This is a genomic window from Salmonella sp. 2020_1395, from assembly GCF_043848115.1.
GTDB lineage: Bacteria > Pseudomonadota > Gammaproteobacteria > Enterobacterales > Enterobacteriaceae > Salmonella > Salmonella enterica.
In genome coordinates, this window is sequence record NZ_JBCMFH010000023.1 from 1 (window position 1) to 48,852 (window position 48,852).

The window sequence follows — 48,852 nt, forward strand, 5'->3', positions numbered from 1 at the left end:
CGAAGAAAGCCGCGCTGGGAGCTGTGATGCGCAAACTGGTACATTTATGCTTCGGCGTGTTGAAAACGCGGCTTCCGTGGGATGAAAATTATGTAGCTACCGCTTGACGTTCAAGACGGTAGCTACAACATCTTTCCTGTAGGCCCGATAAGCGTAGCGCCATCGGGCAAAACAATATCAACGTCCGTTTTCATCCAGGGCAAACGTCGGCAATTTCAAATGCCAGCGAATGGCCGCCAGCCGAATGAACAGCGTGACGACCATACCCATCATGCTGGCGCTTTCCAGCGGTACTGAAAACGTATAAAACGCGGTAGCGTGAACAATCCCGCCGATAATACAGGCCGTGGCATAGATTTCGGTGCGTAGGATCATGGGGATCTCGCGTGCCAGAACATCGCGAATAATCCCGCCGCCGACGCCGGTAATCACGCCCATACAGACAGCCACTAATGGCCCCGTTTCAGCGAGGAAGGCTTTATTCACCCCAATGCCGACAAACACCGCCAGCCCGACCGCATCCAGTACCGGCAACATCCATTTCGGCAGACGTCTTGGCTGACGAACCAGCAGGATGGTCAGCATACTGGTGACCATGGCGACGACCAGATCGGTAGGATCTTTAACCCAGAATACCGGGCCGTTATCCAGCGCCATATCGCGGATTGTCCCGCCGCCGACGGCAGTAACGACGCCGAGCACCAGGACGCCGAACGGGTCCATACGTAATTTCCCGGCCAGCAACACGCCAGAGATAGCAAATACAGCCGTGCCTACAATATCCAGCCAATAGACGAGCATTGTCGAATCCCCACTGGGAGCCTGGTAAGACAGGCTCTAATTCACCTGTGAAAGCGCATTACAGAGTTGTTTTGCGGCGAGGATAATACGCGGGCTTGCGCGTTCAAACCAGTCGCTGTTAAGCGGAATAACCGGAATTTTTAACAGGTTTCCCCAGTATTGTTCAATTTTGAGAATTTCGCCCGCTTTTCCGGCCACGATAATGGCCTGGGGATGCCTTGCCAGCACCTGTTCACGGCTGACTTGCGGCCACGGCACGCGGCTGTCAGCAAAGACGTTTTCTCCGCCGCAGGTCGTCAAAACCTGATGTTGAATAGACCCTTTACCACTGGTAAACAGAGGATTCATGCCAAACTGAAGAAAGACGCGCTTTTTAGCTTTACCGGCATACTCGGCGTTGAGTGCGGCGTACTCGTTTAGCAATGTCTGCGCTGCCTGCTGAGCCTTTTCCGGCTGCGGGCTCCAGGCGGCCAGTTGACGGAGCGTGTCGGCGATCTGTTCGATGCTTACCGCGTCCACCCACATGACCTTAATACCTAATGACGTCAGTTGGTTTACCTGGCGTTCCGCATTACCGCCGCGCCAGGCGACGACCAGATCCGGCTTCAGCGCCACAATGCGTTCCAGATTCATTCCCTGCCAGGTAGAGACCTGTTCTATTTTTTGCGCTTCGGGCGGGTAGTCGGAATAGCTGCTGACGCCAACGGGCGTAATCCCGGCGGCAAAAGCGAGCTCCGTATTGGCGGGAGAGAGGGTAATTACGCGCGGCGCAGCGTAAAGCCACACCGGGAGCGTAAGCAGCAGGGCGACCAGCGCCCTGAACATTTGCTTAGCCATGCGCCAGTTTCTGTACCAGCGTTTCGACCATCAGAGTCGACTGTTTCGCCGCCACCGCGAGGAATTCGTCAAAGCTGAGGTGCGATTGCTGATCGGCCACGTCAGAAATAGCGCGTACCACCACGAACGGCACGTTGAAGTTATAGCAGACGTGGGCGATAGCGGTGGCTTCCATCTCTACGGCGACCGCGTCGGGGAAGTTATGCCGAATTTTCGCCAGCCCGACGGAGCCGTTAATAAACGCGTCGCCGCTAACAATAAGGCCGCGTACCGCGTTCAGATTCAACTCCCTGATGCAGGATTCCGCGGCGGCGATCAGTTTGTCATCGGCCTTAAATCCGGCCGGACAGCCCGGTAATTGCCCGTATTCATAGCCGAAAGCGGTCACATCAGCGTCGTGGTAACGCGCTTCGTCAGAGACGACGATATCGCCGACCTTCAGCGTGGACGCCAGACCGCCTGCGGAACCGGTATTGATGATCACGTCCGGCTTGCAGTGCTCCAGAAGCAACGTTGCGCCCAGCGCCGCCGCGACTTTACCGATACCGGATTTCAGCAACGCCACTTCGGTGCCGTTCAACTGGCCGGTGTAAATTTCGCAGCCGCCCAGCGTAATCGTCTGACGGTTGTCAATTTTGTCACGCAGCAGCGTAACTTCTTCTTCCATTGCGCCAATGATGCCGATTTTCATAGATTTACTCGCGATAAGTCAGTTTTGGGGGCATAGTTTATCATGCGCTTATGGGGAAGCGCATTTCTCAGGCGGGGAGAGGATATGGCATCGATCGATTTCCGAAATAAAATTAACTGGCATCGTCGTTATCGTTCACCGCAGGGCGTAAAGACGGAACATGAGATCCTGCGGATTTTTGAAAGCGATCGCGGGCGGATTATCAACTCTCCGGCTATACGCCGTTTGCAGCAAAAAACGCAGGTTTTCCCGCTGGAGCGCAATGCCGCGGTGCGTACTCGCCTGACGCATTCGATGGAGGTGCAGCAGGTAGGGCGTTATATCGCGAAAGAGATTTTAAGCCGCCTGAAAGAGCAAAACCGACTGGAGGAGTACGGTCTGGATACGCTGACCGGTCCCTTTGAAAGTATTGTGGAAATGGCCTGCCTGATGCACGACATCGGTAATCCGCCGTTCGGTCATTTTGGCGAGGCGGCGATCAATGACTGGTTTCGTCAGCGGCTGCATCCGGAAGATGCGGAAAGTCAGCCGCTCACGCATGATCGTTGTGTGGTTTCCTCGCTACGGTTACAGGAAGGCGAAGAAAATCTGAACGATATTCGCCGCAAGGTACGTCAGGATATCTGCCATTTTGAAGGCAATGCACAGGGAATTCGTCTGGTGCATACGCTCATGCGGATGAATCTTACCTGGGCGCAGGTTGGCGGAATTTTAAAATATACCCGTCCGGCATGGTGGCGAGGGCCGGTGCCGGATTCCCATCGCTATTTAATGAAGAAACCGGGCTATTATCTTTCTGAAGAGAAGTATATTGCGAGGTTACGTAAAGAACTTCAGTTAGCGCCTTACAGTCGCTTTCCATTAACGTGGATTATGGAAGCCGCAGATGATATTTCTTATTGTGTCGCCGATCTTGAAGACGCGGTAGAGAAAAGAATCTTTAGCGTTGAGCAGCTTTATCACCATTTATATCACGCGTGGGGCCACCATGAGAAGGATTCGCTGTTTGAGCTGGTGGTAGGAAATGCGTGGGAAAAATCACGCGCCAATACATTAAGCCGCAGTACCGAAGATCAGTTTTTTATGTATTTACGGGTAAATACATTAAATAAACTGGTGCCCTATGCCGCTCAGCGTTTTATTGATAATTTGCCGCAGATTTTTGCCGGTACCTTCAATCAGGCGCTGCTGGAAGATGCCAGCGGTTTTAGCCGCCTGCTTGAACTCTATAAGAATGTGGCGGTTGAACATGTGTTTAGCCATCCGGATGTAGAACAGCTTGAACTACAGGGATACCGGGTGATCAGCGGATTATTAGATATCTATCAGCCGCTATTAAGCCTGTCGCTTAACGACTTTCGCGAGCTGGTGAAAAAAGAACGGTTGAAACGCTTCCCCATAGAATCGCGCTTATTTCAGAAACTTTCTACGCGCCATCGTTTGGCCTACGTGGAAGTCGTCAGTAAATTACCCACGGATTCGGCGGAGTACCCGGTACTGGAATATTATTATCGCTGTCGGTTGATTCAGGATTATATCAGCGGGATGACTGACCTTTACGCATGGGATGAATATCGGCGTTTGATGGCGGTCGAACAGTAAATGGACTTTTGTAAAGATGGACAATAAATTTTTACTTTTTCCAGAAACTTTATTCCGGAACTTCGCGTTATAAAATGAATCTGACGTACACAGCAATTTTGCGTTACCTGTTAATCGAGATTGAAACACATGAAAAAAACCACATTAGCAATGAGTGCACTGGCTCTGAGTTTAGGTTTGGCATTGTCGCCTCTGTCTGCCACGGCGGCTGAAACGTCCTCTTCAGCAATGACTGCCCAGCAGATGCCAAGCCTGGCACCGATGCTCGAAAAAGTGATGCCATCGGTGGTCAGTATTAATGTAGAAGGTAGCACCACGGTGAATACGCCGCGTATGCCGCGTAATTTCCAGCAGTTCTTTGGCGATGACTCCCCGTTCTGCCAGGACGGTTCTCCGTTCCAGAATTCTCCCTTCTGCCAGGGCGGCGGTAACGGCGGCAACGGCGGTCAACAACAGAAATTCATGGCGCTGGGTTCCGGCGTAATTATTGACGCCGCGAAGGGGTACGTCGTCACCAACAACCACGTGGTTGATAACGCCAGCGTGATTAAAGTACAGCTTAGCGATGGGCGTAAATTCGATGCTAAAGTGGTAGGCAAAGATCCGCGTTCTGATATCGCGCTGATTCAAATTCAGAATCCGAAGAATCTGACGGCGATTAAGCTGGCGGACTCCGACGCGCTGCGCGTGGGGGATTATACCGTCGCTATTGGTAACCCGTTTGGTCTGGGCGAAACGGTGACGTCAGGTATCGTTTCGGCGCTGGGGCGTAGCGGCCTGAACGTAGAAAATTACGAGAACTTTATTCAGACCGACGCCGCGATTAACCGTGGTAACTCCGGCGGCGCGCTGGTGAACCTGAACGGTGAGCTGATCGGTATTAACACCGCGATTCTGGCGCCGGACGGCGGCAACATCGGTATTGGCTTCGCTATCCCCAGTAACATGGTGAAAAACCTGACGTCGCAGATGGTGGAATACGGCCAGGTGAAACGCGGCGAACTGGGGATCATGGGGACTGAGCTGAATTCCGAATTGGCGAAAGCGATGAAAGTCGATGCCCAGCGTGGCGCGTTCGTCAGCCAGGTGATGCCGAATTCGTCCGCAGCGAAAGCGGGTATCAAAGCCGGGGATGTCATTACCTCGCTGAACGGTAAACCGATCAGCAGCTTTGCGGCGCTGCGCGCTCAGGTCGGCACTATGCCGGTCGGCAGCAAAATCAGCCTCGGTCTGCTGCGTGAAGGTAAAGCGATTACGGTTAATCTGGAACTGCAGCAGAGCAGCCAGAGTCAGGTTGATTCCAGCACCATCTTCAGCGGGATTGAAGGCGCTGAAATGAGCAATAAAGGCCAGGATAAAGGCGTTGTGGTGAGCAGCGTGAAAGCGAATTCACCCGCCGCGCAAATTGGCCTCAAAAAAGGCGATGTCATTATCGGCGCTAACCAGCAGCCGGTGAAAAATATCGCCGAGCTGCGTAAGATTCTCGACAGCAAACCGTCGGTTCTGGCGCTGAATATTCAGCGTGGTGATAGTTCTATTTATTTGCTGATGCAGTAATCACCTTTGTCCCCCTTCCGCCATGGAAGGGGGCAACCCTTTTCTGTGAAACCCCCCACAACTCCATACTTATTTGCACCGTTTTGTGCATTTGCACAATGTCGAGACCTGTCATCTTCCTTATGCTTGTGCTCTGCTCACAGGAGGGATTTATGGCTGGCTGGCATCTTGATACCAAAATGGCGCAGGATATCGTGGCGCGCACTATGCGCATCATCGATACCAATATCAACGTAATGGATGCCCGCGGGCGTATTATCGGCAGCGGCGATCGGGAACGTATTGGTGAATTGCACGAAGGCGCGCTGTTAGTGCTGTCGCAGGGCCGGGTTGTGGATATTGACAACGCCGTGGCGCGACACCTGCACGGGGTGCGTCAGGGGATTAATCTTCCCTTACGTCTTGAGGGCGAAATTGTCGGCGTGATCGGCCTCACCGGCGAACCAGAGCATCTGCGTAAATATGGCGAACTGGTGTGTATGACTGCCGAAATGATGCTGGAGCAGTCGCGGTTAATGCACCTTTTGGCGCAGGATAGCCGTTTGCGCGAAGAGCTGGTAATGAACCTGATTCAGGCCGAAGAAAATACGCCGGCGCTGGTGGAATGGGCGCAGCGTTTGGGGATCGATTTGAACCAGCCGCGTGTGGCGGCGGTGGTGGAAGTCGACAGCGGCCAGCTTGGCGTCGATAGCGCAATGGCGGAACTTCAGCAGTTGCAGAATGCGCTTACCACGCCGGAGCGTAACAACCTGATAGCCATTGTTTCTCTCACCGAGATGGTGGTGCTTAAACCCGCCTTAAACTCGTTTGGTCGTTGGGATGCTGAAGATCATCGTAAGCGCGTAGAGCAGCTTATCTCGCGAATGAAAGAGAATGGTCAGCTACGTTTTCGCGTAGCGCTGGGCAATTACTTTACCGGGCCGGGCAGTATTGCACGCTCATACCGCACGGCGCGCACCACGATGATGGTCGGCAAACAGCGGATGCCAGAAAGCCGCAGCTATTTTTATCAGGATTTGATGCTGCCGGTTCTGTTAGATAGCCTGCGTGGCGGCTGGCAGGCCAATGAGCTGGCGCGCCCGCTGGTAAAACTCAAAGCGATGGATAACAACGGGTTATTACGTCGGACGCTGACGGCGTGGTTTCGCCATAATGTCCAGCCGCTGGCGACCTCTAAGGCGCTGTTTATTCATCGTAATACGTTGGAATATCGGCTAAATCGTATTTCGGAACTGACCGGGCTGGATTTGGGAAATTTTGACGATCGGCTGTTGCTGTATGTGGCGCTGCAATTGGATGAACAGCGTTAAGCCCGGCGGCGCTACGCTTATCAGGCCTACCGGGATATATCTGTAGGCCGGATAAGGCGTAACACGTCGCCATCCGGCAACACACAGCTTACTTACGGGTAAGCTTGTCCAGATCGGCTTCGATTTCACTGATCTTATTCGCGACGACGCTTTCCAGATGGCGCAAGTCGTCGAGGATCTTACGTTTGAGATCGAGTTCTGAGCGGTCGCGCTGGCAGATTTGGTCCAGCTCGTCAATCACATAGCGTAGGTTAGGGCTAATCTCCTGTACTTCTTTATAACCCTGACCGATGCCATCGGCCACCACCGTTTTACGCTGGCGTGGATACTTAAACTTCACGCTTTTAGCAAAGAATTCACCTCTATCCTTTTGAAAATAGATTTTCAGGATATCGTTATTGGCTTCTTGCCGCAGGCTGTAACGATCGATTTCCTCAGGATTGGTAATGCCCAGACTTTTTAGATTGTCATACATAGCGGTATCCTTCATCACACTATAACTTTTGAATAATTAACGAAAAATTGGTTTTTCGCCACCAATGTATACAAAAAAAGCGCGGTTGATCGCAGAAGACGTCTCGGCAACGTCATGAGCAAAAGGGCGGCGGTTATTGATAGCTTAAGTAATTCAACGCGATATTCCGTTTATAGAGAAAGCGTTTGAGGTCAGTGTGGAAAATTGACCGGAGGTAGTGGTCGATAACCTTGAGAGGCGGAGTCTGTGTCCGGAACGTATAATGCTACTATTCGCCGGGTGGTGATTTCCGCCTGGATAGGAAACTCCATTGAATATTATGATTTTCTATTATACGGCCTGGCAAGCGCGCTGGTATTTGGCCCGCTTTTTTTCCCTGGCGCCAGCCCATTGACTGCAACGTTATCTTCTTTTGCCAGTTTCGGCGTGGGATTTATTTCCCGGCCGCTGGGCGCGCTATTTTTTGGCAACAGGGGAGATACGCTTGGGCGTAAAAACACGTTATTAATCACGTTAGGTGGGATGGGCGCGGTCACGTTTCTCATCGGTTGCCTGCCTTCTTACGCCAGTATTGGCGCGCTGGCGCCTGCTTTACTGGTTATTCTGCGTTTTCTACAGGGATTTATGGTTGGAGGCGAATGGGGAGGCGCCATGTTGATGGTCGTGGAATATGCTGCTGGAAAGCACCGGGGGCGGTTAAGCGCGCTATCGCAAACAGGAGGACTCACGGGACAATTATTGGCGACAGGCGTATTTATAGTCGTGACCCAATTACCGAAGGAGGCGTTGTTATCGTGGGGATGGCGTATTCCTTTTCTGCTCAGTGCGCTTTTGGTGTTGCCTGGATTATATATGCGTCATCGTCTGGATGAGACGCCTGTCTTCCGTGCGTTTAAAAAGCAGCAGGCCATTAATCATAGGCAGCAAAAAGAAGAAAGGCCGGTGGTCAAAGTGGTACGAGAACAATGGCGCAGCATTTTGCTGATTATAATTCTGCGTTTTGCGGAAAGCGTTCCCTTTTTTCTTGCTACCGTCTTCGCGGTTTCCTGGGCGACGACGCAGCTTGGGATTGCCAGCCTGACTATTCTGTACATTGTAATGTTCACCTGTCTGCTGGCGTATCCCATGCACGTGCTATTTGGCATCATGTCGGATCGGCGTGGCTGCCGTCAGGTGTATATTTTCGGCGCGCTTTTTGTCGCGGCAATGGCTTTTCCCTTTTTCTGGCTGCTGGAAAGCCGTTCGCTCATACTGATGACAATGGGCTACGTTCTGCTTATTAACATTGGTCATAATTCACTGAATGCCGTGCAACCTTCTTTTTTCGCCGGACTGTTTCATCCGCCTGTACGCTACAGCGGTTCATCAATTGGCGCTCAGTTGGGGGCGGTTGTGGCAGGGGGATTCACGCCGTTTATCGCTAAGGCGTTAAGCGCAGTCTATGATAACAGTTGGGCGTTGGTTGCCGGTTATGTCGTTTTGACTGCGTTGGCTTCGGCGTTTGCGGCAAAGATTGCGCCGGAAACCGTGTTACCGCATTCGCCGTAATGCAAAGGGGGCTGTTGCCCCCACTTTTCACTCGCTTAATCAATAGTGCGCAATAATTCGTTAATGCCCACTTTACCACGCGTTTTGGCGTCGACTTTTTTCACGATCACCGCGCAGTACAAACTGTACTTGCCGTCTTTTGACGGCAGGTTGCCGGAAACGACCACGGAGCCCGCCGGTACGCGGCCATAGTGAACTTCACCGGTTTCGCGATCGTAGATTTTGGTGCTCTGGCCGAGGTATACCCCCATGGAAATGACGGAACCTTCTTCGACAATGACGCCTTCCACGACTTCAGAACGCGCGCCAATAAAGCAGTTGTCTTCAATGATGGTCGGGTTAGCCTGCAACGGCTCCAGTACGCCGCCGATACCTACGCCGCCGGAAAGGTGAACATTTTTACCAATCTGCGCGCAGGAACCCACCGTCGCCCAGGTGTCAACCATGGTACCTTCGTCAACGTAGGCGCCGATGTTAACGTAAGACGGCATCAGCACGGTGTTGCGGGCGATAAATGCGCCCTGACGAACGGCCGCAGGCGGAACGACGCGGAAGCCTTCTTTCTGAAAACGCGCTTCGTCGTAATCAGCGAATTTCATCGGGACTTTATCGAAGTAGCGGCTTTCCGCACCGTCGATAACCTGGTTATCGTTAATACGGAAAGAGAGCAGAACCGCTTTCTTCAACCACTGGTGAGTGACCCACTGACCGTCGATTTTTTCTGCGACACGCAGCGCGCCGGAATCAAGTAGAGAAATGACCTGGTTTACCGCCTCTCGGGTCACGGTATCTACATTAACCGGCGTAATATCGGCGCGGCGCTCAAAAGCGGTCTCAATAACGTTCTGTAACTGCTGCATTGTTAAACTCTTTCATATAAATAAACACACTACCCTTTATCGTTTGGATTGAGGGCCGCTGTCAACCGTTGTTGTACCTCAAGTTGCAGCACATTATTAAGTGCGCGCCGATCCGCTGTGGCGATTATGAATAAATCTTCTACTCGTTCACCAATGGTTGTAATTCGGGCGCCATGAAGCGAAATTCCCAGATCGGCAAAAATTTGTCCGACCCTGGCCAGCAGACCAGGTTGATCGAGCGCGATCAATTCCATGAATGATTTTCTGTCGGTATGGGTGGGCAGAAAATTGACTTCCGTTTCGACCGTAAAGTGCCGTAACTTTGCCGGTTGCCGACGCGGCTGCGGCGGCTGCCAGCTACGCTGCGTAATGGTCTGCTCAAGACCGGTGCGAATAACGTCATGGCGATCCGCCGCCAGCGGGTTGCCGTCTGGTTCCAGAACGATAAACGTATCCATTGCCATGCCGTCGCGAGTGGTAAAGATCTGCGCGTCATGGACGCTTAAATTACGCCTGTCCAGCTCGGCGCAGACGGCGGCAAACAGATAGGGTCTGTCCGGACTCCAGATAAAAATTTCGGTTCCGCCGCGCGTGGCCTGCGGACTGAGCAACACTAACGGTTGGCTCAGATCGTGCTGCAATAAATGGCGTGCGTGCCAGGCGAGCTGATTTGGACTATGACGAACAAAATAGTTAGCGCGACAGCGGGTCCAGATTTTGTGCAGCGCGGCTTCATCAATATTGTCCATTCGCAGCAGCGCCAGCGCCTGAAGCTGATGGTGACGCACGCGCTCACGCATATCCGGCGTATTTTGCATTCCACGCCTGAGCTGTTTTTCAGTGGCGAAGTACAGCTCGCGCAACAGGCTCTGTTTCCAGCTATTCCACAAGGTTTCGTTGGTCGCGCAAATGTCCGCGACGGTCAGGCAGACCAGAAAACGCAGCCGTGTTTCGGTTTGCACCTCTTCGGCAAACTGCTTAATGACTTCCGGATCCTGGATGTCGCGGCGCTGGGCGGTGACTGACATCAGCAGGTGTTGGCGCACCAGCCAGGCGACCAGTTGCGTTTCGCGTGAGTTCAAACCGTGCAGTTCGGCGAAGGTGAGTACATCCTGCGCGCCCAGTACCGAATGGTCGCCGCCGCGTCCTTTCGCAATATCGTGGAACAGCGCGGCGATCAGGATCAGTTCCGGATGGGGAAGCCGCGGCCAGAGATCGACGCATAGCGGATGGCGCTGGCGTGTCTCTTCTTTCGCAAAGCTCTCCAGTTTGAGCATTACGCGGATGGTGTGTTCATCCACCGTGTATGCGTGGAACAGGTCAAACTGCATTTGTCCGACGATGTGCGACCACTGCGGCATATAAGCCCACAGTACGCTGTGGCGATGCATAGGCAGCAGGCCGCGGCTGACCGCGCCGGGATGGCGTAGCATACTCAGAAACAGAGTGCGCGCCTCCGGGATGTAACACAGCGGTTGGCTCAGGTGGCGGCGGGCGTGGCGCAAGTGGCGTAACGTCGTAGAGTAGATGCCGGTGATCGCGCTATTGCGCACCATCATATAAAACATGCGCAGGATCGCTTGCGGTTCGCGGATAAACAGCGTGTCGTCACGCAGATCAATAAGCGTGCCGCGCAGTTGAAACTCATCGTCAACAGGACGCGGTTTTTCATCCGCAGGCAGCGCCAGAATCGCCTCGTCAAATAGCTGAAGCAGCATCTGATTAAGTTCGCTCACCCGGCGCGTAACCCGGAAGTAGTCTTTCATCATCCGCTCAACCGGATCATTGCCCTCGCCGCTGTAGTTAAGGCGTTGAGCGACGCTTAACTGGCGGTCGAACAGCAGGCGGTTATCGTAGCGGCTGACCACCAAATGTAGCGCAAAGCGAATGCGCCACAGGATATGCAGGCACTCGTTGAGCTCCGCGCGCTCAGCCGGGGTTAAAAAGCCGAATCCCACCATCTCATCGAGCGAGGTGGCGCCGAAGTGACGTCGGGCGACCCACTGCAATGTATGGATATCGCGCAGGCCGCCGGGGCTGCTTTTAATATCCGGCTCCAGATTATAGCTGGTACCGTGATAGCGCTGGTGGCGCTGGTTCTGCTCTTCTACTTTGGCGGCGTAAAATTTGTCGGACGGCCAAAAACCTTCGCTGAAAATATGTTTTTGCAGTGCCAGAAACAGAGCGACATCACCGATCAGCAGGCGCGTTTCGATGAGGTTTGTCGCAACGGTTAAATCAGACAGACCTTCCAGCAGACACTCTTCCAGCGTACGTACGCTATGTCCGACATCCAGCTTGACGTCCCAAAGTAAAGTCAGCAGCTCGCCGACCTTTTGCGCCTGTTCATCGGGCAGCTTTTTGCGGCTTAAAATGAGCAGATCAATATCGGAAAGCGGATGCAGTTCGCCGCGTCCATAGCCGCCGACAGCGACCAGCGCCAGATCGGCAATCTGACCGAAACCGGCCTCAATCCACAGGCGTTGCAATAACTGGTCGATAAATTCGGTTCGGGCTTCAATAAGCTGTTCAGCACAAATGCCGCTGTCAAATGCCTCTCCCAGCCAGTGTTGAAAGATGTCGATGCGGGCTTTGATACCGGCGACGGTTAGTTCAGCGCGCGGCCAGACGCCAGGGTTTTGCGGCTGGTCAGGGAGGGTGGGGAGTGCGGTATTCGCGTGCTGTTCAGGAAGAGTATTCATATGCGCCACCCATTAAAAAGCCGGATGGTGGCGTGAACGCCTTATCCGGCCTACGTATTTACTCTTCATCCTTCACGTTGCTTCTACGTTGGCTGCGCTCGTTCACTCCAGTCACGTACTTATGTACGCTCCTGAAGATTCACTCTCTTGCCGCCTTGAGGCAACTCGAATGATTTTGAGTAAAGGTGTAATTTGTAGGCCTGATAAGATGCGAAGGCATCGCCATCAGGCAAAACATTATTCGTCGTGTGTGATGATCGCCGGGATGGTGTCATCTTTACGCAGCGTCAGAATTTCACAGCCGTTTTCCGTTACCACAATAGTATGCTCGTACTGAGCAGACAAGCTGCGGTCTTTGGTTTTTACCGTCCAGCCGTCTTTCATGGTGCGGATACGGTAATCCCCGGCGTTCAGCATCGGTTCAATGGTAAAGGTCATGCCAGGCTGCAACACGACGCCGCCATCGTCTGCATCATAATGCAGCACCTGCGGTTCTTCATGGAAGCCGCGACCAATACCGTGTCCGCAGTATTCACGTACCACGGAGAAACCTTCGCCTTCGGCATATTTCTGGATGGCGGCGCCAATGGTGCGCAGGCGGATGCCCGGTTTCACCATTTTGATGCCCAGATATAGGCTCTCTTGCGTGACGCGGCACAGACGCTCGCCCAGAATGGTCGGTTTGCCGACGATAAACATCTTCGAGGTATCGCCGTGGAATTCATCTTTAATCACGGTCACGTCGATGTTGACGATATCACCATCTTTCAGATGTTTAGCGTCATCCGGAATGCCGTGGCACACCACTTCATTAATAGAGATACAGACGGATTTCGGATAGCCGTGGTAGCCGAGGCAGGCGGAGATCGCGTGTTGTTCGTTAACGATGTAATCGTTACAGATACGGTCCAGTTCGCCGGTGGTGACGCCCGGTTTGATATACGGTTCGATCATTTCCAGCACTTCGGCTGCCAGACGGCCCGCGACGCGCATTTTTTCGATGTCTTCAGATGTCTTGATAGAGATAGCCATGAATTCTGTCCATCAGTGCCGATGATTTCGGCAATAATTGTGTAAGTGCTGACAATGGTATCAGTCAGGGGTGTGCCCTGCCAAATTGAGAATCATTCTGAACTTCGCCTTTCGTGCCACAGGTGCGTTGGCGACATTTTTTCACCCCAGTCACTTACTGGCCGTAAGCTCCCGGGGATGCAAAAATTTGCCGCCTGCCTGTAACACGAAATTCATCGTTCAATTCAGCACTGAGTGCCAACAATTATTGGTGTCGGTGGCGTATTTGTGGTATAAAGCGCGCCGGACTTCCGATCCATTCGAAGACTACACACGATGGACGGGAGCGACAAATCTCACTTTGTGTAACAACACACACGTATCGGCACATATTCCGGGGTGCCCTTTGGGGTCGGTAATATGGGATACGTGGAGGCATAACCCCAACTTAATCTATAGAGGTTTTAAATCATGGCAACTGTTTCCATGCGCGACATGCTCAAGGCTGGTGTTCACTTTGGTCACCAGACCCGTTACTGGAACCCGAAAATGAAGCCTTTCATCTTCGGCGCGCGTAACAAAGTTCACATCATCAACCTTGAGAAAACTGTACCGATGTTCAACGAAGCTCTGGCTGAACTGAACAAGATCTCTGCTCGTAAAGGTAAAATCCTTTTCGTTGGTACTAAACGCGCTGCAAGCGAAGCGGTGAAAGAAGCTGCTAACAGCTGCGACCAGTTCTTCGTGAACCATCGCTGGCTGGGCGGTATGCTGACTAACTGGAAAACAGTTCGTCAGTCCATCAAACGTCTGAAAGACCTGGAAACTCAGTCTCAGGACGGTACTTTCGAAAAGCTGACCAAGAAAGAAGCGCTGATGCGTACTCGTGAGCTTGAGAAACTGGAAAACAGCCTGGGCGGTATCAAAGACATGGGCGGTCTGCCGGACGCTCTGTTCGTTATCGATGCTGACCACGAGCACATTGCTATCAAAGAAGCGAACAACCTGGGTATCCCGGTATTTGCTATCGTTGATACCAACTCTGATCCGGACGGCGTTGACTTCGTTATCCCGGGTAACGATGACGCAATCCGTGCTGTTAGCCTGTACCTGGGCGCTGTCGCTGCAACCGTTCGTGAAGGCCGTTCTCAGGATCTGGCTTCCCAGGCGGAAGAAAGCTTCGTAGAAGCCGAGTAATAAGGCTTGATAACTCCCTAAAATAGTTCGAGTTGCAGGAAGGCGGCAAGCTCGAGAATTCCCGGGAGCTTACATCAGTAAGTGACCGGGATGAGCGAGTGAAGGCAACGCGCCTGCGGCTCGAAATATGAAGGGGAGAGCCCTTATAGACCAGGTAGTATCACGTTTGGTTAGGGGGCCTGTATATGGCCCCCTTTTTCACTTTTATATCTGTGCGGTTTGATGCCGGGCAGATCAAATCTTTCGAGGATTTTAGAATGGCTGAAATTACCGCATCCCTGGTAAAAGAGCTGCGTGAGCGTACCGGCGCAGGCATGATGGATTGCAAAAAAGCGCTGACTGAAGCGAATGGCGACATTGAGCTGGCAATCGAAAACATGCGTAAGTCCGGCGCTATCAAAGCGGCGAAAAAAGCAGGCAACGTGGCTGCTGACGGCGTAATCAAAACCAAAATCAACGGCAACGTCGCTTTCATTCTGGAAGTTAACTGCCAGACTGACTTCGTGGCTAAAGATGCTGGCTTCCAGGCATTTGCTGACAAAGTGCTGGACGCCGCTGTTGCTGGCAAAATCACTGACGTAGAAGTTCTGAAAGCACAGTTCGAAGAAGAGCGCGTTGCTCTGGTAGCGAAAATCGGCGAGAACATCAACATTCGTCGCGTCGCTTCCCTGGAAGGCGACGTTCTGGGTTCTTACCAGCACGGTGCGCGCATCGGCGTTCTGGTTGCCGCTAAAGGCGCTGACGAAGAGCTGGTTAAACAGCTGGCGATGCACGTTGCGGCAAGCAAGCCGGAATTCGTTAAGCCGGAAGACGTGTCTGCTGACGTGGTAGAGAAAGAGTACCAGGTACAGCTGGACATCGCGATGCAGTCCGGTAAGCCGAAAGAAATCGCAGAGAAAATGGTTGAAGGCCGCATGAAGAAATTCACCGGCGAAGTTTCTCTGACTGGTCAGCCTTTCGTCATGGAACCGAGCAAATCTGTTGGCCAACTGCTGAAAGAGCACAACGCTGACGTGACTGGCTTCATCCGCTTTGAAGTGGGCGAAGGCATTGAGAAAGTCGAGACTGACTTTGCAGCAGAAGTTGCTGCGATGTCTAAGCAGTCCTGATTTTCCTGAGGAGCCGCCTGAGGGCGGCTTCTTTTTGCGCCTCTCTTGTAAAATCAGCCGACGCCTGGCGTCTGCGCTGAAATGCGACGTACAATGTCGCCGGAATTAACTCATATCAATCGTTGACAGTCTCAGGAAAGAAACATGGCTACCAATGCAAAACCCGTCTATAAACGCATTCTGCTTAAATTAAGCGGCGAAGCTCTGCAGGGTACGGAAGGCTTCGGTATTGATGCAAGCATACTGGATCGTATGGCTCAGGAGATCAAAGAACTGGTTGAACTGGGTATTCAGGTTGGTGTGGTGATTGGCGGTGGTAACCTGTTCCGTGGCGCGGGTCTGGCAAAAGCGGGGATGAACCGCGTTGTGGGCGACCACATGGGCATGTTGGCCACCGTCATGAACGGCCTGGCAATGCGTGATGCGCTTCACCGCGCCTATGTGAACGCCCGCCTGATGTCGGCAATTCCTTTAAACGGCGTGTGCGACAACTACAGTTGGGCCGAGGCGATTAGCCTGCTGCGTAATAACCGTGTTGTGATTCTGTCTGCAGGTACGGGTAACCCGTTCTTCACTACCGACTCTGCGGCCTGTCTGCGCGGGATCGAAATTGAAGCGGATGTCGTACTGAAAGCGACCAAAGTGGATGGCGTATTCACTGCCGATCCGGCAAAAGATCCTTCCGCGACCATGTACGATCAGCTGACCTACAGCGAAGTGCTGGATAAAGAGCTGAAAGTGATGGATCTGGCGGCGTTCACGCTGGCTCGTGACCACAAACTGCCGATTCGTGTTTTCAACATGAACAAACCAGGCGCGCTGCGTCGTGTGGTGATGGGCGAAAAAGAAGGGACGTTAATCACGGAATAATTCCCGTGAGCGCCAAATACGGGTAAGATTCTGTTCTATTGACGGGTCTTATTACCTGGCAGAAATTAAACGAGACTATACTTAGCACATCTTTGTATTGTGTGACCGTCTGGTCTGACTGAGACTAGTTTTCAAGGATTCGTAACGTGATTAGCGATATCAGAAAAGATGCTGAAGTACGCATGGAAAAATGCGTTGAAGCGTTCAAAACCCAAATCAGCAAAGTGCGCACGGGTCGTGCTTCTCCCAGCCTGCTGGATGGTATTGTCGTAGAATACTATGGCACTCCGACCCCGCTGCGCCAGTTGGCAAGCGTAACGGTAGAAGACTCCCGTACCTTAAAAATTAACGTGTTTGACCGTTCTATGGGGCCAGCCGTTGAAAAAGCGATCATGGCGTCAGACCTCGGTTTGAATCCAAGCTCTGCGGGCACCGATATTCGCGTTCCGCTGCCGCCGCTGACCGAAGAACGTCGTAAAGATCTGACGAAAATTGTCCGTGGCGAAGCGGAGCAGGCGCGTGTCGCCGTTCGTAACGTCCGCCGTGATGCGAACGATAAAGTAAAAGCTCTGCTGAAAGATAAAGCGATCAGTGAAGATGACGATCGTCGCTCTCAGGAAGAAGTACAGAAAATGACCGACGCGGCAATTAAGAAAGTTGATGCGGCGTTGGCAGATAAAGAAGCAGAACTGATGCAGTTCTGATTGATCTGTACGCAGATATAAACTCATTCCACCGCTAAACCTGGCGGATGAGTGGTGTACAAAGCGCCGCGCAGAAGACATTATCAGGTCTCCTGTGCGGCGTTTTGCTTTTTATTCCGTTTCAACACTTCTGGACGTTTCATGAAGCAATTAACCATTCTGGGCTCGACCGGCTCTATTGGTTGCAGCACACTGGACGTGGTGCGCCATAATCCTGATAGCTTCCGCGTTATCGCGCTGGTGGCGGGTAAAAATGTCGCCCGCATGGCGGAGCAGTGCCTGGAATTCTCGCCGCGTTATGCCGTGATGGACGATACGTCGAGCGCAGAACAGCTCAAAATAATGCTTCAGCAGCATGGCAGCCGCACCGAGGTTCTGAGCGGTCAGCAGGCTGCCTGTGAGATGGCGGCGCTTGATGAGGTCGGGCATGTGATGGCGGCCATTGTGGGCGCGGCTGGTTTACTGCCGACCCTGGCGGCGATTCGCGCAGGGAAGACGATTCTGCTGGCGAATAAAGAATCGCTGGTGACCTGCGGGCGGCTGTTTATGGACGAAGTAAAACGCAGCAACGCCCGGCTTTTACCCGTCGATAGCGAACATAACGCGATTTTTCAGAGTTTGCCGCAATCTATTCAGCATAATCTGGGATACGCTGACCTTGAGCAAAATGGCGTAACGTCGATTTTGCTTACCGGGTCTGGTGGCCCGTTTCGTGAAACGCCAATGTGCGATCTGGCAGCGATGACGCCGGATCAGGCATGTCGTCATCCGAACTGGTCGATGGGGCGAAAAATCTCCGTCGACTCCGCCACCATGATGAATAAAGGTCTGGAATACATTGAAGCGCGTTGGTTATTTAATGCCAGCGCACGTCAGATGGAAGTGTTGATCCATCCGCAATCGGTCATTCATTCGATGGTGCGTTATCAGGACGGCAGCGTCCTGGCGCAGCTTGGAGAACCTGACATGCGTACGCCTATTGCGCATACGATGGCATGGCCGAATCGCGTCACGTCCGGCGCGCAGCCGCTTGATTTTTGCAAACTCAGCGCGCTGACGTTTAGCGCGCCAGATTATCAGCGTTATCCGTGCCTGAAGCTGGCGATGGAGGCGTTTGAGCAAGGTCAGGCGGCAACGACGGCGCTCAATGCGGCAAACGAAATCACCGTTGCCGCGTTTCTGGCGCAACAGATTCGTTTTACCGATATCGCCGGGCTCAATTTAGCGGTGCTGGAGAGGATGGATTTACAGGAACCGGCAAGCGTTGAGGACGTATTGCAGGTTGACGCCATCGCGCGTGAAGTAGCCAGAAAACAAGTGATACGGCTCTCACGCTGACGATTATCCCGCGACAGAAGATCGTGCTATTTGTTAGCGTTGGGCTTCGGTGATATAGTCTGCGCCACCTGATCGCAGGTTTTTGGCTTTTTTCGGTCAGGTTAGCCGTGGTTTTACACGGCTTTTTTGTGGATACACAAAATCATTCAGGACGCATCGGGACGGCAGGCGAATACGTTCCCGGCGTGCGCAGACAGCGCACGACAGGGGCGATGACGCGCAGCCATCCGCGAAGCGGACCGAAGAGAATGTGTATAAAGGCTTCAGTATTCCTGAGTACCGCTAAATCCTTTCAGGGACAAAAAACGCGTTATGTTGTCTGCAACTCAACCAGTAAGCGAAAATTTGCCAGCGCATGGCTGCCGTCATGTTGCAATAATTATGGATGGCAATGGTCGCTGGGCGAAAAAGCAAGGGAAGATCCGGGCCTTTGGGCATAAAGCCGGGGCGAAGTCCGTCCGGCGAGCGGTCTCTTTTGCTGCCAATAACGGTATTGATGCGTTAACGCTGTATGCCTTTAGTAGTGAAAACTGGAACCGACCGGCGCAGGAAGTGAGCGCGTTAATGGAGCTGTTTGTGTGGGCGCTGGATAGCGAAGTCAAAAGCCTGCACCGCCATAACGTTCGCCTGCGTATTATCGGCGATATCAGTCGATTCAACTCACGTTTACAAGAACGTATTCGCAAATCAGAAGCGCTTACCGCCCATAATACGGGTCTAACGCTGAATATTGCTGCGAATTACGGCGGACGTTGGGATATTGTCCAGGGAGTCCGACAACTGGCGGAACAGGTGCAGGCTGGAGTGCTGCGCCCCGATCAGATTGATGAAGAGAGACTAGGCCAGCAAATCTGTATGCATGAGCTGGCGCCTGTGGATTTAGTAATTAGGACTGGGGGAGAGCATCGCATTAGTAACTTTTTGCTTTGGCAAATTGCCTATGCCGAACTTTACTTTACGGATGTTCTTTGGCCCGATTTCGATGAACAAGACTTTGAAGGTGCGCTGCATGCCTTTGCTAATCGAGAGCGTCGTTTCGGCGGTACCGAGCCTGGTGATGACAAAGCCTGATGGGGGTTGCTTTTGCTGAAGTATCGCCTGATTTCTGCTTTTGTGTTAATACCCGCGGTCATCGCTGCGCTTTTTTTATTGCCGCCGGTGGGGTTCGCCATTATTACGCTGGTTGTCTGTATGCTGGCCGAGTGGGAATGGGGACAGTTAAGCGGTTTCGCCGCGCGTTCACAGCGGGTTTGGCTGGCGGTGCTGTGTGGTCTGTTATTGGCGCTGATGCTATTTTTGTTGCCTGAGTATCATCACAACATTCGTCAACCGCTGGTTGAGATGTCGCTTTGGGCATCGTTAGGATGGTGGGTTGTCGCGCTACTGCTGGTGCTATTTTATCCCGGTTCGGCGGCAATCTGGCGCAACTCAAAAACATTGCGTCTCATTTTCGGTTTGTTAACTATTGTGCCATTTTTCTGGGGCATGCTGGCGCTGCGCGCCTGGCACTATGACGAGAATCATTACAGTGGCGCAATATGGCTACTCTATGTCATGATCCTGGTCTGGGGAGCGGACTCTGGCGCGTATATGTTTGGTAAATTGTTTGGCAAACATAAGCTGGCGCCGAAGGTTTCCCCGGGTAAAACCTGGCAAGGGTTTATCGGCGGGCTTGCTACGGCTGCCGTGATCTCATGGGGTTACGGTATGTGGGCGAATCTGAATGTTGCGCCTGTTATCTTGCTGATTTGCTCTGTGGTGGCGGCTCTGGCTTCTGTACTGGGCGACCTCACCGAGAGTATGTTTAAGCGCGAAGCAGGAATTAAGGATAGCGGCCACTTGATTCCAGGCCATGGCGGCATTCTGGACCGAATTGACAGCCTGACGGCTGCCGTACCGGTCTTTGCTTGCCTGTTGTTACTGGTGTTCAGGACGCTCTAACGGAAGGTTTTATGCTGAGTATTCTCTGGAATCTGGCTGCATTCATCATCGCACTGGGCGTGCTGATCACTGTGCATGAATTTGGTCATTTCTGGGTTGCCCGGCGCTGCGGTGTGCGAGTTGAGCGCTTTTCCATCGGTTTTGGTAAAGCGCTCTGGCGTCGTACCGATCGGTACGGCACCGAGTATGTCATCGCCCTGATCCCGCTGGGCGGCTACGTCAAAATGCTGGATGAGCGCGCCGAACCGGTAGCGCCGGAATTGCGTCGTCACGCCTTCAATAACAAAACGGTGGGCCAGCGCGCCGCAATTATTGCCGCAGGTCCGGTTGCGAACTTCATTTTTGCTATCTTTGCTTACTGGCTGGTCTTTATCATCGGCGTCCCTGGCGTTCGTCCGGTCATTGGCGAAATAACGCCCAACTCGATTGCTGCGCAGGCGCAAATTGCGCCTGGTACGGAACTTAAAGCCGTTGATGGTATCGAAACCCCTGATTGGGATGCCGTGCGTTTACAACTGGTGTCCAAAATTGGCGATCAGCAGACGACGGTGAGCGTCGCGCCGTTTGGTAGCGACCAGCGGCAGGACAAAACGCTTGATTTACGTCACTGGGCATTTGAGCCTGATAAGCAAGATCCTGTATCTTCTTTAGGGATTCGGCCCCGCGGGCCACAGATTGAACCGGTACTGTCAGAAGTGCAGGCGAATTCCGCAGCCAGTAAAGCGGGTTTGCAAGCGGGCGACAGGATCGTTAAAGTCGATGGTCAGCCGTTAACGCAGTGGATGAAATTCGTGACGTTTGTACGCGATAATCCCGGTAAGCCGTTAGCGTTAGAGATTGAAAGGCAGGGGAGCGCCTTGTCGTTGACGTTAACGCCGGATACGAAATCGGTTAACGGAAAGGCGGAAGGGTTTGCAGGCGTGGTGCCTAAAATTATTCCTCTGCCGGAAGAGTACAAGACTATACGCCAGTATGGGCCTTTTAGCGCCATCCTCGAAGCCACGGATAAGACGTGGCAGTTGATGAAGCTGACGGTCAGTATGCTGGGTAAATTGATAACCGGTGATGTGAAACTGAACAACCTCAGTGGGCCGATTTCTATCGCTCAGGGGGCTGGGATGTCAGCGGAGTTCGGGGTGATTTATTACCTGATGTTCCTTGCGCTAATCAGCGTGAACTTAGGGATAATCAACCTGTTTCCGCTGCCCGTTCTTGACGGGGGTCATCTGCTGTTCCTGGCGATTGAAAAGCTTAAGGGCGGGCCGGTATCCGAGCGGGTTCAAGACTTTAGTTATCGCATTGGCTCGATTTTGCTGGTGTTGTTAATGGGGCTTGCACTTTTCAATGATTTCTCTCGGTTGTAAGAGAGTTAGTTAGGAAGAACGCATAATAACGATGGCGATGAAAAAGTTGCTCATAGCGTCGCTGCTGTTCAGCAGCGCCACCGTATACGGTGCTGAAGGGTTCGTAGTGAAGGACATTCATTTCGAAGGCCTGCAGCGAGTCGCCGTTGGTGCGGCTCTCCTCAGTATGCCGGTGCGCACAGGCGACACGGTTAATGATGAAGATATCAGTAACACCATTCGCGCTCTGTTCGCCACCGGCAACTTTGAGGACGTCCGCGTCCTGCGCGATGGTAATACCCTTCTGGTTCAGGTAAAAGAACGTCCGACCATTGCCAGCATCACTTTCTCCGGGAACAAGTCGGTGAAAGATGACATGCTCAAGCAAAACCTCGAAGCGTCTGGCGTACGTGTTGGCGAGTCTCTGGATCGCACCACGTTGTCTGATATCGAAAAAGGTCTGGAAGACTTTTACTATAGCGTAGGTAAATACAGCGCCAGCGTTAAGGCGGTCGTCACGCCGCTGCCGCGCAACCGTGTTGATCTTAAACTGGTGTTCCAGGAGGGCGTATCGGCGAAGATCCAACAGATCAACATCGTCGGTAACCATGCCTTTAGCACCGAAGAACTCATTTCTCATTTCCAGTTGCGTGACGAAGTGCCGTGGTGGAACGTCGTCGGCGATCGTAAATACCAGAAACAGAAGCTGGCGGGCGACCTTGAAACCTTGCGCAGCTACTATCTGGATCGCGGCTACGCGCGTTTCAATATTGACTCCACGCAAGTGAGTCTGACGCCGGATAAGAAAGGGATCTACATCACCGTCAATATCACCGAAGGCGATCAGTACAAGCTTTCCGGGGTTCAGGTGAGCGGTAACCTGGCCGGACATTCCGCTGAAATTGAGAAACTGACGAAAATTGAACCGGGCGAGCTCTATAACGGCACCAAAGTGACCAAAATGGAAGATGACATCAAAAAGCTTCTGGGTCGCTATGGTTACGCCTATCCGCGCGTGCAGTCACAGCCTGAAATTAACGATGCTGACAAAACCGTAAAACTGCGCGTAAACGTCGATGCGGGCAACCGTTTCTACGTGCGTAAGATCCGCTTTGAAGGCAACGACACCTCAAAAGATTCCGTTCTGCGCCGTGAAATGCGCCAGATGGAAGGGGCGTGGCTGGGCAGCGACCTGGTTGACCAGGGGAAAGAGCGTCTGAACCGTCTCGGCTTCTTTGAAACCGTCGACACCGACACGCAGCGCGTTCCGGGTAGCCCGGATCAGGTTGATGTGGTGTACAAGGTGAAAGAGCGCAACACCGGTAGCTTTAACTTCGGTATCGGTTACGGTACAGAAAGCGGCGTTAGCTTCCAGGCCGGCGTTCAGCAGGACAACTGGTTAGGTACCGGTTATTCCGTGGGGATTAACGGCACCAAAAACGACTACCAGACCTACAGCGAACTGTCCGTTACTAACCCATACTTTACCGTTGACGGCGTGAGCCTCGGTGGTCGTATCTTCTATAACGACTTTGAAGCGGATGATGCCGACCTGTCCGACTATACCAACAAGAGTTACGGTACGGATGTGACGCTTGGCTTCCCCATCAATGAGTACAACACGTTGCGTGCTGGTCTGGGTTATGTCCATAACAAACTGTCCAACATGCAGCCGCAGATCGCGATGGATCGTTATCTTGAATCGATGGGCGACCCTGATGCCAGCGATTTTGCTGCCGACGACTTCACCTTTAACTACGGCTGGACCTATAACAAGCTTGACCGTGGGTATTTCCCGACGGACGGCTCGCGAGTCAACCTGACGGGTAAGGTGACGATCCCAGGTTCCGACAACGAATACTACAAAGTGTCGCTGGATACCGCGACCTATGTGCCTATCGATAACGATCACAAGTGGGTGGTTCTGGGGCGTACTCGTTGGGGTTATGGCGATGGTTTAGGCGGTAAGGAAATGCCGTTCTATGAGAACTTCTATGCCGGTGGTTCCAGTACCGTGCGTGGTTTCCAGTCGAATACTATCGGCCCGAAAGCGGTCTATAAAAACGGCGCCCGCACTAGTGGGGGCGATAATGATGAATACGAAGACTGTACTCAGGAATCAGGCTGTAAATCAGATGATGCGGTAGGTGGTAATGCCATGGCTGTCGCCAGCCTGGAATTTATTACCCCGACGCCGTTCATCAGCGAAAAGTATGCCAACTCGGTTCGTACCTCCTTCTTCTGGGATATGGGTACCGTTTGGGATACGAACTGGGATCCGTCATCTGCGCCGTCAGATGTACCGGATTACAGCGATCCAGGCAACATCCGTATGTCCGCGGGTATCGCATTACAATGGATGTCCCCATTGGGGCCGTTGGTCTTCTCCTACGCCCAGCCGTTTAAAAAGTACGATGGAGACAAAGCCGAGCAGTTCCAGTTTAACATTGGTAAAACCTGGTAATTGTTCACTGCAAAGGAATGCATTGGTAGTGTAGCGATGACTTTTGGCGATGCCCCCGGGGATCGCCAGGCCACGCAAAGAGCTGTACCTTCGGGTGCAAATGGGATGGTAAGGAGTTTATTGTGAAAAAGTGGTTATTAGCTGCAGGTCTTGGTTTGGCGATGGTAACGTCCGCACAGGCTGCTGACAAAATTGCAATCGTCAACATGGGTAATCTGTTCCAACAGGTTGCGCAGAAGACGGGTGTATCCAATACACTGGAAAACGAATTTAAAGGCCGTGCGGCTGAACTGCAAAAAATGGAAACCGATCTGCAATCTAAAATGCAGCGTCTGCAATCCATGAAAGCAGGTAGCGATCGTACTAAGCTGGAAAAAGACGTGATGTCTCAGCGCCAGACTTTCGCACAAAAAGCGCAGGCTTTTGAGAAAGATCGCGCTCGTCGTTCCAACGAAGAACGCAACAAACTGGTGACTCGTATCCAGACTGCGGTGAAAAAAGTGGCTAACGACCAGAGTATCGATCTGGTGGTAGACGCAAACACCGTTGCTTACAACAGCAGCGATGTGAAAGACATCACCGCTGACGTACTGAAACAGGTTAAATAAGTAATGCCTTCAATTCGACTGGCTGACTTAGCAGAACAGTTGGATGCAGAATTACACGGTGATGGCGATATCGTCATCACCGGCGTTGCGTCCATGCAATCTGCAACAACAGGCCACATTACGTTTATGGTAAATCCTAAGTACCGTGAACACTTAGGTTTATGCCAGGCTTCTGCGGTTGTCATGACGCAGGACGATCTTCCTTTTGCCAAGAGCGCGGCGCTGGTAGTTAAAAATCCCTACCTGACCTACGCGCGCATGGCGCAAATTTTAGATACTACGCCGCAGCCCGCGCAGAATATCGCGCCAAGCGCCGTGATTGATGCGACGGCAACGCTGGGTAGCAATGTTTCAGTCGGCGCGAATGCGGTGATTGAATCTGGCGTACAACTGGGCGATAACGTGGTTATCGGCGCAGGCTGTTTCGTCGGAAAAAATAGCAAAATCGGGGCGGGTTCACGCTTGTGGGCGAACGTAACGATTTACCACGACATTCAGATCGGTGAGAATTGCCTGATCCAGTCCAGTACGGTGATCGGCGCGGACGGTTTTGGCTACGCTAACGATCGTGGCAACTGGGTGAAGATCCCACAACTGGGCCGGGTCATTATTGGCGATCGTGTCGAGATCGGCGCTTGTACCACCATTGACCGTGGCGCGTTGGATGATACTGTTATTGGCAATGGCGTGATTATTGATAATCAGTGCCAGATTGCACATAACGTCGTGATTGGCGACAATACGGCAGTTGCCGGTGGCGTCATTATGGCGGGTAGCCTGAAGATTGGCCGTTACTGCATGATTGGCGGCGCCAGCGTGATCAATGGGCATATGGAAATATGCGACAAAGTCACGGTAACTGGCATGGGTATGGTGATGCGTCCCATCACGGAACCGGGCGTCTACTCCTCAGGCATTCCGCTGCAACCCAACAAAGTATGGCGTAAAACTGCTGCACTGGTGATGAACATTGATGATATGAGCAAGCGTCTCAAAGCGATTGAGCGCAAGGTTAATCAACAAGACTAACGTTCCGCCTTGTAGTTGCCATTCTTTTCCGGCCTGTCACATTCATACGATTGCGGCAGGCCGTGTTATTATTGCCTTTTTGTATATTTGGACAGGAAGAGTATTTTGACTACTAACACTCATACTCTGCAGATTGAAGAGATTTTAGAGCTTCTGCCGCACCGTTTTCCGTTTTTACTGGTCGATCGCGTGCTGGACTTTGAAGAAGGTCGTTTTCTGCGTGCGGTGAAAAATGTCTCCGTCAACGAGCCGTTTTTCCAGGGTCACTTCCCGGGCAAACCGATTTTGCCAGGCGTGCTGATCCTGGAAGCGATGGCGCAGGCAACCGGTATTCTGGCGTTTAAAAGCGTTGGTAAACTGGAACCTGGCGAACTGTATTATTTCGCGGGTATTGATGAAGCGCGCTTTAAGCGTCCGGTGGTGCCAGGCGATCAGATGATCATGGAAGTCACTTTCGAGAAAACGCGCCGTGGCCTGACCCGCTTTAAAGGGGTTGCGCTGGTCGACGGTAAAGTTGTGTGCGAAGCAACCATGATGTGTGCTCGTAGCCGGGAGGCCTGATTCGTGATTGATAAATCCGCCTTTATTCATCCTACCGCCATTGTGGAAGACGGCGCTGTAATTGGCGCTAATGCCCACATTGGTCCCTTTTGTATTGTTGGGCCGCAGGTCGAAATTGGTGAGGGAACCGTACTGAAGTCTCATGTGGTCGTGAATGGTCAAACCAAAATCGGCCGCGACAACGAGATTTATCAGTTTGCCTCCATCGGTGAAGTGAACCAGGATCTGAAATATGCGGGTGAGCCGACCCGTGTGGAAATTGGCGATCGTAACCGCATCCGCGAAAGCGTCACCATTCATCGTGGTACAGTGCAGGGCGGTGGGTTGACGAAGGTGGGTAGCGATAACCTGCTGATGATCAATGCGCATGTCGCACATGATTGTACGGTAGGGAATCGCTGTATCCTCGCCAACAACGCCACGCTGGCGGGGCACGTATCTGTCGATGATTTTGCGATCATCGGCGGTATGACGGCAGTTCATCAATTCTGCATTATCGGTGCGCATGTGATGGTCGGCGGCTGCTCCGGCGTGGCGCAGGATGTCCCTCCGTATGTGATTGCGCAGGGTAACCATGCGACGCCGTTCGGGGTAAATATCGAAGGGCTGAAGCGTCGCGGCTTTAGCCGTGAAGGGCTGGTGGCGATTCGTAATGCCTACAAACTGTTGTACCGCAGTGGTAAAACGCTCGACGAAGCGAAGCTGGAAATCGCTGAACTTGCTGAAAAGCATCCGGAAGTGAAGGCGTTTACCGAGTTCTTTGAGCGTTCAACGCGTGGTCCGATTCGTTAATGGCGGCACAGCGTCCTTTAACGATTGCCCTGGTCGCCGGTGAAACGTCCGGCGATATTCTTGGCGCAGGCTTAATTCGTGCGCTGAAAGCGCGCGTACCCAACGCCCGCTTTGTGGGCGTTGCGGGGCCGCGTATGCAGGCCGAAGGGTGTGAAGCCTGGTACGAAATGGAAGAGCTGGCGGTCATGGGCATTGTTGAAGTGCTCGGACGTTTACGCCGTTTGTTGCATATCCGCGCCGATCTGACCCGCCGTTTTACCGAACTCAAGCCCGATGTCTTTGTCGGGATTGACGCCCCTGATTTCAATATTACCCTCGAAGGTAATCTGAAAAAACAAGGGATTAAGACCATTCATTATGTCAGCCCGTCCGTTTGGGCCTGGCGACAGAAACGCGTTTTCAAAATAGGCAGATCCACCCATATGGTGCTGGCTTTTCTGCCTTTCGAAAAAGCGTTTTACGATAAATTTAACGTCCCGTGCCGCTTTATCGGTCACACCATGGCGGATGCCATGCCGCTGGACCCGGATAAAAATGCGGCGCGCGACGTGCTGGGTATCCCGCATGACGCCCATTGTCTGGCGCTACTGCCAGGCAGCCGTGGCGCGGAAGTGGAAATGCTCAGCGCCGACTTCCTGAAAACCGCACAATTGCTGCGACAGCGCTATCCCGATCTGGAAGTGGTCGTGCCGCTGGTAAACGCGAAACGCCGCGAGCAGTTTGAAAAAATTAAAGCGGAGGTTGCGCCGGATCTCGCCGCTCATTTGCTGGACGGCATGGCGCGCGAGGCGATGATCGCCAGCGACGCGGCTCTGCTGGCCTCGGGTACGGCGGCGCTGGAGTGTATGCTGGCAAAATGCCCGATGGTAGTGGGATATCGTATGAAGCCCTTCACTTTCTGGCTGGCGAAACGTCTGGTGAAAACGGAGTATGTGTCTTTGCCTAACCTGCTGGCGGGAAGAGAATTAGTCAAAGAGCTGTTGCAGGAAGAGTGCGAACCGCAAAAACTCGCCGAAGCGCTGTTGCCGCTACTGGCGAACGGTAAAACCAGCCATGCGATGCACGACACCTTCCGTGAACTGCATCAGCAGATCCGCTGTAATGCCGATGAGCAGGCGGCAGATGCCGTCCTGGAGTTAGCACAATGATCGAATTTGTTTATCCACACACACATTTAGTGGCGGGTGTGGATGAAGTGGGCCGTGGCCCGCTGGTGGGCGCCGTAGTGACCGCCGCCGTGATCCTCGATCCGGCTCGCCCGATCGTCGGTCTGAATGATTCCAAAAAATTGTCTGAAAAGCGTCGTCTGTCATTGTATGACGAGATTAAAGAAAAGGCGTTAAGCTGGAGTCTGGGACGCGCGGAAGCGCATGAAATTGATGAGCTGAATATTTTGCACGCCACCATGCTCGCCATGCAGCGCGCTGTCGCTGGTCTGCATATTGCGCCAGAATATGTGCTGATCGACGGCAATCGCTGTCCAGCGCTGCCTGTGCCGTCAATGGCCGTGGTGAAAGGCGACAGCCGCGTGGCGGAGATTAGCGCGGCGTCTATTCTGGCGAAAGTCACCCGCGATGCAGAAATGGCGGCGCTGGATATCGTTTTTCCTCAGTATGGCTTTGCGCAGCACAAAGGCTATCCAACCGCTTTTCATCTGGAAAAGTTGGCACAGTATGGCGCGACGGCGCACCACCGACGCAGTTTTGCGCCTGTTAAACGCGCTCTGGGACTTGTGTCCTGATTCTTGTATCGAGAAATCTGAAGATGTCTGAACCACGTTTCGTTCACCTGCGGGTGCACAGCGACTACTCTATGATCGATGGGCTGGCGAAGACCGGGCCGCTGGTGAAAAAGGCGGCCTCATTAGGTATGCCTGCGCTGGCGATCACCGATTTTACCAACCTCTGCGGTCTGGTGAAGTTCTACGGAGCGGGTCATGGCGCGGGCATTAAACCCATCGTCGGGGCGGACTTTAATGTTCACAACGAACTGCTGGGAGATGAGCTGACTCATCTGACGGTACTGGCGGCGAATAATACGGGATACCAGAACCTGACGTTGCTGATCTCGAAAGCGTATCAGCGCGGCTACGGCGCGGCAGGCCCGATTATTGAGCGCGACTGGCTGGTAGAGCTTAAAGAAGGTTTGATCCTGCTTTCCGGCGGGCGCATGGGCGACGTAGGCCGCTGTCTGCTACGCGGCAACCAGGCGCTGGTGGAGGAGTGCGTTGCTTTCTATGAAGCGCATTTTCCCGAACGCTACTTCCTGGAACTGATCCGTACCGGCAGACAGGATGAAGAGACCTATCTCCATGCTGCGGTTGAGCTGGCTGAGGCACGTGGTTTGCCGGTTGTCGCGACAAACGATGTCCGTTTTCTTGAAAGCGATGATTTTGACGCCCATGAAATTCGTGTCGCGATCCACGACGGTTTCACGCTCGACGATCCTAAACGTCCACGCAATTATTCACCGCAGCAGTATATGCGCAGTGAAGAAGAAATGTGCGAGCTGTTCTCCGATATTCCGGAGGCGCTGGAAAATACGGTGGAGATTGCCAAACGCTGCAACGTAACGGTGCGTCTGGGTGAATATTTCCTGCCGCAGTTCCCGACCGGCGATATGACCACCGAAGATTATCTGGTCAAAAAAGCGAAAGAGGGGCTGGAAGAGCGTCTGGCTTTCCTGTTTCCGGACGAAGAAGAGCGCAAAAAGCGTCGCCCGGAATATGACGAGCGTCTGGATATTGAACTACAGGTTATCAACCAGATGGGGTTCCCTGGCTACTTCCTCATCGTGATGGAGTTTATCCAGTGGTCAAAAGATAACGGCGTGCCGGTAGGGCCGGGACGTGGTTCCGGGGCTGGTTCGCTGGTGGCCTACGCGCTGAAAATTACCGACCTTGATCCGCTGGAATTTGACCTGCTGTTCGAACGTTTCCTGAACCCGGAACGTGTCTCGATGCCTGACTTCGACGTTGACTTCTGTATGGAGAAACGCGACCAGGTGATTGAGCACGTCGCAGACATGTACGGGCGTGATGCGGTATCGCAGATTATCACCTTCGGTACGATGGCGGCGAAAGCCGTTATCCGCGATGTGGGCCGCGTGCTGGGGCATCCGTACGGTTTTGTGGATCGTATCTCGAAGCTGGTGCCGCCCGATCCGGGCATGACGCTGGCAAAAGCCTTTGAAGCGGAACCGCAACTGCCGGAAATTTACGAGGCGGATGAAGAGGTCAGAGCGCTGATCGATATGGCGCGTAAGCTTGAAGGCGTCACGCGTAACGCCGGTAAGCACGCTGGCGGCGTGGTCATCGCGCCGACCAAAATTACCGACTTTGCGCCGCTGTACTGCGATGAAGAGGGCAAGCATCCGGTTACCCAGTTTGATAAAAGCGACGTGGAATATGCCGGGCTGGTGAAGTTCGACTTCCTCGGTTTGCGTACGCTGACCATCATCAACTGGGCGCTGGAGATGATCAACAAGCGGCGCGAGAAAAACGGCGAGCCGCCGCTGGATATCGCCGCCATTCCGCTGGACGATAAAAAAAGCTTCGACATGCTGCAGCGCTCGGAAACCACGGCGGTCTTCCAGCTTGAATCGCGCGGCATGAAAGATCTGATCAAACGTCTGCAGCCAGACTGCTTTGAAGATATGATCGCACTGGTGGCCCTGTTCCGTCCCGGCCCGTTGCAGTCAGGGATGGTAGATAACTTTATCGACCGTAAGCACGGTCGTGAAGAACTCTCTTACCCGGACGTTCAGTGGCAGCATGAAAGCCTGAAGCCGGTACTGGAGCCGACCTACGGCATCATTCTGTATCAGGAACAGGTGATGCAGATTGCCCAGGTACTTTCCGGGTATACTCTCGGCGGCGCGGATATGCTGCGTCGTGCGATGGGTAAGAAAAAGCCGGAGGAGATGGCCAAACAGCGTTCCGTTTTTGAAGAGGGCGCGAAAAAGAACGGTATCGACGGCGAACTGGCGATGAAAATCTTTGACCTGGTGGAGAAATTCGCCGGTTACGGGTTTAACAAATCGCACTCCGCCGCTTATGCGCTGGTTTCTTACCAGACGCTATGGCTAAAGGCGCACTATCCGGCTGAATTTATGGCGGCGGTGATGACTGCCGATATGGACAACACCGAGAAGGTCGTCGGCCTGGTGGACGAGTGCTGGCGGATGGGACTGAAAATTCTGCCGCCGGATATTAACTCCGGATTGTACCATTTCCACGTTAACGATGAGGGCGAGATCGTCTACGGTATCGGCGCGATCAAAGGCGTCGGCGAAGGGCCGATCGAAGCGATCATCGACGCGCGTAATCAGGGCGGCTATTTCCGCGAGCTGTTTGATCTGTGCGCGCGAACCGACACCAAAAAGCTCAACCGCCGGGTGCTGGAAAAGCTGATCATGTCCGGGGCGTTCGACCGCCTGGGGCCGCACCGCGCCGCGCTGATGAACTCATTGGGCGATGCGCTGAAAGCCGCCGACCAGCACGCCAAAGCGGAAGCTATCGGTCAGGCGGATATGTTCGGCGTACTGGCGGAAGAGCCGGAGCAAATCGAGCAATCCTATGCCAGCTGCCAGCCGTGGCCGGAGCAGGTGGTGTTAGATGGGGAACGTGAAACGTTGGGGCTGTACCTGACGGGCCACCCCATCAATCAGTATTTAAAAGAAATTGAGCGCTATGTCGGCGGGGTAAGGCTCAAAGACATGCATCCGACAGAACGTGGTAAAGTCACCACGGCTGCGGGGCTCGTGATTGCCGCAAGGGTTATGGTCACCAAGCGCGGCAATCGTATCGGCATCTGTACGCTGGATGACCGTTCCGGGCGTCTGGAAGTGATGTTATTTACCGACGCGCTGGATAAATACCAGCAGTTGCTGGAAAAAGACCGCATACTTATCGTCAGCGGACAGGTCAGCTTTGATGACTTCAGCGGGGGGCTTAAAATGACCGCCCGCGAAGTGATGGATATTGACGAAGCTCGCGAAAAATACGCTCGCGGGCTTGCTATCTCGCTGACGGACAGGCAAATTGATGACCAGCTTTTAAACCGACTCCGTCAGTCTCTGGAACCCCACCGCTCGGGGACCATTCCAGTACATCTCTACTATCAGAGGGCGGATGCGCGTGCGCGGCTGCGTTTTGGCGCAACGTGGCGTGTCTCTCCGAGCGATCGTTTACTTAACGATCTGCGTGGCCTCATTGGTTCGGAGCAGGTGGAACTGGAGTTTGACTAATACAGGAATACTATGAGTCTGAATTTCCTTGATTTTGAACAGCCGATAGCAGAGCTGGAAGCGAAAATCGATTCTCTGACTGCGGTAAGCCGCCAGGATGAGAAACTGGATATTAATATCGATGAAGAAGTCCATCGCCTGCGCGAAAAAAGCGTAGAACTGACGCGCAAAATCTTCGCCGATCTCGGCGCATGGCAGGTAGCCCAACTGGCGCGCCATCCGCAGCGTCCGTACACCCTGGATTATGTCCGTCTGGCGTTTGATGAGTTTGATGAGCTGGCGGGCGATCGCGCCTATGCTGATGACAAAGCCATCGTCGGCGGTATCGCGCGTCTGGAAGGGCGGCCGGTGATGATCATTGGTCATCAGAAAGGTCGTGAAACCAAAGAAAAAATTCGTCGTAACTTTGGCATGCCAGCGCCGGAAGGCTACCGCAAAGCGCTGCGCCTGATGGAAATGGCTGAACGCTTCAACATGCCGATTATCACCTTCATCGACACCCCGGGCGCTTACCCTGGCGTGGGCGCGGAAGAGCGTGGTCAGTCTGAAGCCATCGCCCGCAACCTGCGTGAGATGTCTCGTCTGAACGTACCGGTCATCTGCACCGTGATTGGCGAAGGCGGCTCCGGCGGCGCATTGGCGATTGGCGTGGGTGATAAAGTGAATATGCTGCAATACAGCACCTATTCCGTTATCTCCCCGGAAGGTTGCGCCTCTATTTTGTGGAAGAGCGCCGACAAAGCGCCATTGGCTGCTGAAGCGATGGGCATCATCGCGCCGCGTCTGAAAGAGCTGAAGCTCATCGATTCCATCATTCCGGAGCCGCTGGGCGGCGCGCACCGTAATCCGGAAGCGATGGCGGCGTCGCTAAAAGCGCAGCTGCTGGAAGATTTAGCCGATCTCGATGTGTTAAGCACCGATGATTTAAAAAACCGTCGTTACCAGCGTTTGATGAGCTACGGTTACGCCTAATCATTTACCTCATTTTTCCCAGGAGGCCGGATAATCCGGCCTCTTTTTTTTGGACGAGGAAAAATGAGACGCCGATGAGTTGATGTGATTAAACGCAACGGCATGTTCTCCCTGACACTGTATCAACTGCCAGGCGTGTGGCCAGGGCAGGCAGTGAACTACCCTTCAAGGAGAAAATTATGGGATTGCAAAAAACACTGGCGCTCAGCGCCGTGGCGGCAGGAATCATGTTGAGCTTATCCGGTGCGCAGGCCGCGCCGCTGCTTAGCAGTAGTGAGCCAATGACCATCAACGCCAGCGATCTGGCGGCGAAAGAGAAAGCGCTGACGGATTTTCCGTTAATGGAGGCAGTGAAATCCTCTATCCAGACGTTGGATAACAGCGCGGTCGAACAAATCGAACCGGGGCGCGCCGCTAACCCGGCAAACGTAAAACGCGTTGAAAGTATTCTGAAAGAGGCCGACTGGGATTATCTGTTCCCGATGCGCGCGCCGGAATATACTTACTCTAACTTCCTGAAAGCGATAGGTAAATTCCCGGCGGTTTGTGGTACCTACACCGATGGACGCGATAGCGACGCTATCTGCCGTAAAACCCTGGCTACTATGTTTGCGCATTTTGCCCAGGAGACGGGCGGTCACGAAAGCTGGCGTGACATTCCGGAATGGCGTCAGGCGCTGGTCTATCTGCGCGAAGTCGGCTGGACTGAAGGGCAGAAAGGCGGCTACAACGGCGAATGTAACCCGGATGTATGGCAGGGCCAGACCTGGCCGTGCGGTAAAGATAAGGACGGCGATTTCCTCAGCTATTTTGGTCGCGGGGCAAAACAGCTTTCTTATAACTACAACTATGGGCCTTTCTCTGACGCGATGTATGGCGACGTTCGCCCTCTGCTGGATAAACCCGAGCTGGTGGCGGATACCTGGATGAACCTGGCGAGCGCCGTCTTCTTCTTTGTGTATCCGCAGCCGCCGAAGCCGTCTATGCTACATGTGATTGACGGTACCTGGCAGCCAAACGATCGCGATAAAGCAAACGGCCTGGTATCAGGTTTCGGCGTCACCATTCAGATCATCAATGGCGGCGTGGAGTGCGGCGGCGCAGATGAGAATGCGCAGTCGCTTAACCGTATTGCCTACTACAAAGAGTTTGCCAACTACCTGAAAGTGCCGGTGCCGGCGGACGAAGTGTTGGGCTGTAAAAAGATGAAGCAGTTCGATGAAGGCGGCGCTGGCGCGTTACCGATCTATTGGGAACAAGACTGGGGCTGGAGCGCCGATACTGCGGACGGTAAAACCTATTCCTGCCAGTTAGTGGGATATCAGACGCCGTATACCGCCTTTAAAGAGGGCGACTACACGAAATGTGTACAGCATTATTTCAACGTTAATGTCGTCGATGATAACGGAACCACTGAACCGGATGTCACGCCAACTCCGGCGCCAGTGACGGATGAAAACGTGGCGCCAGTCGCGCGCATTGCCGGGCCGGTCGGGGCGGTGGAAGCTGGTAGCCCGGTTTCACTCAGCGCGGAAGGATCGACCGACGCGAATGGCGACAAGCTCACCTATACCTGGATGTCGCAGGATGGCAAAACGCTCAGTGGCCAGGATAAAGCCGTTGTGATTTTCAACGCGCCGGATGTCACTCAGAACACCCAGTATGTGGTGAATCTGACCGTTAGCGACGGTACGCTCTCCAGCACTGCGGTTTATACGCTGAATGTGAAAGCGAAGGCCGCCGCTGCGGATGACGAAGATAAGACCACCAGCTATCCTGCCTGGAGCAGCAGCCAGAAATGGAATCCGGGCGACATCGTCAACAGTAATGGCGCATTGTACCAGTGCAAACCGTTCCCGGAAGGCTCATGGTGTAATGTTGCGCCTGCCTACTATGAGCCCGGCGTAGGGATTGCCTGGGCCGATGCATGGAACGCATTGTAATAAGATAAATCCTGTCGGTGCTTTGCATCGGCAGGATTGTTACTATGCTTATCTCAGGTTTTTTCAGGAGAAAGCATGAACATCATCGCCATTATGGGGCCGCACGGGGTTTATTATAAAGATGAACCCATCAAGGAGCTTGAGCGTGCATTACAATCCCTGGGATTTCAAATTATCTGGCCGCAAAATAGCGTTGACTTGTTGAAGTTTATTGAACATAACCCGCGCATCTGCGGCGTTATTTTTGACTGGGATGAATACAGTCTCGACCTTTGTAGCGAAATCAACCAGCTAAATGAATACCTTCCTCTCTACGCCTTTATCAATACCAACTCCACGCTGGACGTTAGCGTTCACGATATGCGCATGGCGCTGTGGTTTTTTGAGTATGCATTGGGGCTGGCTGAAGATATCGCGACGCGCATTCATCAATATACAAACGAATATCTCGATAATATTACGCCGCCGTTTACCAAAGCGCTGTTTACCTACGCCAAAGAAGGAAAATATACCTTTTGTACGCCGGGTCATATGGCGGGAACGGCGTATCAGAAAAGCCCGCCAGGCTGTCTGTTTTATGACTTTTTTGGCGGCAATACCTTAAAGGCCGATGTGTCGATTTCGGTGACTGAACTGGGATCGCTGCTGGATCACACCGGGCCGCATCTGGAAGCGGAAGAGTATATCGCCCGTACTTTTGGCGCCGAGCAGAGTTATATGGTGACGAACGGTACGTCGACCTCGAATAAAATTGTCGGTATGTATGCCGCGCCTGCGGGAAGTACGCTACTTATTGATCGTAATTGCCATAAATCGCTGGCGCATTTGCTGATGATGAGCGATGTGGTGCCTCTCTGGTTGAAGCCGACGCGCAATGCGCTCGGTATTCTCGGCGGTATTCCTAAGCGTGAATTTACCCGCGACAGCATTGCGCGTAAGGTGGCGGAAACCGCGCAGGCGCAATGGCCGGTTCATGCGGTTATCACCAATTCTACTTACGATGGTCTGCTGTATAACACTAACTGGATCAAGCAGATGCTGGACGTTCCCTCGATCCATTTTGATTCCGCCTGGGTACCCTATACCCATTTCCATCCGATCTACCAGGGGAAAAGCGGGATGAGCGGCGATCGGGTGCCCGGAAAAGTGATTTTCGAAACGCAATCCACCCATAAAATGCTGGCGGCTTTTTCGCAGGCGTCGCTTATTCATATCAAAGGGGAATATGACGAAGAGACGTTTAACGAAGCGTTTATGATGCACACTTCCACATCGCCGAGCTATCCCATTGTCGCCTCTATCGAGACCGCGGCGGCGATGCTGCGCGGCAATCCAGGGAAAAGATTGATTAATCGTTCGGTGGAACGGGCGCTCCATTTTCGTAAAGAGGTACAGCGGCTACGTGAAGAGTCCGATAGCTGGTTCTTTGATATCTGGCAGCCGGAAGAGGTTGATGAGGCCGAATGCTGGCCGGTCACGCCGGGAGAAACCTGGCATGGCTTCACCGATGCTGATGACGATCATATGTTTCTCGATCCGGTTAAGGTGACAATCCTGACGCCGGGGATGGATGAACAGGGCAACATGAGCGAAGAGGGGATACCCGCCGCGCTGGTGGCGAAGTTCCTCGATGAGCGAGGCGTGGTGGTGGAAAAAACCGGGCCGTATAATCTGCTGTTTTTGTTCAGCATAGGGATTGATAAGACCCGTGCGATGGGGCTGCTGCGCGGACTGACGGAATTTAAACGCGCCTACGATCTTAACCTGCGCGTCAAAAATATGTTGCCGGATCTGTATGCGGAAGATCCGGATTTTTATCGCAATATGCGCATTCAGGATCTGGCGCAGGGGATCCATAAACTGATCCGCCAGCACGATCTTCCGGGGCTGATGCTGCGGGCGTTCGAGGTTTTACCGGAGATGATCATGACCCCGCACCAGGCTTGGCAGCGTCAGATCAAAGGCGAGGTGGAAACCGTGGCGCTCGATCAACTGCCAGGGCGCGTTTCCGCGAATATGCTCCTGCCTTATCCGCCAGGCGTTCCGCTGTTGATGCCCGGCGAGAGGATTACGCAACAGAGTCGGGCCGTGCTCGATTTTCTGCTGATGCTCTGCTCGATTGGCCAGCATTATCCCGGTTTTGAAACGGATATTCACGGCGCGAAACGGAATGAAGACGGGGTGTACCAGGTACGAGTCTTAAAACACGCCTGTTAGCTTGCCTGACGGGAATGTGACGAGTAACGTACTGATAATCAATAAAGGAGACGCTATGCTGGGATTAAAACAGGTTCATCACATCGCGATCATTGCGACAGACTATGCGGTGAGCAAGGCGTTTTACTGCGATATTCTGGGGTTCGATCTGTTAAGCGAAGTTTGGCGGGAAGAGCGTGACTCGTGGAAGGGCGATTTGGCGCTAAACGGGCAGTATGTGATTGAGCTTTTCTCTTTTCCCTTCCCTCCGGCGCGTCCAAGCCGACCTGAAGCCTGCGGCCTGCGCCATCTGGCTTTCAGCGTGGAAAATGTGGAAAACGCCGTTGCGCATCTGGAAAAGCATCAGGTTAAGTGCGAACCGATACGCATCGATCCGTATACCGGGAAGCGCTTTACTTTTTTCAACGATCCGGACGGTTTACCGCTTGAGCTGTATGAGCAGTAAGGCTTGTCATTAAGACGCTCGCCAGGTAACGTTGCCGGGCTAAGTCACTATAAGCATGGATCATGACCACTCTCACGTTGAATACCTCGTTACTCTCTTCTCGCCGTATTCTGGCTGCCTTTAGCGGCGGCCTGGATTCTACGGTGCTTCTGCATCAACTGGTGTTGTGGCGAGAACGCCATCCTGACGTCACGCTGCGTGCTATCCATATTCATCACGGTTTAAGCCCTCATGCTGATAGCTGGGTGCGGCATTGCGAAACCGTATGCGAACGCTGGCAGGTTCCGCTGGTAGTGGAACGGGTGACGCTGGCGGATAATGGCCTGGGTATCGAGGCCCATGCGCGTGAAGCGCGCTACCGGGCGTTCGCACAGACGCTATTGCCTGGCGAAGTGCTGGCAACCGCGCAGCACCTTGACGATCAGTGTGAAACATTCCTGCTGGCGTTAAAGCGCGGCAGCGGTCCGGCCGGACTTTCCGCGATGGGAGAACGCTCGCCTTTTGCCGGAACTCTACTTCTTCGCCCGCTGTTGAGAGAAACGCGGAAGACGCTGGAACAGTGGGCTGTGCGTCATGGCTTATGCTGGATTGAAGATGAAAGCAATCAGGATGACGCCTACGATCGCAATTTTTTACGCCTGCGGGCGCTTCCGCTCTTGCAGCAGCGCTGGCCGCATTTTCCTGCGGCGGTAGCCCGTAGCGCGACGCTCTGCGCCGAGCAAGAAAGGCTGCTGGACGAGCTTCTGGCCAGCGATCTTACGGACTGTATCACGACGGAGGGAACATTGCGGCTCTCTCCATTAATGTCGATGAGCGATGTACGGCGGGCGGCGATTTTGCGTCGCTGGCTGGCGATGCGTAATGCGCCGATGCCCTCTCGCGACGCGCTGGAACGTATCTGGCAGGAGGTGGCGCTGGCGCGCGACGATGCCTCTCCCTGTTTACGTTTTGGCGATCGCGAGATTCGCCGTTATCAGTCGCAACTGTGGTGGATTAAATCCGTGGCCGGACAACACGAAACGACGGTCGCCTGGCCCGTCTGGCAAACACCGCTGGCGCTGCCTGCCGGCTTAGGGACGGTACAGCTCGTTCCTGGCGGCGAACTGCGCCGACCGCGAGAGGAAGAATCCGTCAGCATTCGGTTTAAGGCGCCAGGGTTGCTACACATTGTGGGACGTCACGGCGGACGTAAATTAAAGAAAATCTGGCAGGAGCAGGGGATCCCGCCCTGGCGACGAGACACCACGCCGCTGTTGTTTTACGGCGAAACGCTGATTGCGGCTGCGGGTGTTTTTGTGACGCGTGAGGGAGCAGCAGAAGATAAAGAAGGGGTGAGTCTGGTTTGGCATGCCTGATGGCGCTGCGCTTATCAGGCCTACGTATCGCATGGAACGTAGGCCGGATAAGGTGCTTGCACCACCATCCGGCAACAAAATACTCAGGATTCGCTAACTACCACGGTACCAATTTCCGGGTGGCTGAAACTGGCGATTTTATCGAGACGAAGCTCACAAGACTCGCCGGAAACCTCGGCAAGCAGATATTCTACGTTTTTACGTAAGATCAAATCGTTCGCTTTTGCCTGCAAAACCTCGCCATCTTTTAACGTTAGCGTCAGTATTAAATGATGCATGCAGGCAAGCTCAAGACTATCGTAGTCATCGCAATTAATGGGTTGATACGTTTCATTCATTGACATAATCGCTCACCAGTAAGTTCGCGGCAGCATAAGCTGCCTTTTCCCTGACCGACTCTGAAAGGGCGCTATCTGCCGCCACTTCATTAAGCACTTTCAATACACAACCCAGCGCATCCGGGACATACCCTAAGTCTCCGCTGGCGATTTCCGCATACCGCTTGCGTACTAACTCACAATATTTTTCCACATGCCCTCCTGTCAGCATTCTGACTTAACCGTGGATGCAAGTCTAAGCCTACGAAGTTAAATCTTGTTTAGCAAGGTGACTATACCATACTCATTTGCGCAATATCAGCGCCTGACGCGAGTGGGTAAAAGATTCGTTAACAGCCTTTTAGCGCGGTTTTCGCTACAATGGGCGCCTGATTCGAAAGGAGTTTTCTCATGGCGCTTAAAGCGACAATTTATAAAGCCGTCGTCAATGTGGCTGACCTTGATCGCAACCGGTTTCTGGATGCGGCATTGACGCTGGCGCGTCACCCTTCTGAAACGCAGGAGCGCATGATGCTGCGCCTGTTGGCATGGATAAAATATGCTGATGAACGGTTGCAGTTTACACGCGGGCTCAGCGCGGAAGATGAGCCGGAGGCCTGGCTGCGTAACGATCATCTGGGCATCGATCTCTGGATAGAGCTGGGGCTGCCGGATGAGCGCCGTATTAAGAAAGCCTGTACTCAGGCGAGCGACGTCGCGCTCTTTGCTTATAACTCCCGGGCGGCGCAAATCTGGTGGCAGCAGCATCAAAGCAAGTGCGCGCAGTTCGCTAACCTGTCCGTCTGGTATCTGGATGACGGGCAACTGGCGCAGCTCAGTGAATTTGCCGATCGTACCATGACGCTACAGGCGACGATTCAGGACGGCGCAATCTGGCTTTCTGATGCTCGGAATAATCTGGAAATACAGCTAACCGCCTGGCAACAGCCCTCATGATTGCCATCTCCCGGACGGTCTCCATAGCCGATAATGAGCTGGAAATTACGGCCATTCGCGCGCAGGGCGCGGGTGGTCAGCACGTAAATAAGACCTCTAGCGCGATTCATTTGCGCTTTGACATTCGGGCCTCTGGCCTGCCAGAGTATTATAAACAGCGTTTGCTGACGGCCAGCCACCATCTGATAAGCGATGATGGCGTCATTATCATTAAGGCGCAGGAGTTCCGGAGCCAGGAGCTCAACCGGGAAGCGGCTATCGCCAGGCTGGTTGCCGTCATAAAAGAATTAACCGCGGAGCAGAAAAGCCGTCGCGCAACCCGTCCGACGCGTGCCTCGAAAGAGCGCCGCTTATCCTCAAAGGCGCAAAAATCTTCTGTAAAGGCGCTTCGCGGCAAAGTTCGTCGTCCACTGGATTGACGGGCAGGAATAGCAATTTCATAAGGATTTTATGGTGAGAACAGCAATATTGTCAGTAGCGGCAGCCTGTACGCTATTTGCATTGATAGGGTGTAATAACCGTGCGGAAGTTGACGCCCTGCAACCTGCGCAGGCGGCGGAATTAAAACCCATGCAGCAAAGCTGGCGCGGCGTGCTGCCCTGTGCGGATTGTGAAGGTATTGAAACGTCACTATTTCTGGAAAAAGACGGCACATGGGTGATGAACGAGCGCTATCAGGGCGTGCGCGAAGAACCTTCCTCTTTTGCGTCATACGGTACCTGGGCGCGGACGGCGGATAAACTGGTGTTAACCGACAGCAATGGCGAGAAATCGTATTATCGCGCGAAGGGCAATGCGCTGGAGATGCTCGACAGAGAAGGCAATCCGGTGGCTTCGCAGCTTAATTATACGCTTGTGCCTGTTACCGCCAGCCTGCCGGTAACGCCAATGCCGCTGCGTGGTATGTATGTATACAGGGCCGATGCGGCGACCTTTACCGATTGTGCGACCGGAAAACGGCTGCCGGTCGCCAGTAACGCCCAGCTTGAGCGCGGCTATCTGACAGCGAAAGGTGAAGCGGAAAAACCGGTGCTGCTGACGGTAGAAGGGCATTTTGTGTTTGCTGCGAACCCGGACACGGGCGAGCCGGTAAAAATGCTAATAGCCGATAAAAATGCGAAGTTTGCGCCGGGTAAAGATTGCACTCACTAATAAAAGGCCTCGCAGGGTGCGAGGCCTTTACATATCTGCCGGGTGGCGCCGGGCAATGCCAACAAAATGTCGTTTAGCCTTTAATCGCCTTGACCAGATAATCAACGATATCGCCGGTTTTAATCAGCGATTTTTCACCGCTGCGACGGTATTTATACTCAATATCGTCGTTATCCAGGTTGCGATCGCCAATCACGATAGTATGTGGAATACCAATCAGCTCCATATCGGCAAACATCACGCCCGGGCGCTCTTTACGGTCGTCCATCAGCACTTCAATGCCCTGCGCGCGCAATTCGCTGTACAGCTTTTCCGCCAGCTCCTGCACACGGAAGGATTTGTGCATATTCATCGGCAGAATAGCGACCTGGAAAGGCGCAATGGCGTCAGGCCATACAATGCCGCGCTCGTCAAAGTTCTGCTCGATAGCTGCGGCAACGACACGTGTTACGCCGATACCGTAACAGCCCATTGTCAGGATCTGGTTACGGCCATCTTCACCCTGAACGGAGGCTTTCAGCGCTTCTGAGTACTTGGTACCTAACTGGAAGATGTGACCCACTTCGATACCGCGTTTGATAAGCAACGTTCCTTGACCATCCGGACTCGGATCGCCGGCGACTACGTTACGGATGTCGGCAACAACAGGCGTCGCCACATCGCGATCCCAGTTAATACCAAAGTAGTGTTTACCGTCGATGTTGGCGCCAGCGGCAAAATCGCTCATGGCGGCAACGGTACGATCGATGATGACCGGAATCGGCATATTGACCGGGCCGAGGGAGCCAGGGCCGGCATTAATTACGGCGCGAATCTCTTCTTCGGTAGCGAAGGTCAGCGGGCTGGCAACCTGCGGCAGTTTTTCCGCTTTAACTTCATTCAGTTCATGATCGCCGCGAACCAGCAGAGCCACCAGCGGAGACTTGCTGTCTTTCACCGCTTTCACCAGCAGCGTTTTTACCGTTTTTTCAATTGGCAGGTTGAATTGTTCCACCAGCTCCGCGATGGTTTTGGCATTTGGCGTATCGACCAGAGTCATTTCCTGCGTCGCCGCTGCGCGCGGCGTTTGCGGCGCGATAGCTTCTGCCAGTTCAATGTTAGCCGCGTAATCAGAAACATCAGAGAAAACGATATCGTCTTCGCCGCTTTGCGCCAGCACCTGGAATTCATGCGAGGCGTTGCCGCCGATAGAACCGGTATCGGCCTGTACCGCGCGGAAATCCAGCCCCATACGGCTGAAGATACGGCTATACGCGGCGTACATGGCGTCATAGGTTTCCTGCAACGACTCCTGAGAGGTGTGGAAAGAGTAAGCATCTTTCATCAGGAATTCGCGCGAACGCATCACGCCAAAGCGCGGACGCACTTCATCACGGAATTTGGTCTGGATTTGGAAGAAGTTCAGCGGCAACTGCTTATAAGAGCTGAGTTCATTACGCACCAGGTCGGTGATAACTTCTTCGTGGGTCGGGCCGAGTACGAACGGACGCTCGCCACGGTCGACAAAACGCAGCAGTTCCGGACCGTACTGTTCCCAACGACCACTCTCTTGCCACAGGTCGGCTGGCTGAACGACTGGCATCGACACCTCGATAGCACCGGCGTTGTTCATCTCTTCACGCACGATGTTTTCGACTTTTTTCAGGACGCGCAGGCCGGTCGGCAGCCAGGTATATAACCCGGAGGCGAGCTTGCGGATCATCCCGGCGCGCAGCATCAGCTGGTGGCTGATAACCTCGGCGTCGGCAGGTGTCTCCTTCAGAGTGGAGAGCAGGTATTGGCTAGTACGCATGTTGTTACGGTTCCAGTTGAACGATCGAACAGGCTCAATGTGAGCCTGATACAAAAAAAGTGATTTAGTTTACCAGCGTGCAAGAGATGTCAAAAGAGAAGGGCGTGAAATTACCGTGGTTCCAGCGCAAACACTTCAAATCCGGTGTTAACCACACGCCAGCGCACGTTAAAATCATGCAGCCAGACGGCATAGGTTTTGCCCGTCTCTTCACCCTTACGATAAGCCGGGCGAGGATCTTGCGCCAGCACATCGCAAATAAATGTCCGTAGCTGCGGATAACGCCTTTCCAGCGTCGTAAGCTGTTGAGCCACCTCAGCGGTAAAACTCACGGGCATTTCAGCTATCGGCGCCTGTTGCGCATAGCTGGCGGCGGCGTCCGGTAAGGCCTCGGCAAACGGTAAATACGGTTTAATATCCACCACCGGCGTGCCATCCACCAGATCCAGACTGCCTAATTTCAGAATTACGCTCTCTTTCCGGCACTCGATACCTTTTAGCGCAACGAGCGACATGCCAATCGGATTGGGGCGGAACGTGGAGCGCGTGGCAAAAACGCCCATTCTGGCGTTACCGCCAAGACGGGGCGGACGAACTGTCGGCCGCCAGCCGCCGTCCATCGTCTGATGAAAAACGAAAAGCACCCACAAATGGCTGAACGCTTCCAGGCCGCGAACGGCATCGGCCTGGTTGTAAGGCGCTATCAGATGCAGTTCGCCGCAGGCGCTTTTGACCAGACCAGGCTGGCGCGGAACGGCGAATTTTTCTTTATAGGGGGAGCGAATAACGCCGATTTGTTCAAACTGAAAGCTGCTCATTTCGCCGAAATATTCAGGGCGGACCCGATACAAACCGCCTGACGGTAGCAGCCTGGCGTGCCGCTGGTAATTTCACAGCTGTGCAGCAGGACGGCGTTGGCTTTCATTTTAGATGCATTAATCTGCATACGCTTGCGCGCAGTTGGAATGTTAGGCGGAGAGTCTTGATTTGTCGCCTGGCAGGATTCGCCGCTAACCTCGCCAAGATCGCGGAAAGGTTTGCCGACTAAGTCTTCAGCATTGGTGTAAATCCTGACGGGAGCGGCACGCGGCGCTTTAGGTTTCTCCGGCTCCGCTTTTGGCGGGGTTGCGGTGCTTTGAACGGGTTCAACAGGGGATCTGCTTAGCATGGAACAACCGCCCAGCATGAGTGCCAATAAACAGATCGGTAAAGCACGCATAATATTTCCTCAATGAATGTTCTAATTGCCAGATATTGAATCAGGAGCTTGCATAAATGACAAGACGGGCAATAGCCCGTCCTGAATAATATTACAGATTGTGGAATCAGCCTAAAACTTACCAGCCTTTCACCGCACCGCCATTAAAAACTTTATTTGCGGCTTCGTACACTTCATCAGACTGGTAAGCCTGAACGAATTTTTTCACATTCTCGGCGTCTTTGTTATCTTCACGCGTCACGATCAGGTTAACGTACGGAGAATCTTTATCTTCAACGAAGATACCGTCTTTCGCTGGCGTCAGGCCAATCTGGCTGGCGTAAGTCGTATTGATGACCGCTAACGCGATCTGCGCGTCATCCAGCGAACGCGGCAACTGCGGCGCTTCCAGCTCAACAATTTTCAGATTTTTCGGGTTTTCGACGATATCCAGCGAGGTAGGAAGCAGACCAACGCCGTCTTTCAGTTTAATCAGCCCTACTTTTTGCAGCAGCAGCAGGGAACGACCAAGGTTGGTCGGGTCGTTAGGCACAGCGACCTGGGAACCGTCCTTGAGCTCATCCAGAGATTTGATTTTTTTGGAATATCCTGCAATGGGATAGACAAAAGTCTTACCAACAGAAACCAGTTTGTAGCCGCGATCTTTGATTTGCTGATCCAGATACGGTTTGTGCTGGAAGGCATTGGCATCGATATCGCCTTTGCTCAGCGCTTCATTAGGCAGAACATAATCATTAAAGGTCACCAATTCCACGTCCAGGCCGTATTTTTCTTTCGCGACTTTCTGCGCGACTTCGGCAACTTGCTGCTCTGCGCCAACGATTACGCCGACTTTAATATGATTCGGATCTTTTTCATCCTGACCGCAACCCGCAAGTGCCAGAGAACCAATCAGAGCACCCACTGCCGCAAAGGTTTTGAATTTGAACGCCATGCTTATTTCCTTAATGAGTATTTGTGTTGTGTTTAACGTTACTTATGCGTGACAGCCCTGACGATGCGATCGCCGGATAACTGAATTAAATAAACCAGAACGACAAGTAATACCAGCACCGTATTCATCACGGTAGCATTGTATCCAATATAACCGTACTGATAGCCGATTTGACCGAGGCCGCCTGCGCCGACGGCGCCGCCCATTGCGGAGTAACCGACCAGGGTGATCAGTGTAATGGTTGCCGCATTCACCAGACCAGGCAGCGCTTCCGGTAAAAGGATTTTACGTACAATTTGCAGCGGCGTGGCGCCCATCGCTCGCGAGGCTTCAATCAGCCCGGCAGGGATCTCTAACAACGCATTTTCCACCATACGGGCGATAAAAGGCGCGGCGCCGACGGTCAGCGGTACAATCGCGGCCTGCAAACCAATGGAGGTGCCGACAATTATTCGGGTAAAAGGAATCATCCACACCAGCAGGATGATAAAGGGAATCGAGCGGAAAATATTGACCACTGCAGAGAGGGAGCGATACAGCCTGGCGTTCTCCATAATCTGCCCCGGGCGCGTAACATACAGCAATACGCCAACCGGCAGGCCAATCACGAAACCGAAGAAACCGGAGACAAAGGTCATCGCCAGCGTTTCCCAGACGCCACGAACCAGTAACCACATCATTGCCTCAGACATAACCCAGTACCTCTACTTTCACATGGTGATCCTGCAGCCAGGCAATTGCGGCTTGCGTCTCTTCTTGTGTGCCGTGCATTTCCGTTAGCATAATGCCGAACTTCACACCGCCCGCGTAATCCATCTGCGCGCTAATAATATTATTGTTCACGTTGAAACGACGCGCGGTTTCAGAAAGCAGCGGGGCATCCACAGACTGTCCGGTGAACTCCATGCGCAGCATCGGCACGCTGTCAGTTTCCGGCGACGCTTTCAAACGCGCCTGGTAATCTTCCGGAATGTCCAGATGCAGAGTGGACTGAATAAACTTCTGCGCCAGCGGCGTTTTAGGGTGCGAGAAGACTTCGCTGACCGTATCTTGCTCAATAAGCTCACCATTACTGATGACGGCAACGCAGTCGCAGATACGTTTTACGACATCCATTTCATGAGTGATAAGCAGAATCGTCAACCCCAGACGACGGTTGATATCTTTCAGCAATTCCAGAATCGAACGGGTCGTCGCGGGATCAAGCGCGCTGGTGGCTTCATCGCACAGCAACACTTTTGGATTACTGGCTAACGCGCGGGCAATCGCGACACGCTGTTTCTGACCGCCGGAAAGATTTGCCGGATAGCTGTCGTGCTTGTCGCCAAGACCGACTAAATCCAGCAGCTCTGTGACACGGCGTTTGATCTCTTCCTTTGGTGTGTTATCCAGTTCCAGCGGCAACGCGACGTTGCCAAACACGGTACGGGAAGAGAGCAGGTTAAAATGTTGGAAAATCATGCCGATTTGACGGCGAGCTTTGGTCAACTCAGACTCTGAAAGCGTTGTCAGCTCCTGACCGCCGACCTGAACGCTACCTTCGGTTGGGCGTTCAAGTAAGTTAACGCAGCGGATAAGCGTACTTTTACCGGCGCCGGAGGCGCCAATGACGCCATAAATCTGCCCGGCAGGCACGTGCAGGCTGACATTATTTAGCGCCTGAATGGTGCGCGTCCCCTGCTGGAACACTTTGGTAATATTCGAAAGTTTAATCATTGGTTATTTATTATCGTAATTAAGTTAGCCGTGGCATTTTCGTCTGTCTAATACGGTCAACGCCGTCAACAGAATGGATGTTAAGGCATCCAGACGTCTAAATCAATCAGGCTTTATACGATGAGCACTTTCTTGCCTGCTGAAACATGCGATACTAGCGCCACTTGCTTTACTCAGGAGCTATAAAAGGTGGCAAAGTCTGTACCCGCAATTTTTCTCGACCGTGACGGCACCATTAATGTGGATCACGGCTACGTACATGAAATCGATGCATTCGAGTTTATAGACGGTGTTATTGACGCGATGCGCGAGCTAAAAAAAATGGGCTATGCGCTGGTGGTGGTGACGAACCAGTCCGGAATCGCGCGCGGCAAATTCACTGAGGCGCAGTTTGAAACGTTAACCGAATGGATGGACTGGTCGTTGGCGGATCGCGATGTTGATTTGGACGGCATCTATTATTGTCCTCACCATCCGCAGGGCAGTATAGAAGAGTTCCGTCAGGTATGTGATTGCCGCAAGCCGCATCCAGGAATGCTTATCTCGGCGCGTGATTTCCTGCATATCGATATGGCGGCTTCTTATATGGTGGGAGACAAGCTGGAAGATATGCAGGCGGCTGCGGCGGCAAATGTCGGGACAAAAGTGCTGGTGCGTACGGGCAAACCGGTCACGGCAGAAGCAGAAAACGCGGCGGACTGGGTGTTAAACAGCCTTGCCGATCTGCCATCGGCGATAAAAAAGCAGCAAAAATAAGCGTTATGGATAAAAGATGAGCGGTTAAAACAAAAATGCATTTTTCCGCTTGTCTTCCTGAACCGACTCCCTATAATGCGCCTCCATCGACACGGCGGATGTGAATCACTTCACACAAACAGCCGGTCGGTTGAAGAGAAAAATCCTGAAATTCAGGGTTGACTCTGAAAGAGGAAAGCGTAATATACGCCACCTCGCGACGGTGAGCTGCAAGCCGCGTCGCACCTGCTCTTTAACAATTTATCAGACAATCTGTGTGGGCACTCGAAGATACGGATTCTTGACGTCGCAAGACGAAAAATGAATACCAAGTCTCAAGAGTGAACACGTAATTCATTACGAAGTTTAATTCATGAGCATCAAACTTTTAAATTGAAGAGTTTGATCATGGCTCAGATTGAACGCTGGCGGCAGGCCTAACACATGCAAGTCGAACGGTAACAGGAAGCAGCTTGCTGCTTCGCTGACGAGTGGCGGACG

The 48,852-nt window shown here is 53.1% G+C and carries 44 protein-coding genes, 1 rRNA gene and 1 pseudogene; 31 read left to right on the forward strand and 15 right to left on the reverse strand.

Going from position 1 to position 48,852, the window contains the following annotated elements; all coding sequences use genetic code 11:
• A pseudogene (locus ACH0WD_RS22915) lies at positions 1-107 on the forward strand (IS110 family transposase); the annotation flags it as partial.
• A 70-nt stretch (positions 108-177) separates the two neighbouring features.
• Here the strand turns inward: ACH0WD_RS22915 and ACH0WD_RS22920 are convergent.
• Genes ACH0WD_RS22920 through mtnN form a run of 3 tightly spaced genes read right to left on the reverse strand, consistent with a single transcriptional unit; the run spans position 178 to position 2,329 of the window.
• A complete protein-coding gene (locus ACH0WD_RS22920; protein ID WP_000964234.1) occupies positions 178-801 on the reverse strand; it encodes a TRIC cation channel family protein in 624 nt (207 codons plus the stop codon).
• A gap of 36 nt (positions 802-837) precedes the next feature.
• Positions 838-1,638 (reverse strand): vitamin B12 ABC transporter substrate-binding protein BtuF, encoded by an 801-nt coding sequence (gene btuF, locus ACH0WD_RS22925; protein ID WP_001118838.1) that lies wholly within the window; start codon positions 1,636-1,638, stop codon positions 838-840.
• Positions 1,631-2,329, reverse strand: coding sequence for a 5'-methylthioadenosine/S-adenosylhomocysteine nucleosidase (gene mtnN, locus ACH0WD_RS22930; RefSeq protein ID WP_000689822.1), 699 nt, complete (start codon positions 2,327-2,329; stop codon positions 1,631-1,633). The genes btuF and mtnN overlap by 8 nt, the downstream gene beginning before the upstream one ends.
• An 84-nt stretch (positions 2,330-2,413) precedes the next feature.
• Here mtnN and dgt point away from each other — a divergent pair, with 84 nt between their 5' ends.
• From dgt to cdaR, 3 genes are all read left to right on the forward strand, one after another.
• Positions 2,414-3,931, forward strand: a complete 1,518-nt coding sequence (dgt, locus tag ACH0WD_RS22935) for a dGTPase (RefSeq protein WP_000146456.1) — start codon at positions 2,414-2,416, stop codon at positions 3,929-3,931.
• Positions 3,932-4,060: 129 nt separating this feature from the next.
• Positions 4,061-5,488 carry a serine endoprotease DegP gene (gene degP / locus ACH0WD_RS22940; protein WP_000753958.1) on the forward strand — a complete coding sequence of 476 codons (1,428 nt, stop codon included), beginning with the start codon at positions 4,061-4,063 and terminating at the stop codon, positions 5,486-5,488.
• A gap of 152 nt (positions 5,489-5,640) precedes the next feature.
• A complete protein-coding gene (gene cdaR / locus ACH0WD_RS22945) occupies positions 5,641-6,798 on the forward strand; it encodes a DNA-binding transcriptional regulator CdaR (RefSeq protein ID WP_000929458.1) in 1,158 nt (385 codons plus the stop codon).
• Between the two features lie 88 nt (positions 6,799-6,886).
• Here cdaR and ACH0WD_RS22950 read toward each other — a convergent pair whose 3' ends face one another.
• Positions 6,887-7,273: a DUF3461 family protein gene (locus ACH0WD_RS22950; RefSeq protein ID WP_000272193.1), complete on the reverse strand. Its 387-nt coding sequence runs from the start codon at positions 7,271-7,273 to the stop codon at positions 6,887-6,889.
• Positions 7,274-7,519: 246 nt separating this feature from the next.
• On the opposite strand from ACH0WD_RS22950, the gene ACH0WD_RS22955 reads away from it, so the two are divergent.
• Complete coding sequence (locus tag ACH0WD_RS22955; protein ID WP_000017179.1) at positions 7,520-8,821, forward strand: MFS transporter; 1,302 nt, start codon at positions 7,520-7,522, stop codon at positions 8,819-8,821.
• A gap of 35 nt (positions 8,822-8,856) precedes the next feature.
• On the opposite strand, the gene dapD is transcribed toward ACH0WD_RS22955, so the two are convergent.
• The 3 genes from dapD to map all read right to left on the reverse strand — a co-directional run bounded on the left by dapD (position 8,857) and on the right by map (position 13,415).
• The gene (gene dapD, locus ACH0WD_RS22960; protein ID WP_001186676.1) at positions 8,857-9,681 is read right to left on the reverse strand and encodes a 2,3,4,5-tetrahydropyridine-2,6-dicarboxylate N-succinyltransferase; all 825 of its coding nucleotides are present in this window, start codon (positions 9,679-9,681) and stop codon (positions 8,857-8,859) included.
• A 29-nt stretch (positions 9,682-9,710) separates the two neighbouring features.
• Positions 9,711-12,383 carry a bifunctional uridylyltransferase/uridylyl-removing protein GlnD gene (glnD, locus tag ACH0WD_RS22965; RefSeq protein WP_001094522.1) on the reverse strand — a complete coding sequence of 891 codons (2,673 nt, stop codon included), beginning with the start codon at positions 12,381-12,383 and terminating at the stop codon, positions 9,711-9,713.
• Between the two features lie 237 nt (positions 12,384-12,620).
• A complete protein-coding gene (gene map, locus ACH0WD_RS22970; RefSeq protein ID WP_001018214.1) occupies positions 12,621-13,415 on the reverse strand; it encodes a type I methionyl aminopeptidase in 795 nt (264 codons plus the stop codon).
• A 450-nt stretch (positions 13,416-13,865) separates the two neighbouring features.
• On the opposite strand from map, the gene rpsB reads away from it, so the two are divergent.
• From rpsB to tilS, 21 genes are all read left to right on the forward strand, one after another.
• Positions 13,866-14,591, forward strand: coding sequence for a 30S ribosomal protein S2 (gene rpsB / locus ACH0WD_RS22975; protein WP_000246886.1), 726 nt, complete (start codon positions 13,866-13,868; stop codon positions 14,589-14,591).
• Between the two features lie 257 nt (positions 14,592-14,848).
• Positions 14,849-15,700, forward strand: coding sequence for a translation elongation factor Ts (gene tsf / locus ACH0WD_RS22980; protein ID WP_000818123.1), 852 nt, complete (start codon positions 14,849-14,851; stop codon positions 15,698-15,700).
• A 144-nt stretch (positions 15,701-15,844) separates the two neighbouring features.
• The gene (gene pyrH, locus ACH0WD_RS22985) at positions 15,845-16,570 is read left to right on the forward strand and encodes a UMP kinase (protein ID WP_000224567.1); all 726 of its coding nucleotides are present in this window, start codon (positions 15,845-15,847) and stop codon (positions 16,568-16,570) included.
• A gap of 146 nt (positions 16,571-16,716) precedes the next feature.
• Complete coding sequence (gene frr / locus ACH0WD_RS22990) at positions 16,717-17,274, forward strand: ribosome recycling factor (protein WP_000622423.1); 558 nt, start codon at positions 16,717-16,719, stop codon at positions 17,272-17,274.
• A 141-nt stretch (positions 17,275-17,415) separates the two neighbouring features.
• On the forward strand, positions 17,416-18,612 hold the full coding sequence (gene ispC / locus ACH0WD_RS22995; protein WP_000811905.1) for a 1-deoxy-D-xylulose-5-phosphate reductoisomerase: 1,197 nt from the start codon (positions 17,416-17,418) through the stop codon (positions 18,610-18,612).
• Positions 18,613-18,924: 312 nt separating this feature from the next.
• Positions 18,925-19,683: a (2E,6E)-farnesyl-diphosphate-specific ditrans,polycis-undecaprenyl-diphosphate synthase gene (gene ispU / locus ACH0WD_RS23000; RefSeq protein ID WP_000947413.1), complete on the forward strand. Its 759-nt coding sequence runs from the start codon at positions 18,925-18,927 to the stop codon at positions 19,681-19,683.
• Positions 19,684-19,695: 12 nt separating this feature from the next.
• A complete protein-coding gene (gene cdsA, locus ACH0WD_RS23005; protein ID WP_395202445.1) occupies positions 19,696-20,553 on the forward strand; it encodes a phosphatidate cytidylyltransferase in 858 nt (285 codons plus the stop codon).
• Between the two features lie 11 nt (positions 20,554-20,564).
• Positions 20,565-21,917, forward strand: coding sequence for a sigma E protease regulator RseP (rseP, locus tag ACH0WD_RS23010; RefSeq protein ID WP_000949017.1), 1,353 nt, complete (start codon positions 20,565-20,567; stop codon positions 21,915-21,917).
• A 31-nt stretch (positions 21,918-21,948) separates the two neighbouring features.
• Positions 21,949-24,360 (forward strand): outer membrane protein assembly factor BamA, encoded by a 2,412-nt coding sequence (gene bamA, locus ACH0WD_RS23015; protein WP_001240924.1) that lies wholly within the window; start codon positions 21,949-21,951, stop codon positions 24,358-24,360.
• 122 nt (positions 24,361-24,482) lie between these two features.
• On the forward strand, positions 24,483-24,968 hold the full coding sequence (gene skp / locus ACH0WD_RS23020) for a molecular chaperone Skp (protein ID WP_000758966.1): 486 nt from the start codon (positions 24,483-24,485) through the stop codon (positions 24,966-24,968).
• 3 nt (positions 24,969-24,971) lie between these two features.
• Positions 24,972-25,997, forward strand: a complete 1,026-nt coding sequence (lpxD, locus tag ACH0WD_RS23025; RefSeq protein ID WP_001139265.1) for a UDP-3-O-(3-hydroxymyristoyl)glucosamine N-acyltransferase — start codon at positions 24,972-24,974, stop codon at positions 25,995-25,997.
• Positions 25,998-26,102: 105 nt separating this feature from the next.
• On the forward strand, positions 26,103-26,558 hold the full coding sequence (gene fabZ / locus ACH0WD_RS23030) for a 3-hydroxyacyl-ACP dehydratase FabZ (protein WP_000210741.1): 456 nt from the start codon (positions 26,103-26,105) through the stop codon (positions 26,556-26,558).
• Positions 26,559-26,561: 3 nt separating this feature from the next.
• A complete protein-coding gene (gene lpxA, locus ACH0WD_RS23035; RefSeq protein WP_000565950.1) occupies positions 26,562-27,350 on the forward strand; it encodes an acyl-ACP--UDP-N-acetylglucosamine O-acyltransferase in 789 nt (262 codons plus the stop codon).
• The gene (gene lpxB / locus ACH0WD_RS23040) at positions 27,350-28,498 is read left to right on the forward strand and encodes a lipid-A-disaccharide synthase (protein WP_000741214.1); all 1,149 of its coding nucleotides are present in this window, start codon (positions 27,350-27,352) and stop codon (positions 28,496-28,498) included. Before lpxA ends, lpxB begins: the two co-directional genes overlap by 1 nt.
• The gene (rnhB, locus tag ACH0WD_RS23045) at positions 28,495-29,091 is read left to right on the forward strand and encodes a ribonuclease HII (protein ID WP_000569411.1); all 597 of its coding nucleotides are present in this window, start codon (positions 28,495-28,497) and stop codon (positions 29,089-29,091) included. The genes lpxB and rnhB overlap by 4 nt, the downstream gene beginning before the upstream one ends.
• A 23-nt stretch (positions 29,092-29,114) precedes the next feature.
• Positions 29,115-32,597: a DNA polymerase III subunit alpha gene (gene dnaE, locus ACH0WD_RS23050; protein WP_001294834.1), complete on the forward strand. Its 3,483-nt coding sequence runs from the start codon at positions 29,115-29,117 to the stop codon at positions 32,595-32,597.
• A gap of 12 nt (positions 32,598-32,609) precedes the next feature.
• Positions 32,610-33,569, forward strand: coding sequence for an acetyl-CoA carboxylase carboxyl transferase subunit alpha (accA, locus tag ACH0WD_RS23055; RefSeq protein WP_000055753.1), 960 nt, complete (start codon positions 32,610-32,612; stop codon positions 33,567-33,569).
• Positions 33,570-33,748: 179 nt separating this feature from the next.
• Complete coding sequence (locus ACH0WD_RS23060; RefSeq protein ID WP_000524168.1) at positions 33,749-35,512, forward strand: chitinase; 1,764 nt, start codon at positions 33,749-33,751, stop codon at positions 35,510-35,512.
• Between the two features lie 75 nt (positions 35,513-35,587).
• Positions 35,588-37,729 carry a lysine decarboxylase LdcC gene (ldcC, locus tag ACH0WD_RS23065; RefSeq protein ID WP_001021045.1) on the forward strand — a complete coding sequence of 714 codons (2,142 nt, stop codon included), beginning with the start codon at positions 35,588-35,590 and terminating at the stop codon, positions 37,727-37,729.
• A gap of 55 nt (positions 37,730-37,784) precedes the next feature.
• Positions 37,785-38,174, forward strand: a complete 390-nt coding sequence (locus tag ACH0WD_RS23070; protein WP_000901088.1) for a VOC family protein — start codon at positions 37,785-37,787, stop codon at positions 38,172-38,174.
• 62 nt (positions 38,175-38,236) lie between these two features.
• Entirely contained in the window at positions 38,237-39,529 is a 1,293-nt protein-coding gene (tilS, locus tag ACH0WD_RS23075; protein WP_000210063.1) for a tRNA lysidine(34) synthetase TilS, read from the forward strand.
• Positions 39,530-39,612: 83 nt separating this feature from the next.
• On the opposite strand, the gene rof is transcribed toward tilS, so the two are convergent.
• Positions 39,613-39,873, reverse strand: a complete 261-nt coding sequence (gene rof / locus ACH0WD_RS23080) for a Rho-binding antiterminator (protein ID WP_000062330.1) — start codon at positions 39,871-39,873, stop codon at positions 39,613-39,615.
• Positions 39,860-40,060, reverse strand: coding sequence for a YaeP family protein (locus ACH0WD_RS23085; protein ID WP_001518678.1), 201 nt, complete (start codon positions 40,058-40,060; stop codon positions 39,860-39,862). Before ACH0WD_RS23085 ends, rof begins: the two co-directional genes overlap by 14 nt.
• A gap of 197 nt (positions 40,061-40,257) precedes the next feature.
• On the opposite strand from ACH0WD_RS23085, the gene ACH0WD_RS23090 reads away from it, so the two are divergent.
• Genes ACH0WD_RS23090 through nlpE form a run of 3 tightly spaced genes read left to right on the forward strand, consistent with a single transcriptional unit; the run spans position 40,258 to position 41,955 of the window.
• Positions 40,258-40,803, forward strand: coding sequence for a YaeQ family protein (locus ACH0WD_RS23090; RefSeq protein WP_001185319.1), 546 nt, complete (start codon positions 40,258-40,260; stop codon positions 40,801-40,803).
• On the forward strand, positions 40,800-41,222 hold the full coding sequence (gene arfB / locus ACH0WD_RS23095) for an alternative ribosome rescue aminoacyl-tRNA hydrolase ArfB (RefSeq protein ID WP_000560527.1): 423 nt from the start codon (positions 40,800-40,802) through the stop codon (positions 41,220-41,222). Before ACH0WD_RS23090 ends, arfB begins: the two co-directional genes overlap by 4 nt.
• Before the next feature lie 31 nt (positions 41,223-41,253).
• Positions 41,254-41,955, forward strand: coding sequence for an envelope stress response activation lipoprotein NlpE (nlpE, locus tag ACH0WD_RS23100; RefSeq protein WP_000252576.1), 702 nt, complete (start codon positions 41,254-41,256; stop codon positions 41,953-41,955).
• Between the two features lie 73 nt (positions 41,956-42,028).
• On the opposite strand, the gene proS is transcribed toward nlpE, so the two are convergent.
• The 6 genes from proS to metN form a co-directional block, all read right to left on the reverse strand.
• A complete protein-coding gene (proS, locus tag ACH0WD_RS23105) occupies positions 42,029-43,747 on the reverse strand; it encodes a proline--tRNA ligase (protein WP_001260687.1) in 1,719 nt (572 codons plus the stop codon).
• A gap of 110 nt (positions 43,748-43,857) precedes the next feature.
• Complete coding sequence (gene tsaA / locus ACH0WD_RS23110) at positions 43,858-44,565, reverse strand: tRNA (N6-threonylcarbamoyladenosine(37)-N6)-methyltransferase TrmO (protein ID WP_000093988.1); 708 nt, start codon at positions 44,563-44,565, stop codon at positions 43,858-43,860.
• Positions 44,562-44,966 (reverse strand): Rcs stress response system protein RcsF, encoded by a 405-nt coding sequence (rcsF, locus tag ACH0WD_RS23115; protein WP_001202315.1) that lies wholly within the window; start codon positions 44,964-44,966, stop codon positions 44,562-44,564. The genes tsaA and rcsF overlap by 4 nt, the downstream gene beginning before the upstream one ends.
• A gap of 118 nt (positions 44,967-45,084) precedes the next feature.
• Positions 45,085-45,900, reverse strand: coding sequence for a methionine ABC transporter substrate-binding lipoprotein MetQ (metQ, locus tag ACH0WD_RS23120; RefSeq protein WP_000874215.1), 816 nt, complete (start codon positions 45,898-45,900; stop codon positions 45,085-45,087).
• Positions 45,901-45,938: 38 nt separating this feature from the next.
• On the reverse strand, positions 45,939-46,592 hold the full coding sequence (locus ACH0WD_RS23125; RefSeq protein ID WP_001287486.1) for a methionine ABC transporter permease MetI: 654 nt from the start codon (positions 46,590-46,592) through the stop codon (positions 45,939-45,941).
• Positions 46,585-47,616 carry a methionine ABC transporter ATP-binding protein MetN gene (metN, locus tag ACH0WD_RS23130; RefSeq protein ID WP_000594021.1) on the reverse strand — a complete coding sequence of 344 codons (1,032 nt, stop codon included), beginning with the start codon at positions 47,614-47,616 and terminating at the stop codon, positions 46,585-46,587. The genes ACH0WD_RS23125 and metN overlap by 8 nt, the downstream gene beginning before the upstream one ends.
• A 189-nt stretch (positions 47,617-47,805) precedes the next feature.
• Here metN and gmhB point away from each other — a divergent pair, with 189 nt between their 5' ends.
• Both gmhB and ACH0WD_RS23140 read left to right on the forward strand, forming a co-directional pair.
• Entirely contained in the window at positions 47,806-48,372 is a 567-nt protein-coding gene (gmhB, locus tag ACH0WD_RS23135; protein ID WP_001140158.1) for a D-glycero-beta-D-manno-heptose 1,7-bisphosphate 7-phosphatase, read from the forward strand.
• 369 nt (positions 48,373-48,741) lie between these two features.
• Positions 48,742-48,852 (forward strand): 16S ribosomal RNA (locus tag ACH0WD_RS23140); the annotation flags it as partial.

Coding starts and splice junctions, on each gene's coding strand:
- ACH0WD_RS22920 (WP_000964234.1), bottom strand. CDS start 801: ATGCTCGTCTATTGGCTGGATATTGTAGGCACGGCTGTATTTGCTATC.
- btuF (WP_001118838.1), bottom strand. CDS start 1,638: ATGGCTAAGCAAATGTTCAGGGCGCTGGTCGCCCTGCTGCTTACGCTC.
- mtnN (WP_000689822.1), bottom strand. CDS start 2,329: ATGAAAATCGGCATCATTGGCGCAATGGAAGAAGAAGTTACGCTGCTG.
- dgt (WP_000146456.1), top strand. CDS start 2,414: ATGGCATCGATCGATTTCCGAAATAAAATTAACTGGCATCGTCGTTAT.
- degP (WP_000753958.1), top strand. CDS start 4,061: ATGAAAAAAACCACATTAGCAATGAGTGCACTGGCTCTGAGTTTAGGT.
- cdaR (WP_000929458.1), top strand. CDS start 5,641: ATGGCTGGCTGGCATCTTGATACCAAAATGGCGCAGGATATCGTGGCG.
- ACH0WD_RS22950 (WP_000272193.1), bottom strand. CDS start 7,273: ATGTATGACAATCTAAAAAGTCTGGGCATTACCAATCCTGAGGAAATC.
- dapD (WP_001186676.1), bottom strand. CDS start 9,681: ATGCAGCAGTTACAGAACGTTATTGAGACCGCTTTTGAGCGCCGCGCC.
- glnD (WP_001094522.1), bottom strand. CDS start 12,383: ATGAATACTCTTCCTGAACAGCACGCGAATACCGCACTCCCCACCCTC.
- map (WP_001018214.1), bottom strand. CDS start 13,415: ATGGCTATCTCTATCAAGACATCTGAAGACATCGAAAAAATGCGCGTC.
- rpsB (WP_000246886.1), top strand. CDS start 13,866: ATGGCAACTGTTTCCATGCGCGACATGCTCAAGGCTGGTGTTCACTTT.
- tsf (WP_000818123.1), top strand. CDS start 14,849: ATGGCTGAAATTACCGCATCCCTGGTAAAAGAGCTGCGTGAGCGTACC.
- pyrH (WP_000224567.1), top strand. CDS start 15,845: ATGGCTACCAATGCAAAACCCGTCTATAAACGCATTCTGCTTAAATTA.
- ispC (WP_000811905.1), top strand. CDS start 17,416: ATGAAGCAATTAACCATTCTGGGCTCGACCGGCTCTATTGGTTGCAGC.
- ispU (WP_000947413.1), top strand. CDS start 18,925: ATGTTGTCTGCAACTCAACCAGTAAGCGAAAATTTGCCAGCGCATGGC.
- rseP (WP_000949017.1), top strand. CDS start 20,565: ATGCTGAGTATTCTCTGGAATCTGGCTGCATTCATCATCGCACTGGGC.
- bamA (WP_001240924.1), top strand. CDS start 21,949: ATGGCGATGAAAAAGTTGCTCATAGCGTCGCTGCTGTTCAGCAGCGCC.
- lpxD (WP_001139265.1), top strand. CDS start 24,972: ATGCCTTCAATTCGACTGGCTGACTTAGCAGAACAGTTGGATGCAGAA.
- lpxB (WP_000741214.1), top strand. CDS start 27,350: ATGGCGGCACAGCGTCCTTTAACGATTGCCCTGGTCGCCGGTGAAACG.
- rnhB (WP_000569411.1), top strand. CDS start 28,495: ATGATCGAATTTGTTTATCCACACACACATTTAGTGGCGGGTGTGGAT.
- dnaE (WP_001294834.1), top strand. CDS start 29,115: ATGTCTGAACCACGTTTCGTTCACCTGCGGGTGCACAGCGACTACTCT.
- accA (WP_000055753.1), top strand. CDS start 32,610: ATGAGTCTGAATTTCCTTGATTTTGAACAGCCGATAGCAGAGCTGGAA.
- ACH0WD_RS23060 (WP_000524168.1), top strand. CDS start 33,749: ATGGGATTGCAAAAAACACTGGCGCTCAGCGCCGTGGCGGCAGGAATC.
- ldcC (WP_001021045.1), top strand. CDS start 35,588: ATGAACATCATCGCCATTATGGGGCCGCACGGGGTTTATTATAAAGAT.
- ACH0WD_RS23070 (WP_000901088.1), top strand. CDS start 37,785: ATGCTGGGATTAAAACAGGTTCATCACATCGCGATCATTGCGACAGAC.
- tilS (WP_000210063.1), top strand. CDS start 38,237: ATGACCACTCTCACGTTGAATACCTCGTTACTCTCTTCTCGCCGTATT.
- rof (WP_000062330.1), bottom strand. CDS start 39,873: ATGTCAATGAATGAAACGTATCAACCCATTAATTGCGATGACTACGAT.
- ACH0WD_RS23090 (WP_001185319.1), top strand. CDS start 40,258: ATGGCGCTTAAAGCGACAATTTATAAAGCCGTCGTCAATGTGGCTGAC.
- arfB (WP_000560527.1), top strand. CDS start 40,800: ATGATTGCCATCTCCCGGACGGTCTCCATAGCCGATAATGAGCTGGAA.
- nlpE (WP_000252576.1), top strand. CDS start 41,254: ATGGTGAGAACAGCAATATTGTCAGTAGCGGCAGCCTGTACGCTATTT.
- proS (WP_001260687.1), bottom strand. CDS start 43,747: ATGCGTACTAGCCAATACCTGCTCTCCACTCTGAAGGAGACACCTGCC.
- tsaA (WP_000093988.1), bottom strand. CDS start 44,565: ATGAGCAGCTTTCAGTTTGAACAAATCGGCGTTATTCGCTCCCCCTAT.
- rcsF (WP_001202315.1), bottom strand. CDS start 44,966: ATGCGTGCTTTACCGATCTGTTTATTGGCACTCATGCTGGGCGGTTGT.
- metQ (WP_000874215.1), bottom strand. CDS start 45,900: ATGGCGTTCAAATTCAAAACCTTTGCGGCAGTGGGTGCTCTGATTGGT.
- ACH0WD_RS23125 (WP_001287486.1), bottom strand. CDS start 46,592: ATGTCTGAGGCAATGATGTGGTTACTGGTTCGTGGCGTCTGGGAAACG.
- metN (WP_000594021.1), bottom strand. CDS start 47,616: ATGATTAAACTTTCGAATATTACCAAAGTGTTCCAGCAGGGGACGCGC.